This is a genomic window from Actinophytocola sp. (assembly GCF_036378875.1).
Classification (GTDB): domain Bacteria; phylum Actinomycetota; class Actinomycetes; order Mycobacteriales; family Pseudonocardiaceae; genus Actinophytocola.
Genome location: NZ_DASUVO010000116.1, coordinates 1 through 56431, shown reverse-complemented (window position 1 = coordinate 56431; position 56431 = coordinate 1). Strand labels below are relative to the sequence as shown.

General features: G+C 69.3%; 58 protein-coding genes, 1 pseudogene and 1 riboswitch (1 of these 60 cut by a window edge). Of the genes and pseudogenes, 30 read left to right on the top strand and 29 right to left on the bottom strand.

Annotated features, from left to right (window positions below; genetic code table 11):
• The 3 genes in view from VF106_RS34200 to VF106_RS34190 are tightly spaced (at most 4 nt apart) and all read left to right on the top strand, a layout consistent with a single transcriptional unit that may run on beyond the window.
• Positions 1-156, top strand: partial view of an ABC transporter ATP-binding protein gene (locus tag VF106_RS34200; protein WP_330844062.1) — the 3' portion only. It extends 654 nt beyond the left edge of the window; the window shows 156 of its 810 coding nt (coding positions 655-810); its start codon lies off the left edge, out of view; the stop codon is at positions 154-156.
• A 3-nt stretch (positions 157-159) separates the two neighbouring features.
• Positions 160-732 carry a UbiX family flavin prenyltransferase gene (locus tag VF106_RS34195; RefSeq protein WP_330844061.1) on the top strand — a complete coding sequence of 191 codons (573 nt, stop codon included), beginning with the start codon at positions 160-162 and terminating at the stop codon, positions 730-732.
• A 4-nt stretch (positions 733-736) separates the two neighbouring features.
• Complete coding sequence (locus tag VF106_RS34190; RefSeq protein WP_330844060.1) at positions 737-2209, top strand: UbiD family decarboxylase; 1473 nt, start codon at positions 737-739, stop codon at positions 2207-2209.
• Between the two features lie 56 nt (positions 2210-2265).
• Here the strand turns inward: VF106_RS34190 and VF106_RS34185 are convergent, their stop codons facing one another.
• Together VF106_RS34185 and VF106_RS34180 are read right to left on the bottom strand one after the other, a co-directional pair.
• Positions 2266-3084: an LppU/SCO3897 family protein gene (locus VF106_RS34185; protein WP_330844059.1), complete on the bottom strand. Its 819-nt coding sequence runs from the start codon at positions 3082-3084 to the stop codon at positions 2266-2268.
• A 153-nt stretch (positions 3085-3237) separates the two neighbouring features.
• Complete coding sequence (locus VF106_RS34180; RefSeq protein WP_330844058.1) at positions 3238-4092, bottom strand: LppU/SCO3897 family protein; 855 nt, start codon at positions 4090-4092, stop codon at positions 3238-3240.
• 87 nt (positions 4093-4179) lie between these two features.
• Between VF106_RS34180 and VF106_RS34175 the strand changes: the two genes are divergently transcribed.
• Positions 4180-5841: a DNA repair helicase XPB gene (locus VF106_RS34175; RefSeq protein WP_330844057.1), complete on the top strand. Its 1662-nt coding sequence runs from the start codon at positions 4180-4182 to the stop codon at positions 5839-5841.
• Here VF106_RS34175 and VF106_RS34170 read toward each other — a convergent pair whose 3' ends face one another.
• The 9 genes from VF106_RS34170 to VF106_RS34130 form a co-directional block, all read right to left on the bottom strand.
• Positions 5842-6231 (bottom strand): PIN domain-containing protein, encoded by a 390-nt coding sequence (locus VF106_RS34170; protein ID WP_330844056.1) that lies wholly within the window; start codon positions 6229-6231, stop codon positions 5842-5844. It abuts the gene before it with no gap.
• Positions 6228-6500, bottom strand: coding sequence for a hypothetical protein (locus tag VF106_RS34165; protein ID WP_330844055.1), 273 nt, complete (start codon positions 6498-6500; stop codon positions 6228-6230). The genes VF106_RS34170 and VF106_RS34165 overlap by 4 nt, the downstream gene beginning before the upstream one ends.
• A 43-nt stretch (positions 6501-6543) precedes the next feature.
• Positions 6544-6981: a PPOX class F420-dependent oxidoreductase gene (locus VF106_RS34160; RefSeq protein ID WP_330844054.1), complete on the bottom strand. Its 438-nt coding sequence runs from the start codon at positions 6979-6981 to the stop codon at positions 6544-6546.
• 13 nt (positions 6982-6994) lie between these two features.
• Positions 6995-7804, bottom strand: coding sequence for a serine hydrolase domain-containing protein (locus VF106_RS34155; protein WP_330844053.1), 810 nt, complete (start codon positions 7802-7804; stop codon positions 6995-6997).
• Between the two features lie 22 nt (positions 7805-7826).
• A complete protein-coding gene (locus VF106_RS34150; protein ID WP_330844052.1) occupies positions 7827-8960 on the bottom strand; it encodes a CapA family protein in 1134 nt (377 codons plus the stop codon).
• Between the two features lie 723 nt (positions 8961-9683).
• Positions 9684-10403 carry an SRPBCC family protein gene (locus tag VF106_RS34145; protein WP_330844051.1) on the bottom strand — a complete coding sequence of 240 codons (720 nt, stop codon included), beginning with the start codon at positions 10401-10403 and terminating at the stop codon, positions 9684-9686.
• 59 nt (positions 10404-10462) lie between these two features.
• On the bottom strand, positions 10463-11317 hold the full coding sequence (locus VF106_RS34140) for an FAD binding domain-containing protein (RefSeq protein WP_330844050.1): 855 nt from the start codon (positions 11315-11317) through the stop codon (positions 10463-10465).
• Positions 11314-13758, bottom strand: a complete 2445-nt coding sequence (locus VF106_RS34135) for a xanthine dehydrogenase family protein molybdopterin-binding subunit (RefSeq protein WP_330844049.1) — start codon at positions 13756-13758, stop codon at positions 11314-11316. The genes VF106_RS34140 and VF106_RS34135 overlap by 4 nt, the downstream gene beginning before the upstream one ends.
• Positions 13755-14279, bottom strand: coding sequence for a (2Fe-2S)-binding protein (locus VF106_RS34130; RefSeq protein WP_330844048.1), 525 nt, complete (start codon positions 14277-14279; stop codon positions 13755-13757). The genes VF106_RS34135 and VF106_RS34130 overlap by 4 nt, the downstream gene beginning before the upstream one ends.
• A 168-nt stretch (positions 14280-14447) precedes the next feature.
• On the opposite strand from VF106_RS34130, the gene rarD reads away from it, so the two are divergent.
• On the top strand, positions 14448-15380 hold the full coding sequence (gene rarD / locus VF106_RS34125) for an EamA family transporter RarD (protein ID WP_330844047.1): 933 nt from the start codon (positions 14448-14450) through the stop codon (positions 15378-15380).
• Between the two features lie 178 nt (positions 15381-15558).
• Here rarD and VF106_RS34120 read toward each other — a convergent pair whose 3' ends face one another.
• The 4 genes from VF106_RS34120 to VF106_RS34105 all read right to left on the bottom strand — a co-directional run bounded on the left by VF106_RS34120 (position 15559) and on the right by VF106_RS34105 (position 19678).
• The gene (locus VF106_RS34120) at positions 15559-15981 is read right to left on the bottom strand and encodes a RidA family protein (RefSeq protein ID WP_330844046.1); all 423 of its coding nucleotides are present in this window, start codon (positions 15979-15981) and stop codon (positions 15559-15561) included.
• A 14-nt stretch (positions 15982-15995) separates the two neighbouring features.
• Positions 15996-17114 carry an XdhC family protein gene (locus VF106_RS34115; protein WP_330844045.1) on the bottom strand — a complete coding sequence of 373 codons (1119 nt, stop codon included), beginning with the start codon at positions 17112-17114 and terminating at the stop codon, positions 15996-15998.
• Complete coding sequence (locus VF106_RS34110) at positions 17107-18204, bottom strand: vWA domain-containing protein (protein ID WP_330844044.1); 1098 nt, start codon at positions 18202-18204, stop codon at positions 17107-17109. Before VF106_RS34110 ends, VF106_RS34115 begins: the two co-directional genes overlap by 8 nt.
• Positions 18205-18802: 598 nt before the next feature.
• Entirely contained in the window at positions 18803-19678 is an 876-nt protein-coding gene (locus VF106_RS34105) for an AAA family ATPase (RefSeq protein WP_330844072.1), read from the bottom strand.
• 63 nt (positions 19679-19741) lie between these two features.
• On the opposite strand from VF106_RS34105, the gene VF106_RS34100 reads away from it, so the two are divergent.
• The 8 genes from VF106_RS34100 to VF106_RS34065 all read left to right on the top strand — a co-directional run bounded on the left by VF106_RS34100 (position 19742) and on the right by VF106_RS34065 (position 26632).
• The gene (locus tag VF106_RS34100) at positions 19742-19936 is read left to right on the top strand and encodes a PspC domain-containing protein (protein WP_330844043.1); all 195 of its coding nucleotides are present in this window, start codon (positions 19742-19744) and stop codon (positions 19934-19936) included.
• A 9-nt stretch (positions 19937-19945) separates the two neighbouring features.
• The gene (locus VF106_RS34095; RefSeq protein ID WP_330844042.1) at positions 19946-20260 is read left to right on the top strand and encodes a hypothetical protein; all 315 of its coding nucleotides are present in this window, start codon (positions 19946-19948) and stop codon (positions 20258-20260) included.
• 157 nt (positions 20261-20417) lie between these two features.
• Positions 20418-21020 (top strand): RNA polymerase sigma factor, encoded by a 603-nt coding sequence (locus VF106_RS34090; RefSeq protein ID WP_330844041.1) that lies wholly within the window; start codon positions 20418-20420, stop codon positions 21018-21020.
• Positions 21017-21484 (top strand): carboxypeptidase regulatory-like domain-containing protein, encoded by a 468-nt coding sequence (locus tag VF106_RS34085; RefSeq protein ID WP_330844040.1) that lies wholly within the window; start codon positions 21017-21019, stop codon positions 21482-21484. Before VF106_RS34090 ends, VF106_RS34085 begins: the two co-directional genes overlap by 4 nt.
• A 75-nt stretch (positions 21485-21559) precedes the next feature.
• Positions 21560-21793 (top strand): hypothetical protein, encoded by a 234-nt coding sequence (locus VF106_RS34080; protein ID WP_330844039.1) that lies wholly within the window; start codon positions 21560-21562, stop codon positions 21791-21793.
• A 138-nt stretch (positions 21794-21931) separates the two neighbouring features.
• Positions 21932-24619 carry a CHAT domain-containing protein gene (locus tag VF106_RS34075; RefSeq protein WP_330844038.1) on the top strand — a complete coding sequence of 896 codons (2688 nt, stop codon included), beginning with the start codon at positions 21932-21934 and terminating at the stop codon, positions 24617-24619.
• Between the two features lie 35 nt (positions 24620-24654).
• Complete coding sequence (locus VF106_RS34070; protein WP_330844037.1) at positions 24655-25938, top strand: DUF445 domain-containing protein; 1284 nt, start codon at positions 24655-24657, stop codon at positions 25936-25938.
• A 1-nt stretch (position 25939) separates the two neighbouring features.
• Complete coding sequence (locus VF106_RS34065) at positions 25940-26632, top strand: DUF4393 domain-containing protein (protein ID WP_330844036.1); 693 nt, start codon at positions 25940-25942, stop codon at positions 26630-26632.
• Between the two features lie 245 nt (positions 26633-26877).
• Here VF106_RS34065 and groL read toward each other — a convergent pair whose 3' ends face one another.
• The 3 genes from groL to VF106_RS34050 form a co-directional block, all read right to left on the bottom strand.
• A complete protein-coding gene (gene groL / locus VF106_RS34060; protein WP_330844035.1) occupies positions 26878-28503 on the bottom strand; it encodes a chaperonin GroEL in 1626 nt (541 codons plus the stop codon).
• Positions 28504-28680: 177 nt separating this feature from the next.
• On the bottom strand, positions 28681-29928 hold the full coding sequence (locus VF106_RS34055; RefSeq protein WP_330844034.1) for a serine/threonine protein kinase: 1248 nt from the start codon (positions 29926-29928) through the stop codon (positions 28681-28683).
• Between the two features lie 77 nt (positions 29929-30005).
• Positions 30006-30653: an AIM24 family protein gene (locus VF106_RS34050; protein ID WP_330844071.1), complete on the bottom strand. Its 648-nt coding sequence runs from the start codon at positions 30651-30653 to the stop codon at positions 30006-30008.
• Between the two features lie 70 nt (positions 30654-30723).
• Between VF106_RS34050 and moeA the strand changes: the two genes are divergently transcribed.
• The 5 genes from moeA (at position 30724) to VF106_RS34025 (ending at position 36522) form a co-directional block, all read left to right on the top strand.
• Positions 30724-31935 (top strand): molybdopterin molybdotransferase MoeA, encoded by a 1212-nt coding sequence (moeA, locus tag VF106_RS34045; RefSeq protein WP_330844033.1) that lies wholly within the window; start codon positions 30724-30726, stop codon positions 31933-31935.
• A 19-nt stretch (positions 31936-31954) separates the two neighbouring features.
• A complete protein-coding gene (locus VF106_RS34040) occupies positions 31955-32233 on the top strand; it encodes a GlsB/YeaQ/YmgE family stress response membrane protein (protein ID WP_330844032.1) in 279 nt (92 codons plus the stop codon).
• A gap of 343 nt (positions 32234-32576) precedes the next feature.
• Positions 32577-33290: a phosphatidylserine decarboxylase gene (locus tag VF106_RS34035; protein WP_330844031.1), complete on the top strand. Its 714-nt coding sequence runs from the start codon at positions 32577-32579 to the stop codon at positions 33288-33290.
• A gap of 60 nt (positions 33291-33350) precedes the next feature.
• Positions 33351-34298 (top strand): CDP-diacylglycerol--serine O-phosphatidyltransferase, encoded by a 948-nt coding sequence (gene pssA / locus VF106_RS34030; RefSeq protein WP_414639123.1) that lies wholly within the window; start codon positions 33351-33353, stop codon positions 34296-34298.
• Positions 34299-34308: 10 nt separating this feature from the next.
• Positions 34309-36522 carry an AAA family ATPase gene (locus VF106_RS34025; RefSeq protein ID WP_330844029.1) on the top strand — a complete coding sequence of 738 codons (2214 nt, stop codon included), beginning with the start codon at positions 34309-34311 and terminating at the stop codon, positions 36520-36522.
• A 283-nt stretch (positions 36523-36805) separates the two neighbouring features.
• Here VF106_RS34025 and VF106_RS34020 read toward each other — a convergent pair whose 3' ends face one another.
• Both VF106_RS34020 and VF106_RS34015 read right to left on the bottom strand, forming a co-directional pair.
• A complete protein-coding gene (locus VF106_RS34020) occupies positions 36806-37444 on the bottom strand; it encodes a LytR C-terminal domain-containing protein (RefSeq protein WP_330844028.1) in 639 nt (212 codons plus the stop codon).
• On the bottom strand, positions 37441-37746 hold the full coding sequence (locus VF106_RS34015; RefSeq protein WP_330844070.1) for a DUF3263 domain-containing protein: 306 nt from the start codon (positions 37744-37746) through the stop codon (positions 37441-37443). The genes VF106_RS34020 and VF106_RS34015 overlap by 4 nt, the downstream gene beginning before the upstream one ends.
• Before the next feature lie 122 nt (positions 37747-37868).
• Between VF106_RS34015 and VF106_RS34010 the strand changes: the two genes are divergently transcribed.
• A complete protein-coding gene (locus tag VF106_RS34010) occupies positions 37869-38432 on the top strand; it encodes a peptide deformylase (protein WP_330844027.1) in 564 nt (187 codons plus the stop codon).
• A gap of 84 nt (positions 38433-38516) precedes the next feature.
• Positions 38517-39428, top strand: coding sequence for a S1C family serine protease (locus VF106_RS34005; RefSeq protein ID WP_330844026.1), 912 nt, complete (start codon positions 38517-38519; stop codon positions 39426-39428).
• Here VF106_RS34005 and VF106_RS34000 read toward each other — a convergent pair.
• Positions 39369-40469, bottom strand: a complete 1101-nt coding sequence (locus VF106_RS34000; RefSeq protein WP_330844025.1) for a glycosyltransferase 87 family protein — start codon at positions 40467-40469, stop codon at positions 39369-39371. The genes VF106_RS34005 and VF106_RS34000 overlap by 60 nt on opposite strands.
• Positions 40470-40565: 96 nt before the next feature.
• Here VF106_RS34000 and VF106_RS33995 point away from each other — a divergent pair, with 96 nt between their 5' ends.
• The 3 genes from VF106_RS33995 to VF106_RS33985 all read left to right on the top strand — a co-directional run bounded on the left by VF106_RS33995 (position 40566) and on the right by VF106_RS33985 (position 42969).
• Positions 40566-41225 (top strand): response regulator transcription factor, encoded by a 660-nt coding sequence (locus VF106_RS33995; protein WP_330844024.1) that lies wholly within the window; start codon positions 40566-40568, stop codon positions 41223-41225.
• Complete coding sequence (locus VF106_RS33990) at positions 41222-42292, top strand: sensor histidine kinase (protein ID WP_330844023.1); 1071 nt, start codon at positions 41222-41224, stop codon at positions 42290-42292. The genes VF106_RS33995 and VF106_RS33990 overlap by 4 nt, the downstream gene beginning before the upstream one ends.
• An 86-nt stretch (positions 42293-42378) precedes the next feature.
• A complete protein-coding gene (locus VF106_RS33985) occupies positions 42379-42969 on the top strand; it encodes a LysE family translocator (RefSeq protein ID WP_330844022.1) in 591 nt (196 codons plus the stop codon).
• Here VF106_RS33985 and VF106_RS33980 read toward each other — a convergent pair.
• Positions 42940-43521: a hypothetical protein gene (locus VF106_RS33980; protein WP_330844021.1), complete on the bottom strand. Its 582-nt coding sequence runs from the start codon at positions 43519-43521 to the stop codon at positions 42940-42942. The genes VF106_RS33985 and VF106_RS33980 overlap by 30 nt on opposite strands.
• Before the next feature lie 204 nt (positions 43522-43725).
• On the opposite strand from VF106_RS33980, the gene thiC reads away from it, so the two are divergent.
• From thiC to VF106_RS33960, 4 genes are read left to right on the top strand one after another with little or no spacing between them, the layout of a single operon-like run.
• Positions 43726-45375 carry a phosphomethylpyrimidine synthase ThiC gene (gene thiC / locus VF106_RS33975; protein WP_330844020.1) on the top strand — a complete coding sequence of 550 codons (1650 nt, stop codon included), beginning with the start codon at positions 43726-43728 and terminating at the stop codon, positions 45373-45375.
• Positions 45372-46220 (top strand): bifunctional hydroxymethylpyrimidine kinase/phosphomethylpyrimidine kinase, encoded by an 849-nt coding sequence (thiD, locus tag VF106_RS33970; RefSeq protein WP_330844019.1) that lies wholly within the window; start codon positions 45372-45374, stop codon positions 46218-46220. The genes thiC and thiD overlap by 4 nt, the downstream gene beginning before the upstream one ends.
• Positions 46221-46253: 33 nt before the next feature.
• Positions 46254-47066 (top strand): ion transporter, encoded by an 813-nt coding sequence (locus VF106_RS33965; protein ID WP_330844018.1) that lies wholly within the window; start codon positions 46254-46256, stop codon positions 47064-47066.
• Positions 47063-47881, top strand: a complete 819-nt coding sequence (locus VF106_RS33960; protein WP_330844017.1) for an ion transporter — start codon at positions 47063-47065, stop codon at positions 47879-47881. Before VF106_RS33965 ends, VF106_RS33960 begins: the two co-directional genes overlap by 4 nt.
• Here VF106_RS33960 and VF106_RS33955 read toward each other — a convergent pair.
• Positions 47850-48275, bottom strand: coding sequence for a DUF5959 family protein (locus VF106_RS33955; protein ID WP_330844016.1), 426 nt, complete (start codon positions 48273-48275; stop codon positions 47850-47852). The two genes, VF106_RS33960 and VF106_RS33955, sit on opposite strands and share 32 nt — an antisense overlap.
• Before the next feature lie 21 nt (positions 48276-48296).
• Between VF106_RS33955 and VF106_RS33950 the strand changes: the two are divergent.
• Positions 48297-49324 (top strand): annotated as a pseudogene (locus VF106_RS33950) (DNA-processing protein DprA).
• Positions 49325-49763: 439 nt separating this feature from the next.
• Here VF106_RS33950 and VF106_RS33945 read toward each other — a convergent pair.
• The 4 genes from VF106_RS33945 to thiO form a co-directional block, all read right to left on the bottom strand.
• Complete coding sequence (locus tag VF106_RS33945; RefSeq protein WP_330844069.1) at positions 49764-50297, bottom strand: GNAT family N-acetyltransferase; 534 nt, start codon at positions 50295-50297, stop codon at positions 49764-49766.
• Positions 50298-50350: 53 nt separating this feature from the next.
• Positions 50351-51106: a thiazole synthase gene (locus VF106_RS33940; protein ID WP_330844015.1), complete on the bottom strand. Its 756-nt coding sequence runs from the start codon at positions 51104-51106 to the stop codon at positions 50351-50353.
• A gap of 1 nt (position 51107) precedes the next feature.
• Entirely contained in the window at positions 51108-51308 is a 201-nt protein-coding gene (thiS, locus tag VF106_RS33935) for a sulfur carrier protein ThiS (RefSeq protein ID WP_330844014.1), read from the bottom strand.
• The gene (gene thiO, locus VF106_RS33930) at positions 51308-52390 is read right to left on the bottom strand and encodes a glycine oxidase ThiO (protein ID WP_330844013.1); all 1083 of its coding nucleotides are present in this window, start codon (positions 52388-52390) and stop codon (positions 51308-51310) included. Before thiO ends, thiS begins: the two co-directional genes overlap by 1 nt.
• Positions 52385-52493: riboswitch (TPP riboswitch) on the bottom strand. Its footprint overlaps the gene before it by 6 nt.
• Positions 52494-52514: 21 nt before the next feature.
• Here thiO and thiE point away from each other — a divergent pair.
• On the top strand, positions 52515-53159 hold the full coding sequence (gene thiE / locus VF106_RS33925; protein WP_330844012.1) for a thiamine phosphate synthase: 645 nt from the start codon (positions 52515-52517) through the stop codon (positions 53157-53159).
• 113 nt (positions 53160-53272) lie between these two features.
• Here the strand turns inward: thiE and VF106_RS33920 are convergent, their stop codons facing one another.
• Both VF106_RS33920 and VF106_RS33915 read right to left on the bottom strand, forming a co-directional pair.
• On the bottom strand, positions 53273-54412 hold the full coding sequence (locus VF106_RS33920) for a S1 family peptidase (RefSeq protein WP_330844011.1): 1140 nt from the start codon (positions 54410-54412) through the stop codon (positions 53273-53275).
• Positions 54413-54604: 192 nt separating this feature from the next.
• Positions 54605-55330, bottom strand: a complete 726-nt coding sequence (locus tag VF106_RS33915; protein ID WP_330844010.1) for a hypothetical protein — start codon at positions 55328-55330, stop codon at positions 54605-54607.
• A gap of 122 nt (positions 55331-55452) precedes the next feature.
• Between VF106_RS33915 and VF106_RS33910 the strand changes: the two genes are divergently transcribed.
• Complete coding sequence (locus tag VF106_RS33910; RefSeq protein WP_330844009.1) at positions 55453-56409, top strand: threonine ammonia-lyase; 957 nt, start codon at positions 55453-55455, stop codon at positions 56407-56409.
• The last annotated feature ends 22 nt before the right edge of the window (positions 56410-56431 follow it).

Sequence of the window (56431 nt, the reverse complement as noted above, 5' to 3'; positions counted from 1 at the left end):
ATCGAGGTGCCGCTCGGCGACGAGCGGGACCAGATCACGACGAAGGAGACCGACGAGTTCGTCCACCTGCGTGGCGAGGTGGCCCGGCTGCTGCGTTACGGGCACGTGGACGAGTTCGACGGTCATGGTGTTCCAGCGCAAGCACTCGCGGAGTAGGCCATGACAATCTCCTCAAGACGCATGATCGTCGGCATCTCCGGGGCGTCCGGGGCGGTCTACGGGATCCGGTTGCTCGAGACCCTGCGCAAGGTCGACGTCGAGACGCACCTGGTGATCACCCGCAGCGGTAAGCGCACGATCATGCACGAGACCAACCTCAAGTTAGAGGACGTCCGCGGCCTGGCGGACGTCTACTACCCGAGCGAGGACATCGGCGCCGCCATCTCCTCGGGTTCCTTCCGTACGCTGGGCATGGTGGTCGCGCCGTGCTCGATCCGCTCGCTGTCGGAGATCGCGTACGGCAACACGACGAGCCTGCTCACCCGGGCCTGCGACGTCGCACTGAAGGAACGCCGCAAGGTGGTCCTGATGCTGCGTGAGACGCCGCTGCGCCTGACCCACCTGCGGGCGATGCAGGCCGCGGCCGAGGACGGTGCGCTGATCATGCCGCCCGTACCGGCGTTCTACACGAACCCCGAGTCGCTCGACGACATCATCGACCACACCGTTGGTCGAGTGCTGGACTACTTCGACATCGAGACGGACCTCGTCCGTAGATGGGGAGAGGAATAACAACATGCCGGTTGCTCCACTGCACGACCTCGGCGCGATCATCGATGCGCTGGACAAGGCCGGGCAGCTGATCAGGGTGCGCTCCGAGGTCGACCCCGTGCACCAACTCGCCAGTGTGGCGTCACATTTCGAGGGACGCGCGCAGGCGGTGCTGTTCGAGAAGGTGCGTGGGCACGAGCACCCGGTGTTCACCGGCCTGTACTGGTCGCGTGAGCTGCTCGCGGAGCTGATCGGCGCGGAGGAGAAGAAGCTGGCCTCCCACATCTCCGAGAAGGTCAAGCAGTGGCAGACGGACCCGGACCACAAGACGATCGATCCGCAGGTCGTCGAGACGGGGCCGGTGCTCGAGTACACGCAGCCGGTCGTGGACCTGTTCAAGCTGCCGATCCCCACCCACGCGGAACGGGACGGCGGCCCCTACATCGACGCCGGTGTGGTGGTGGTCCGTGATCCCGAGACGGGCGTGCGGAACGCGTCGATCCAGCGGTTCATGATGGTCGACCGGGATCGGTTGCACATCAACATAGACGCGGGCCGGCACCTGCAGCTGGCGCTGGACCACGCCGACAAGCTCGGCGAGACACTGAAGTTCTCGCTGAACATCGGCGTCGGGCCCGGGCTGCACTTCGCGGCCGTCACCCCGGCCGAGGCCGCGCCGCCGGACACCGACGAGCTGGGGATCGCCTCGGTCTTCCACGGCGACCCGGTGGAACTGGTGCGTGGCGACCTGCCCGAGGTCGAGCTGGTCGCGCATGCCATGTACTCGCTGGAATGCGAGATCGTGCCGGGCGAGCTCGGTGACGAGGGCCCGTTCGCCGAGGTCACCGGCTACTACGCGAAAGTCGCGCCACGGCCGGTCGTGCACGTGCGGGCCGTCCACCACCGGACCAACCCGGTGTTCCAGACCATCTTGTGCGGCAAGGAAGTCTGGAACTCGGCCGGCGTGCTCGGCGAGGCGAGCGTCCTGGGCTCGGTGAGCAAGCAGGTGCCGGGCATCAAGGACGTCTACTTCCCGCACGGCGGCTGCGGTTTCTACCACGCCGTGGTGCAGATCGAGCAGAAGCGAGCCGGGTTCGCACAGCTCGCGGTGCTGTCCGCGTTCGCGGCGTTCCCGCCGCTCAAGATGGTCACCGTGGTCGACGAGGACGTGGACATCCGCAACGCCTCCGAGGTCGAATGGGCACTGACCACCCGGTTGGATCCCACGACCGGCGTGATCACCGTGCCCGCGGTGTTCGGACACGGCCTCAACCCGACGTTCCCGAACTACTTCGGCGCGAAGATCGGCTTCAACGCCACGCACCCGTTCCCCAAGACGTACTCGTACGAACGGGTGCGGCTGAAGGAGTACTCGATCGACGGGCTGGACATCAACGTGCCGGAACCCGGGCCAAGGCAGTCCGTTGTGGACAAGTGGGTGGCCGCGGAACGCGCCGAGCACGCCGCCGAGCGAAGGAACTCCGGCGCGATCATGTAGACAGGACAACGAAAAGCGGGGCCCCATCCGGGAGCCCCGCTTTCGTGTTCTTGGCGTCAGCCGGTCGTGGCGCCGGCGCCTGCCGCGGCGATGCAGTGCACAACGCCGGGGTCGGGCTTCGGGAACACGAGGCTGTCCGACCCCTCCGGGCAACCGGAGCCGTCCTTGGCTCCGCTCAACACCTTCATCACCTGGAACACGGCATTCGGGTCAGTGCACTCGACCCTGGCGACGGACTCGCCTGCCTGGGCGAAGCAGTCACCCTCCTTGGCGTTCAGCATCAGGCAGAGGGTCACGTCGGCAGTCCTCCTGCCGCCCTGGCTGTAGGTGTCGTAGTCACCCTCCGGGCACGTCGCCGACGAGTCGTCGAAGGTGACCGCCACCTTGTAGACGGCGTCCTTGCTGTTGCAGTCGATCTTCTCGATGTCCGCGTCGGTCGTGGTCGCCTCGTTGACCTTGATGCATTCGCCGACCTCGGCGCTGGCCGCCCCGGTGAGCCATTCCCTGATACCGAAGAAGCCGCCGACGCCGAGCACCACGATCGCCAGTCCGACCTTGATGTACGTGAAAGTGCTCTTCTTCGGCTTCGAGGCAGGCGCCGGTGGCGGCGGGGTCGGGTAGCCGGCGGTCGGCGGACCTCCTGGTCCGCCTGGACCGAAACCGCCCCCGGTCTGGACACTCGGGCCGCCGTAGGGCTGCCCCTGCGGCGGCGGGCCGCCGTAACCCTGCGGTGGGCCCTGCGGAGGCGGACCACCGTAGGGCTGACCGCCCGGCGGTGTCTGCGGTGGACGCTGCCCATAGGGCGGCGGCGGGCCCTGCGGCGGACCGTACTGGCCCTGCGGACCGCCCGGGGGCGGGTAGTTCGGTGAGTTCATGTGCAACCCCTCGCACGACATGCCGGAACTTGACAGCTCGCTTCAGAGAGCAGCAATGTACGCGACCACACCGACCGTTGTGTGCGGACCTGGCAAACTCAGGCCAAAGTCCGTAAAGGAAACACCTTCCGTCACCGTACCGTCGCTGAGGGCCTAACTTGCCGGTGTGACAAGGCAAACCGTGAGCGGCGGCTGCGGGTACGTGATGGCCTCCGCCTCCGCCGCGCACTTTGACTCGTCGTCCACGCCGTCAAACACGCCGGCCACTCTGTGCGTCGCGCTCGGTGACGCACAGTCCGCACGCAGGTCCTGGCTGTCCGTCACTTCGAGACACTCGCCGTCACGCACGTTCAGTTGAAGGCACAGCAGGAGCTGGCCCTCCTCGCTGTAGGTCACGTACTGGTCGTTCGGGCAGTCGGCGGTGTCGGTGTCCTCGCGGGTGGCGACCTTGTAGACCGCCTCCGGCGTCGAGCAGTCAACCGTCTCCACGTCCGCGTTGGTCTCGCTCGCGACGTTGACCTTGATGCAGTCACCCGGCTGTGCGTCGATGGCCTGGCCAGGGTCCGCCGTCTCGGTCTCGGACTCGGTGGTGGTCTCGCTGTCCTCGGAGGTGTCGGTCGAGTCCGATGTGGTCGTCGTGGTCTTGCTGGCGCTGTTGGTGTCGTCCTTGTCGTTCAGGAGGAACAGACCCACGCCGGCACCGGCGATGACCAGCACCGCGACGGCGACGATGGCCACGATCACACCGGTCTTCTTCTTGGGCGGCTCGGGTGGCTGGTACCCGCCGCCGTACGGGGCGCCTGGCCACTGACCGTACTGGGGCTGGCCGAACTGCTGTGCCTGTCCAGGTCCGAACTGTTCGGTGCGCTCCGGGTCCCACTGGCCGCCATACTGGGGTGGTTGCGGAGGTCTCGGGCCATACTGGCCGTAGCCGCCTCCCGACTGCTGGCCATAAGGGTCCTGGATGGGCTGCCCGTACGGTCCCGGCTGATAGGGAGGCGTCGTCATGACCGCAATCTAGCGTTGCGGAATTGAACGGGCCCACCAGTTCGTTGTGACATTTGCGATGCCAAAGCCGAGGGGATACCGCGAGAAGTGACCGACGGCCCACTGATCGTCCAGTCAGACAAGACACTGCTGCTCGAGGTCGACCATCCGCGTGCCGACGACGCGCGGATCGCGATCGCGCCGTTCGCCGAGCTGGAACGGGCGCCGGAGCACGTCCACACCTACCGTGTGACGCCGCTCGCGCTGTGGAACGCACGCGCCGCCGGCCACGACGCCGAACAGGTGGTGGACGCGCTCACCGTGTACTCCCGGTACCCGGTACCGCAGCCGCTGCTCATCGACGTCGTCGACACGATGGGCCGGTTCGGCCGGCTACAGCTGGCCAACCATCCCGCGCACGGCCTCGTGATGACAACGACCGACCGCGCCGTGCTCGAAGAAGTGTTGCGACACAAGAAGATCGCGCCGATGCTCGGTGCCCGTATCGACGACGACACGGTGGTCGTGCACCCGTCCGAGCGCGGGCGGCTCAAGCAGATACTGCTGAAGGTCGGGTGGCCGGCCGAGGACCTCGCCGGCTACGTCGACGGCGAGCACCACGAGATCGAGCTGCACGAGGACGGGTGGCAGCTGCGCGACTACCAGCAAAGGGCGGCGGAGGCGTTCTGGGCCGGCGGTTCCGGCGTGGTCGTGCTGCCCTGTGGCGCCGGCAAGACGCTGGTCGGCGCGGCGGCCATGGCCCACGCGAAGGCCACCACGCTGATCCTGGTGACGAACACCGTGGCCGGCCGCCAGTGGAAGCGTGAGCTGGTCGCCAGGACGTCGCTGACCGAGGACGAGATCGGCGAGTACTCGGGCGAGCGCAAGGAGATCCGCCCGGTGACGATCGCGACGTACCAGGTCATGACCCGCAGGACCAAGGGTGAGTACCGTCACCTGGACCTGTTCGACTCCCGGGACTGGGGCCTGGTCGTCTACGACGAGGTGCACCTGCTGCCGGCGCCGGTCTTCCGCATGACGGCGGACCTGCAGTCCCGCCGTCGCCTTGGGTTGACGGCCACCCTGGTCCGCGAGGACGGCAGGGAGGGCGACGTGTTCTCGCTGATCGGCCCCAAGCGGTACGACGTGCCGTGGCGCGACATCGAGGCGCAGGGCTGGATCGCCCCGGCCGAGTGCGTCGAGGTCCGCGTGACACTGACGGACGCGGAACGCCTGTCGTACGCGACGGCCGAGCCGGAGGAACGGTACAAGCTGTGCTCCACAGTGGACACCAAGATGCCGGTGGTGAAGAAGATCCTGGCGAAGCACCCTGGCGAGCCGACCCTGGTCATCGGCGCCTACCTGGACCAACTGGAGATGCTGGGCGCCGAGCTGGACGCCCCGGTGATCCAGGGCTCGACCCGCAACGCCGAACGGGAGCGCCTGTTCGACCAGTTCCGACGCGGTGAGCTGCGAACACTGGTGGTGTCGAAGGTGGCGAACTTCTCCATCGACCTGCCGGAGGCGTCGGTGGCCGTCCAGGTGTCGGGCACGTTCGGCTCCCGCCAGGAGGAGGCCCAGCGGCTCGGCAGACTGTTGCGCCCCAAGGAGGACGGCCGCCAGGCCCACTTCTACTCGGTCGTCTCCCGCGACACCCTGGACACCGACTACGCCGCCCACCGACAGCGCTTCCTGGCCGAGCAGGGCTACGCGTACACAATCCAGGACGCGGACGACTTCCTCGGCCCGGAACTCCCTTCGGTGAGCTAGCTAGACCTCGACCAACCCGAGGTGAAACCGCGCCGCGTCGCCGAGCACCTGCAGATCCTTGGGATCACTTGTCACGACGGTCGCGGTGAGTTTCACCGCGGTGGCAACGACGATGGCGTCAACGGCATCCGCGGTGCGGCTCAACCCGAGTAACACGCCGGCACGCTTGGCGACGTCCTCGTCGGTCGGCAGGATCTCGCAGCCCTTGAGCACTCTGGCGAGCACGGCCTGCCCACCACCTCCCCGCCAGGCCTGGGTGAGCACCGGCGCGGGCACGAGCACATGCCGCCCCGCGAGCAGTGCTGTCTTGTGCATGACCAGAAACTTCCGGTCGTTCCGTTCAGCGGCCAACAACGCCCCGGCGTCGTAGACCAGCGGAATCGCGCTCACGCGACCTCGTCGCTCCTCCCCTTGTTCTTCTGGGTGGCCGCGTCCGCATCCGCCAGCTGCGACTCCGCCCAGGCAACCTCCGCATCCGTGAAGGCGCCGTTCTCCCCTTCCCACTCCCCCATGGCCTCCAGACCCTCCTGCACGCGCACTTCGTGCTCGGCGGTCTGGGCGAGCCAGGTGGAGAAGGGTAAGCCGGCCTTCTTCGCGAGAGCACTCGCCTTGGAGTGCGTCTCCTCCGGGATGGTGATGGTCACCTTCTTCGTCGCCACACCACCACCATACCACGGTATGGCACTACCCTGACCTGCGTTTTCAGTCCGCGATCTCGGCCAGGGCGACCACCTTCGTGATGCGGGCACGGATCAGTAGCTCGCCGGGGACGGCGTTGCGCTTGCCGAATGCCTCGGCTGTTTCGGCGCCCATGTAGCGGGCGCCGAGGCGGGTGGCCCACTCGAGCATGTCGTCGAGGTCCTCGGAGACCGTGGCCTCGGCCTGGAACTGCACGAACGAGAACGGCGGGTCCTCGACGTCGACGACCATGGACAGGCGTGGGTCCCGCCGGACGGCGTATCCCTTGACCGTGTCCGCGCCGGTGGTGAACACCAGGAAGTCACCGTCGTCGGTGGCGTCGACCAGGAACCAGATCGGCGCGACGTGCGGCGACCCGTCCTTGCGCACCGTGGCCAGCTTGCCGGTTCGCGTGCCGTGCATGACGAAAGCGAGCCACTCGTCTCGCTCCATGTGGTGCATGGAGCCCATTGTGTTACAGGTCGGCGAGCACCGTGTCGGTGAAGTCCGACCACGTGTCGATGGCCCACTGGCCGAAGTCCCGATCGGACAGTGCCACGCAGGCCACACCGGCATCCGGGTCCACCCACAGGAACGTGCCCGACTGTCCGAAATGACCGAACGTCCTCGGCGAACTGCCCTTCCCTGTCCAATGTGGACTCTTGTGGTCGCGGATCTCGAAGCCCAGGCCCCAGTCGTTGTTCTTCTGGTAGCCGAAGCCCGGCAGCACACCGGCGAGCCCGGGGAACGCCACCGAAGTCGCTTCATCCACAGTGGATTGTGAGACGAGCGTGGGACGCTGCAGTTCCGCGGCGAAGTGCACAAGGTCGGCACAGGTGGACACGCCGCCGGCCCCCGCGGTGCCCGCGAGTCGCGACGACTCCATGCCAAGCGGCGCCAGCACGGCCTCGGTCAGGTACTCCGCGAACGGGATGCCCGACGCCTCGTGGACGGTGTCCGCCAGGACCTCGAACCCGGCGTTCGAGTACAGGCGGCGGGTGCCGGGCTGGGCCACGACCTTGTGCTCGTCGAACGCGAGACCCGAGACGTGTGCGATCAGGTGCCGGACCGTCGAGCCCTCCGGGCCGGCCGGCTGGTCCCACTCGACGGCACCCTCCTCGACCGCGACCAGCGTCGCGTAGGCCGTGAGCAGCTTGGTCACCGACGCCAGCCGGAACTCCCGCGCCTGCGGCCCCGCCTCGCCGAGCACCTCGCCGGAAGCGCGGACCACGGCCACCGCCGCGTTGTCCACCGGCCAGCCGGACACCGCACGCACACTGTCCATGCCTACGAAGCTACCGACGGCCTCACGGCCGGGTGAGACCGGGCGGATCGAGCGACATGACCACACCGTCGGTGCGGTCGAGTGCCTCCTGCTTGCGACCGGCGTCGACCGTGGTGTCGGTCGTGAGGTCCTTGAGCCGGATCGGCGGGCCGAGGTCGACGAGCGTCGGGATGTACTCGGCCTTGTCCACCCGCCAGCCGGCGTCGGTCTTGGTGAACCGGAAGCGGCCGATCAGGCCCTCCTCGGTGGTGCCGCGCGGGTTCTCGTGCTTGGCGACCGAGTTGCCGAGGCCGTAGGCGACCCACTTCTCCCCGAACTTCTCGTACGGCTGCACGACGTGCGCGTGATGCCCGATGATGAGGTCCACGGCCGGGTCGGCGAGGATCTGCTCGGCGATGGCGCGCTGGTCGTCGGTGGGTTCGTGCTGGTCCTCGATGCCCCAGTGCAGGCTCGCGATCACCACCTCGGCGCCGGCAGCCCGCGCTGCCTCGGCGGCCTCGATCACCGCCTCGGCGGACAGCTCGTTGCCCATCCACGACTCCGGTTCCTCGGTGCCCTGGTTGTAGTCGAAGGTGAACGAGACCTGGCCGACCTTGACGCCGTTGACCTCCCGGACCAGCGGTGTGCCGGCTTCCTCCTCCGTGCGTGCGGACCCGGTGTGCCCGATCTTCGCGGCGTCGAGCGCGTCGAGCGTGATGCGCGCGCCCTCGGCACCCTGGTCGAAGGTGTGGTTGGAGGCGGTCGAGCAGGTGTCGTACCCGGTCTCGGCAAGGGCGGTGGCCACCTCGGGCGGCGCGGAGAAGGTCGGATACCCCTGGAAGGGCCCGTCGGTCGTGGCGAGCGGCACCTCGAGATGGCAGATGGCGAGGTCGGCACCCTCGATGACCGGCTTGATCCCGGCGAACAGCGGCCCGAAGTCCCGGGCGCCGCCGCCGTCCTCCTCGGCCTGCTCGGTGAGCGCTGGGTGGATGAGCACGTCCCCGGTCGCCACGACGGTGAACGAGTTGGCAGGCTGGTCAGCGGCGGTGGATCGCGGGGTGACGGTGGCGGGATGGAACGGCGCGACGGGCTCCCCGGCGCGCCCCCCGGTCTCGGCGCAGCCGGAAACGAGAAGACCCACACAAAAAAGACTTACCAACCGGCGCACTCGCGCCATCCTGCACGCCTCACATCCGGGACTCAACCCTCGTGCCGCACCGACTGATCCATGGTGACCCATCGACGGCCCGGCGAGCGTGTGTGGCTTGCGCCGAGCCTTCCTCACCGCGGGCGTTATGAAGGACGCCTTTCTCACATGGCCGCCTGCTGAACGCCTCGCGATGGGCGGCGCACGCACTGTTCGACGCAACACCACTCCGAGGTGATGCCCGACGCAAAGCGCCTACCCGCAGAAACACAACTTTGACGGAGCCCCCACCCGATCCCGCAGGGCTCCGTCAAAAGTCTTGTTTCTCCGGGCGGCGAGCTAGGTTGCACCGCCCGGTGGTGGCTGATGTCTCGAGGGTGCCCTTGAGGACGCTGAACGTCCCGCGGGTGCCCTTCAGGACATCCGGGAACCTGCCTTGAGTGAAGAAGCCTTCCTCACGCTGGGCGTGAGGAAGGACGACTTTCTCGCCCGCCTGCCTGAGCCGCGACCTCGCATCCGCAGGCACCCGACAGGCCCCGCATAGCGCTCCTGACCAGGCCAAACACACCACCGGACAACACCCGACAAGTCATCGCCAGCTCGAGAAACAAACTTTCGAGCCCAGCTCAGTACATAACCCAACCCCCACCCGATCCCGGGGGCGTCCCGCCGTGCCAGTCTACCGGTAGGGGGTGACGGTCGGGTGGATGTCGATCTTGGTTGTGGATAACTCGGTGGGCTGTGGACAACTCCTCAGCGGTGGCGGCGGCGCAGTGTGATGAACGCCAGGACCGCCGCTACCAGGGCCAGTAGTGGGGCCGCTCGTTTGAGTACCGACGGGCCCGCGTAGGAGAGCAGGTCGATCGGCTCGGTTTCGGGTTCCCCCGCCACTGTCAGCTTCGGCTTGCTCGGTGGTGGGGCGTGGGCGGCGGCCGCTTCGCCGGCTTCCTTGCCCGTCTCCGCCGCCTCCGAGCGTTCCTTCTCCACCACCGACAGCTTGGGGACCTCCGCGGCCTGGGCCGGGGTCGTCTCCGGGGCCAGTTTCGAGGCCAGGCAGGTCGCGAAGGTGTCGAGGATCTTGCCGCCCACCTCGGCGATCAGGCCGCGGCCGAACTGGGCCGGCTTGCCCGTGATCGACAGGTCCGTCTCCACCTCGCCGTTGGTCGCGGCGCCGTCCGCGGTCAGTTTCACCGTGACGGTCGCCGACGCGGTGCCGTTGCCGCGCGCGTCCTTGCCCGAGGCCTTCATCACGACCGTCCGTGACGACTCGTCCTTCGTCAGGAACTCGCCGGAACCCTTGTACAGCAAGGAGATCGGGCCCAGCTTCACCTTGACCGAGCCCTTGAACGTGTCGCCTTCCACCTCGGTGAGTGTCGCGCCCGGCATGCATGGCGCGACGCGCTCGGGGTCGAGCACGGCCTGCCAGACGGTGTCCAGGTCGGCCGGCACGGTGAACGAGTGCTCCAGCTTCACGGTTCCTCCAGAAGACGGGGGCGGCGCCTCCGGTAGAGAGGCGCCGCCCATGACCACTACTAGACGCCGGCCGCCGTGGCAACGGCCCTCGACGTGAGTACCTGCGCGAGGTGTTGGCGGTAGGCCACGTCCGCGTTGCCGTCCGCCGGCGGGGACGTGCCTTCCGCCGCGTGTGCGGCGGCCGCGCGGATCGTCTCCGCCGACGCCGGTTGGCCCACCAGCGCCTGCTCGACCGCCGTGGCACGCACCGGGGTGGATGCCATGTTGGTCAGGCCCACCCTGGCCTCGGCGATCGTGCCGCCGTCGACGCGCACGGTCGCCGCCACCGCGACGATCGACCAGGCCTGCGCCACGCGGTTGAACTTCTCGTAGTGCGCGCTCCACCCCGTCGTCTTCGGGATCCGCACCTCGACCAGGATCTCGCCCTGCCGCAGCGCGGTGGTGAAGAAATCGGTGAAGAACTCGGCCGCCGGCACGGTTCGGTTGCCGTCCATGCCACGCACCACCATCTCGGCGTCGAGCGCGAGCGCCGGCGCCAGCAGGTCGCCTGCCGGGTCGGCGTGTGCGAGCGAGCCGCCGAACGTGCCGCGATGCCGGACCTGCGGGTCGGCCACCGTGTCCGTGGCCAGGGCCAGCAGTCCCGCGTGCTCACGCACGAGCTGGTCGCGCTGCACGTCGTAGTGCGTGGTCATCGCGCCGATGACCAGCGCGTCGCCGTCCTCGCGGACGCCACGCAGCGCCGCGATCTTGCCGAGGTCGACGACCATCGTCGGTGCCGCGAGCCGCATCCGCAGCACCGGCAGCAGGCTCTGCCCGCCGGCGATCACCTTCGCGTCCTCGCCCGCCTCGGACAGCACGCGGACCGCCTCGTCCACAGAGGACGGTGCGACGTAGTCGAATGCCGAGGGAATCACTGGGCACCTCCCGAAGGATCGATCGAGCCGAGACCGCCGCCGGCCTCGTCGCCGAGGCCACCGGCGTCGGTCTGGCCCGTCTGGATGGCCTGCCACACCCGCATCGGCGTGCACGGCATCTGGATGTCGGACACGCCGAGGTGCCGCACCGCGTCCACGATCGCGTTCACCACGGCCGGGGTCGACGCGATCGTGCCGGCCTCACCGACTCCCTTGACGCCCAACACGTTCGACGTCGCCGGTGTCTCCGTGCGGTCGGTCGTGAACGAGGGCAGGTCGGCCGCCGACGGCACGAGGTAGTCGGCGAGTGTGCCGGTGGTGAGCGTGCCGGACTCGTCGTGCACGGCCTCCTCGAACAGCGCCTGCGCGATGCCCTGCGCGAGCCCGCCGTGCACCTGGCCCTCGACGATCAGCGGGTTCACCACCTTGCCGATGTCGTCGACGCAGACGTACGACCGCAGGCGAACCTGGCCCGTCTCGGTGTCCACTTCGGCCGCACACAGGTGGGTGCCGTGCGGGAACGAGAAGTTCTCCGGGTCGTACGTGGCCTCGGAGTCCAGGTTCGGCTCCACGCCGTCCGGCAGGTCGTGCGCGGCGAACACGGCCAGTGCGACGTCCTGAATGGACACACCCGCGGCCTCAGCGCCCGTCCCGCGCACCCGGAACGTGCCGCTCGTGAACTCGACGTCGTCCTCGGACGCCTCCATCATGTGCGCGGCGATCTTGGCGGCCTTGGCCTTCACCTTGTCCGTCGCGGCGATCACGGCCATGGCGCCGACGGTCAGCGACCGCGAGCCGTAGGTGTCCATGCCCTTGTGCGAGGACTGGGTGTCGCCGTGGAGCACCTCGATGTCCTCGAACGGCACGCCGAGCTGGTCGGCCACGATCTGGCTCCACGCCGTCTCGTGCCCCTGGCCATGCGCTGAGGAACCCGTGACGACCTCGACCTTTCCGGTCGGCAGCATGCGGATGGCCGCGTGCTCCCAGCCACCCGCGCCGTAGGACAGCGAGCCGAGCACGCGGGACGGCGCGAGGCCGCACATCTCGGTGAACGTCGAGATGCCGATGCCGAGCTGCACGGTGTCACCGCGTTCGCGGCGCTCGCGTTGCTCGGCGCGCAACCCGTCGTAGCCGAACAGGTCCATCGCCTTGGCCGTGGCGGCCTCGTAGTTGCCGGAGTCGTAGGTCAGCCCGCACACCGTGGTGAACGGGAACTCCTCGTGCTTGATCCAGTTCTTCTCGCGGACCACCATCGGGTCCATGCCGACCTCGACGGCCAGCTCGTCCATGAGCCGCTCGATGGCGTACGTGGCCTCCGGGCGGCCTGCGCCGCGGTAGGCGTCGGTCGGCACCTTGTTGGTGAACACGTTGGTGCACACGAACCGGTACGCCGGGAACTTGTAGATGGCGTTGAACATGAACGCGCCGAGGATCGGCACGCCGGGCGTGACGAGCCGCAGGTAGGCGCCCATGTCGGCGAGCAGCTCGACCTTGAGGCCGGTGACCGTGCCGTCGCGGCGCGCGGACAGCGTCAGCTTCTGGATCTGGTCGCGGCCGTGGTGTCCGGACTGCAGGCTCTCGCTGCGGGTCTCGGTGTACTTCACGGGCTTGCCGAGCCGCCGCGCCACCAGGAAGGTCAGGAACTCCTCGGGGGTGACCTGCAGCTTGCCGCCGAACCCGCCGCCGACGTCCGGCGCGATCACGCGGATCTTGTGCTCCGGCACGCCAAGCTGCGCGGCGAGCAGGAACCGCAGGATGTGCGGGATCTGCGTGGCCGACCACATGGTGAGCTGCTCACCGGTGGGGTCGACCATGATCGCGCGCGGCTCCATGAACGCCGGGATCAGCCGCTGCTGGCGGTAGGTGCGCTCGATGACCACCTCGGCCTCGGAGATGGCCTGCTCGACGTCGCTACCGGTGCCGGCCTCGCCGGAGTCGAAGATCCACGTCGCGCTCTTGTTCGTGCCGAGGTCGGCGTGCACCAGGTCGGCGCCCTCGACCAGTGCGGCTTCCATGTCGAGCACGACGGGCAGGTCGTCGTAATCGACGTCGATGCCCTCCAGCGCGTCGGCGGCCTCGTAGGCGGTGCGGGCGACCACGACGGCCACGACCTCACCGGCGAAGTTCACCGTGTCGACGGCGATGGACGGCGCGTCGGGGGCCTTCATGTCCTCGGTGATCGGCCACGCGCACGGCAGGCTGCCCTGCTCACCGGCCAGGTCGGCGCCGGTGAACACGGCGAGCACGCCGGGCATCTCGCGGGCGGCCGAGGTGTCGATGTTCGTGATCCTGGCGTGCGCCATGGGGCTGCGCAGGACCGCCATGTGCTGCAGACCCGGCAGCGTGAGGTTGTCGGTCCAGCGGGTGCGCCCGGTGATCAGGCGCGCGTCTTCCTTCCGGAGGCGGGCCTTGCCCACCTCGGGTTCGATGGTCGAGGTCACTGTCCGCCTCCAGCCTTGGCCGGTGCCCCCGCGACCTGTTCGGCCTCGGGTCCGGCGCCGCCCTTCATGCGTGCGGCCGCGTCGCGCACGGCGCGGACGATGTTCTGGTAGCCGGTGCAGCGGCAGAGGTTGCCCTCGAGACCGTGCCGCACGGCGTCCTCGTCCGGGTCCGGGTTGTCGGCGAGGAGGTCGATCGACTGCATGATCATGCCGGGCGTGCAGAAGCCGCACTGGAGGGCGTGGTTGTCGTGGAAGGCCTGCTGCACCGGGTGCAGCTGGCCGCCGCGGGCGAGGCCCTCGATGGTGGTGACCTCGCACCCGTCGGCCTGTACGGCGAGCACCGAACAGGCCTTCACGCTGTGCCCGTCGAGATGGACGGTGCAGGCGCCGCAGTTGCTCGTGTCGCAGCCCACGACCGTGCCGACCTTGCCTAGCCGTTCCCGCAGGTAATGCACGAGCAGCTGGCGAGGTTCAACGTCGTCGGTGAACTTCGTTCCGTCAACGGTCACGGTGATGCGCATGGGGCCTCCTGCCGGAGTTCGGGAAACGCGTGAGCGGACTCACAGGCTTCGAGCTAACTCCCGCTGTCGCCCTGGGACAACCCCCGCCACCCAAGAAGTGGATCGTGTTACGGAGAGATCAGGTTTAATCGTTCGAAGGAGATCGTTCGCAACGCGTAGGATCTGGTCGTGACAGCCACGTCCCTCGCAGGTCAGCAGGTGGATCCGTATCCCGAGTACCGGCGAGGGGTGGTGTTCGGCGCCACGGCGTACGGCCTGTGGGGACTCTTCCCGCTCTACTGGACGATGCTGGCCGCGGCCGGTGCGGTGGAGACCCTCGCGCACCGGATGATCTGGTCGTTCGTGCTGATCACGGCGATCGTGGTGTGGACACGGCGAGGCACGCCGCTGCGTGCCGTGCTGCGCGACCGCCGGCAGGTTCTGCTGCTCACGGCGGCGACCGCGCTCATCGCGGCGAACTGGCTCGGCTACATCTGGGGCGTTACCCACGGCCGAGTGGTGGAGACCGCTCTCGGTTACTTCACGGGACCGCTGGTGTCCGTGCTGATCGGCGTGCTGGTGCTGGGTGAACACTTACGCAAGGCACAGTGGACGGCGGTCGCCCTCGGCACGGCGGCGATCGTGGTGCTGATCGTCGGGTACGGCGAGGTGCCGTGGATCGCGCTGGTGCTGGCGTTCAGCTTCTCGACGTACGGCCTGGTGAAGAAGATGGCCGGTGTCCCGGCGATCGAGTCGATGGCAGTCGAGTCGGGATTGGCGCTGCTGCCGGCACTCGTCTACGTCCTGTTCCTGGAGGCCGCCGGTGCTGGCACCTTCCTGTCGCTTGGCATCGGCCACGCTCTGTTGCTGATTGGCGGCGGCCTGGTGTCGGTGGGGCCGCTGCTGGCCTTCGGCGCGGCCGCCGTGCGGATCCCGCTGGCGATGATCGGACTGCTGCAGTACCTGGCGCCGGTCCTGCAGTTCGCCTTCGGCGTGCTGGTCTTCCACGAGCACATGCCACTGGAACGCTGGCTGGGCTTCGCGATCGTGTGGCTGGCCCTGATGGTCCTGACCATCGACGGCACTAGGGCAATACGAGCACCAGCCGCAACGCCTCGTTGACGCGCATCGGCACGGTCACCCGGGCAGCAGTCGATCAACACGGTCCGCGTAACGGCGGCGACGGGCCGCCCTCTCCTCAGCGTCATGAACCTCGGCGTATTCAGCCGCCACCTGCTGATAGCCACGCTCGAGTGCCTGATCGCGCTCCGCACCTTCGGGCAGGTCGGTACCACTCGGCCTACGAACGATCTCCACCTCGCCCGGCGATCGCGGCGACGCCGTCGATCTCTACCTGTACGCCCTCGCGGACCAGCTGCGTGACGACCGTGGTCCTGGCCGGCAGGACCGGGCAGTCCGCGAAGAACTCGCGGTAGACGCGGTTGAACGTCGGGAAGTTCGCCCGGTCGCTCAGGTAGCAGGTGCACTTGACGATCAGGTCCTTGCGGCTGCCCGCGGCCAGGAAGACCTCGACGAGGTTGTCCAGCACCTGACGCGCCTGTGCGGCGAAGTCGGCCGGCATCTCGTTGGTCGCCGGGTCGAGCGGGCCCTGTCCGGACGTGAGGACCAGGTCGCCGACCTTGATCGCCTGCGACAGCGGGGGTTCGGTGCCGTCCGAGAAGCTGACGAACGGGGCCTTGTCGGTGTGGACGCGTTCGATCACTTGATCATTCTGGACTACGGCTCGCGGTGGATGCGGCCGCTCGCCTCCGTCAGGCGGGTGCCCTCGCCACCCCAGCGCAGGGAGATGATCTCCGCGGCGATGGACACCGCGGTCTCCTCGGGGGTGCGGGCGCCCAGGTCGAGGCCGATCGGGGACGCCAGTCGGGCCAGTTCGGCCTCCGTCATGCCCGCCTCGCGCAGCCTTGCCATGCGGTCGTCGTGTGTGCGGCGGGAGCCCATCGCGCCGATGTAGCCCGCCTCGCAGCGCAGTGCGACCTCCAGCACCGGGACGTCGAACTTCGGGTCGTGCGTCAGCACCGCGATGACCGTGCGGCTGTCGATGCGGCCCGCTTCCACCTCGGCGGCCAGGTACCGGTGCGGCCAGTTGACGATCACGTCGTCGGCGTCGGGGAAGCGGCTCTTCGTGGCGAAGATCGGGCGGGCGTCACACACCGTCACGCGGTAGCCGAGGAACGAGCCGAGCCTGGCCATGGCCGTCGCGAAGTCGATGGCGCCGAAGACCAGGAGCCGGGGCGGCGGCTCGAACGAATTGACGAACACCGACATGCCCTCGCCGCGGCGCTGGCCGTCCACGCCGTAGTGCAGGGTGCCGGTCCGGCCGGTCGCGAGCATGCCGCGGGCGTCGTCCGCGATCGCCGCCTCCGCGCGAGCCGAACCGAGGCCACCGGCGGTCTTCGTCGGCCACACGACCAGGTGTCGCCCGATCCGGGCAGGGTCCGGGTGGGCGACGACGGTCGCGAGCGCCACCGGCTCCTCGGACTGGATCGACTTCGCGAGCTCGGCGAACTCCGGGAAGTCCTCGGCCGCGAACGACTCCACGTAGATGTCGATGATCCCGCCGCAGGTCAGGCCCACCGCGAACGCGTCGTCGTCGCTCACGCCGTACCGCTCCAGCACCGGGGCGCCGTCGCCGAGGACCTGCTGGGCCACCTCGTACACCGCGCCCTCGACGCAGCCGCCGGACACGCTGCCCGACACCGTCCCGTCCTCGGCCACCAGCATCGCGGCGCCCGGTGCCCTCGGCGCGGACGAGAACGTCGCGACGACCGTGCCCAGCGCCACCTTCTCCCCGGCCGAGTAACGGCGTACCAACTCGTCAAGCACGTCACGCACGGCGTACCTCCGTCAGCAACTCCTCGAGCGTGGCCAGGCTGTGGCCGGCCACCAGGCGGTCAACGTGCGGCAGGGCGGCCGCGATCCCGGACTGTATGGGCGTGTATCCGTCGCGGCCGGCGTGCGGGTTCACCCACAACACGCGGTGCGCGAGCCGCCGCAGCCGCGCCAGCTGCTCGCCGAGCAGTGTCGCGTCGCCGCGTTCCCAACCGTCGGAGAAGAGCACGACGGTCGCCCGCCGCGCGAGCCCTCGCTGCCCCCAGCGATCGAGGAACACCCGAACTGTCTCCCCCAGTCGGGTGCCGCCGGCGAAATCGGGCACTGCCCGCGACGCCGCCGTGAGCGCCTCCTCCGGGTCGCGCCTGCGCAGCTGCCGGGACAGCCTGGTCAGCCGCGTACCGATGGTGAACACCTCCGTGGACGCCGGCGCCGCCCGGACGACCGCGTGCGCGAACCGCAGCAACGCGTCTGCGTACGGGGTCATCGACCCGGAGATGTCGATCAGCAGCACGACGCGGCGCGGCCGGTCGACCCGGTCCCGGTAGGCCAGCCGCACGGGTTCGCCGCCCGCGGCACGCATGGTGCGCAGGATGCGGGCGGGGTCGAGGCGGCCGGTTCGGTGCGGACGCAGGCGCATCGTCCGACGCAGCGGGGGCGCCAGGTGCAGGGTGGCCATCAGCTCGCGGAGGTGCTCGCGCTCGGCAGCACTGAGTTGCGAGATGTCCCTGTGCCGCAACACTTCCGTGTCGCTGGCGGCGACCTTCAGCTCGGTGGACTCTGGACTGTCGGCGCCTTCGCCGGCTGCCGTGAGCGTGGCCATGGTGACCGTGACCTTCGGTTGCTCGGTCGCGGTCCGGCGCCGTGCCGGTGGGGTGCCGCCGAACCAGGCGGTGAACGCCTCGTCGTAACGCGGCAGGTCGTCCGGCTCGGCACACAGGGTCAACCGGCCGGCCCAGTACAGCTGACTGGGATCGGTGATGTCGAGCTCGCCGACCGCACCGAGGTATGCCTGGACCCGCTGCGTGTCGCACGGCAACCCGGCCGTCCGCAACGCGGCGGCGAAGCCGACCAACCCTGGTAACGGGTCCACCTAGTCATTGTGTACCCACGTGGCGGCCGCGGTCTCGGGCGGCGGTGCTGGCGTAGGACACGGCGGCGCGAGCGCGGCCGGCCACGTGGGTCTGCCTGGCGCCGGCCGGATGTCGGCCGGATGTCGGCCGGCGCCAGGGTGGCCCCTCGCCGCGACCTTGGCCAGGTAGCGGGCCGGGCGCGAGGAGCCGGTGATGGGCACAGGGGCGGCCGTCCACATCAGACAATGGGAACGGAAGGGACGGCCGCCACGGTCGCCCGCGTCTGGCATGAGCACCGCGACAGGCTCACACCGCGCTGGGCAACCGCCCGGATCAGGGCAACACGAACAACCGCTCGCTCCCCCTGAGCTCGGTTCTCATGTCGCCCTCCTCCGGTTTCTTGGCGCGCCGCAACAACTATCGCCCACCCAACCAAAAACCGCACCCGAATATCCGCGTTCCCCCGAGTGAACGCGCGAGTCGCGCTTCTGGCCCCCGCGAGTCTCGCGTTGGGCCCCTGCGAGTTACGTTTTCGGGAACACCGGGGCGTACACGAAAACGCAACTCGGGGGTGCCGAACGCGCGACTCGCCGGGGCCGAACGCGAGACTCGCGAGGGTTAGGCCAGGAGTTTGTCCAGGCCGGCTGTTACCACGCGTTGGGTGTCTTCTCGGTACTTCAGTACCGCGCCAAGGGTGGCCGCCGCGGCTGTGGCGTCCAGTTCGGTGCGTCCCAGGGCGGTGAGGGCCTGGGCCCAGTCCAGAGACTCCGCGACGCCCGGGGGCTTCAGCAGTTCCAGGGCACGCAGCCGACGCACGGCAGTCGCGACCTGCGTGGCCAGCCGCTCGGACAGGTCCGGGAGGCGGCTGCGCAGGATCGCGACCTCGCGGGTCAGCGTCGGGTGCTCCAGCCAGTGGTACAGACAGCGGCGCTTCAGCGCGTCGTGCACCTCGCGGGTGCGGTTGGACGTCAGGACCACGAGCGGCGGCTCGGCGGCACGCACCTCCCCCAGCTCCGGCACGGTCACCGCGTTCTCGCCGAGGATCTCCAGCAGGAACGCCTCGAACTCGTCGTCCGCGCGGTCCACTTCGTCCACCAGCAGCACGCACGGCGACTCCTCCAGCGCCCGCAGCAGCGGCCGGGCCAGCAGGAACCGTCGGCTGTACAGCGACTTCTCCGCCATGTCCGAGTCGAGCGAACCGTCCGACGCGGCCTCCAGCGCCCGCAGATGCAACAGCTGACGCGGGAAGTCCCAGTCGTACAGCGCCTGCGTGAAGTCGATGCCCTCGTGGCACTGCAGCTTGATCAGCGGCACACGCAGCGCCGCGGCCAGTGCCACGGCGAGCGACGTCTTGCCCGTGCCAGGCTCGCCCTCGCAGAACAGCGGCCGGCCGAGCCGGTGCGCGAGGAACGCCGCCGTGGCGATGCCGGCGTCCGGCAGGTAGCCGACCGACTCGAGCGCGACGGACAGCTCCTCAGGGGAAGTCACCACGATCCGAGGGTAGACGCCAGGGTCGTCCCCGATGTCAGCCGCGACGGCCGGACGCACAGTGGACCCATGAACACAGACACCATCAAGCTCCGCCGCAGCCGTACCGACCGGATGGTCGCGGGCGTGTGCGGCGGCATCGCCAACATGTTCAACATCGACGCCGCGCTCGTGCGCATCCTGTTGGTCGCGGCCACCCTGCTGGGCTTCGGCACCGGCGCCGTGCTCTACGTGATCGCCTGGCTGATCGTGCCGGAGGCATAATCGGCGAGCGTGGAAGACCGGCAGACCTTCTCGCGGGCCAGCACCGCACGCGCACTCGTCCTGCTCGCGTCGGCGCTGGCGGTCGGCGGCTCGGCGCTGCTCTGCCTGATGAGCGTCGTGTTCGCCGAGCGGATCGTGCTCGCCACCGCCGTCTTCGCCGCGTTCGCGCTGGTCGGGGCGGTCGTCGGCACCCTGCTCACCATTCGCGCCAAGTCGGTTGGCAAGGTGGTCGGGCTGGGTTGCGGGACCCTGCTCGTTACGCTTGTGCTCGGTTTGGCGATCATGCTCATACTGATCTCGGACACGGGTGGAAACCCAACGTAAACCAACGTAAACCACCCGTTTGGCCGGTATCTGAGCCACGAACCGGCGCTCTTGACTGTAAGACCCCACACGCGGGGTGATGACGCGAACACGACGGAATTGGCACGATGAACGCCGTGCCAGCAGCAGGACGACCCTCGAAGCGGGGTGGGAAGCGGTGACCGATCTGCAGACCGCAAGTGTGGTCAAACCCTGGGCGGAGCTCGAGGGGCGGGACCGACACGCGGCGTGCATGCTCGCCGCGCGAGACGGAGACAAGGAGGCGTTCGACGCGTTGGTCGCCGACCTGTCCCCACTTGTATGGCACGTCGCTCGAAGCGGTGGTCTCGACCGGACCACCGCCGAGGACGTGGTTCAGACGGTATGGCTGGCGCTCCTGCGCCACCTCCACCGGCTGACCGAGCCGCGGGCGCTCGCCGGCTGGCTGATCACGACCACGCGTCGTGAGGCCAACCGGGTGCAACACCGCACGGGAGGGTTCGTCGAGCTCTCGCAGGAGATGGCGGAGCAGACACCCACCTCCGATCCGTCCCCGGAGCACGAGGTGCTCCGCACCGAACGGGACCGCGCGCTGTGGTCCGCGTTCCACCAGCTATCGCAGCGGTGCCAGGAGTTGCTGCGGCTCACCGTGCTCGCGGGGCGTGCTGAATACCGCGCGGTGGCCGAGGCCCTGCACATGCCGCACGGAAGTATCGGACCGACACGAGGGCGCTGCCTCAACAACCTGCGCTCGCTGTACGACGGGGACAGTGGATCATGAGAACGAACCAGGCTGACGACGAGCTGATGGCCGAGGTAGCGCGGCTGGTGAACGAGCTCGACCCACCGCCGCCAGGGCTGGTCGAGCGGGCGCAGTTCGCCGTGGCGCTGGAGGACATCGACCACGAGGTCGAGCTCCTCGAGGTGGCTCAGTGGGCGGACTCCCGAACGCTCGCTGGGGTGCGCGGTGGACTGCCGGGCACCATCACGTTCTTCGTCGGGGACCTGACCGTGATGGTCAATGTCACCCGAACCGGTGAACGCCAACGCATCGACGGGTGGCTGGTGCCCGCCGGCGCACATGGCGTCGAGGTTCGAGTCGCCGACCACGGCTCGACGATCACGACCGCTGACGAGGGCGGCCGCTTCGTGCTGACCGAGGTGCCCAGGGGCACTACGCAGCTACTTGTACGGATGAACGCCGATCAGTCACGCACAGTGGTCACACCTACGGTGGATTTGTAGCCTAAATAGCTCCCCCCTCACCCGATTGGCAGATATTCTCCTGTATCTCACGGTGACCACACATCTCTTGTGTGGGTGAGCAACCCGGAGAACCTGTTTGAGGGGAGCAAGCAAATCATGACCGACATCACCGAGGTTCGGCCCGAGGACGACACCAAGCCCTGCAAGGAGTGTGACTCGATCGAGCACACCACTTCGGGCCACTTCGACGGGGGAGCGCCGGCCACCGGTAATGGTCACTTCGACGGCGGCTCGGCACCGCTGAGCACCACCGGTCACTTCGATGGCGGTGCGCCGCCAAAGGGCTGACAGGTCACGGCAAGAGTCACGGTCCACGTTGTGCGGGGGTTGGTAGGGTGTATACGGAAAGCACCTCCAGCCCTCGCGGATCGTGATGAGAATTTTGTGCGCTGTCATTGATTCGTGTCCCGATGTCATGCGGCAGCCGTGATCGTGGGGGGCGCTGAGGCGCCGGGACGCGACTCCGTCCAGGCCACTGTCATGGCGGCCGCCGAGCAACGACGGCGGGCGGTAGCGGCGGCGTCGGCCGGTCGGCCAGCCGAGGCGATCAAGATCCTGCAGCGAGCATTGCAGCTGCTCCCGGTCGCCTCCGACTCGGCCGAGGTCGTCGCCGTCCGCGCCCGAGTCCTTCTTTCACTCGGATGGGTGCAGGCCGAGACGGGCACGCTCGCGGACGGGCTCGTCCATCTCGGCACCGCACGCGATCTCGTCACCGCCCTGCCGGACGGGCCGGACCGGCTGGCACTTCTCGGCTTCGCCGACCAGCAGCACGCGCTCGTGTTGGTCCGCGCCGGCCGTACCCCCGAGGGCATCGAGCTGTTCAGCCGCGCGATTCCGTTGCTGGAGCAGGCACTGGGCAGCACGGCGGGCGATCCCGAGATGCTTGCCAGGGCCTTCCTGAACCGGGGCACGACGTACACCCTGGTCGGTCGACCCGGTCCGGCCGAGACAGATCTGCGCCGCTGCATCGAGCTGTGCACCGCACACGAGCTGCCGATCATCAAGGCCAAGGCCATCAGCACCCTCGGGGACATCGCGCTGCTCGTCGGCGATGTCCCGGACGCGCTGGCGCACTTCTCCGAAGCGGTGCACCTCTTCCGCAGGCTGGCCCCGCATCTGGTCGCCCGCACCCAGATCGACCAGGGACGAGCACTGCTCACCGCCGGGCTCGCCGAGGAGGCGGCCCGACTGCTCGACGAGGCGCTACCGGTGCTCCGTGACCAGCGGATCAGCCAGGACCTCGCCGAGGCCGAGGTCACCAGGGCCGCCGCCGCGCTGCTCGCCGGCGACCGGGCCATGGCCAAGCAGGCCGCGGGATCCGCCCACCGTCGCTTCGTCCGCCGCGGCAGCATGGCGTGGGCCGAGGTCGCCGCACTGACCAAACTGCGCACCGAGGCGGACGCGGCGCTCGCCGGACTGGCGACGACGGCGACGATCAAGAAGGCGGCGGCGCTCGCCGAGCGGCTCGCGAACGCCGGCCTCACCGACGAAGCGGCGATGGCCAGGATGCTCGGAGTGCGTCTGGCGTTGCGCCGCGGTTCCGTCGACGTCGCCGAGAAGCTGCTCAGCCAGGTGCCCGCCCCAGGCAAGATCGCGCCGATCGACCACCGGATGATGCTTCGGCTGTGCCGTGCGGAACTCGCGGTTGCCCGTGGGCAGACCCGCACGGCGTTGACCCAGGCCAAGACCGGGTTCGACGAGCTAGGCGCCGCCCGTGACCGGATGGGCGGGCTCGACCTCGTGTGCGGCACTGCCGTGCACGGCCTCGAGTTGGCCAGGCTCGCGGTCGGCCTCGTGCTGGACGGCGCCAGAACCGACGCCGACGCACGGCGGCTGCTCGCCTGGCAGGAACGCACCCGCGCGCAGGTGTACCGGTACGAGCCGATGCCCGCGATCGACGACCCCGAGCTCGCCAGCCGGGTCGCGGAGCTGCGGACCGTGCTGCGCACGATGCAGCAGGCCCGGGTCGAGCGGCGGCCGATCGAGCATCTCGAGCAGCGCTCCGTCTCGTTGCAGCGCGAGGTGAACCGGCTCGGCTGGCACACCTCCCCGTGGGGGAAGCCGCGGCCGGTGTCGTCACCAGAAGAGGTGATCGAACATCTCGGCGACCGTGCGTTGATCAGCTTCTCGGGTCCGGAAAAGGATCTCGCCGCCGTGGTCGTCGCAGGTGGACGGACCAAGCTGGTTCGCTTGGGAGCCAAGGACGCCGTGCTGGAGACGGCGCGGCAGCTGCACGCCGACCTCGACGCGCTCGCGCCCGACGAGCTGATCGCGCCGCTCGTGACCGCGGTGTCGCAGTCCGCGCGGCGGCGCATCGACAAGCTGGACGACCTGCTGTTCGGTCCCGACGGCATCCCGGCCGACCTGATCAAGGACCGCGAGCTGGTCGTGGTGCCGTTCGGTGAGCTGTACTCCGTGCCGTGGGAGACGCTGCCGTCGCTGCGGGGGCGGGCGGTGTCCGTGGCGCCGTCGGCGACCGCGTGGGTGAGTGCCGACGAGGTGCCGCAGAACGGTGGGCCGGTCGTGCTGGTGCGCGGGCCGGACCTGCCCACGGCGGCGACCGAGCTGGACCAGCTGCGCGAGGTGTACCCGGACGCGATCGTGCTCGACGGGGAGAAGGCAACGGCCGAGGCCGTGCTGTCCGCAATGGACGGTGCGAAGCTCGTCCACATCGCCGCGCACGGCACCCACGAGGCCGCGAACGCGATGTTCTCGCGGCTTGAGCTGTACGACGGCGGACTGCTCGCGCACGAGGTCGCGCGGCTGGCGCATCCGCCGGCGCACATCGTGCTCGCGGCGTGCGAGCTGGCGCTGTCGCACATCCGGCCAGGGGACGAGCCGCTCGGGTTCGCCGGCGCGATGCTCGCGAGCGGTTCGCGGACCGTCGTCGCCGCGGTGAACCGCGTCGGGCACCGGTCGGCGGCGCTGACCATGACCGACTACCACCGCCGCCTCGCCAACAAGCCGGTCGCCGACCTCGCCGCCGATTTAGCGGAGACGATGACCGACTATCACCGAAAGGTCGCCTCGGGCATGAGCCCTGCCCGCGCACTCGCCGAGGCGACCGCCCAGGACCCGCTTCGTCGCCCGTTCATCCTGCTCGGCGCGGGTTGATTGCGTAAAGATCGCCGGCAGCTGACGATGAGACCGTGACCTGGTCCGACCCGCGCTTCCTCACGCACCTGATCTCCGTGCCGCTGTTCACCGGCGTGATCGGCTACGTGACCAACTGGACCGGTGTGATCATGCTGTTCCAGCCGATGCGGTTCCACGGCGTGCGGGTGCCCGGGCTGCGGTTCCTGTACTCGTACCTGCCGCGCCGGGTGCAGGTCGTCCCCGCGATCACACACCACGGCCAGTTCGGTTGGCAGGGCATCATTCCGTCGCGGGTGTCGAAGATGGCGTCGATCTCCGTGGACAAGGCGCTGCTCAAGGTGGGCAGCATCGGCGACTTCTACCGCGAGTTCGAACCGGACAAGATCGCCGACCACATCGCGGCGACGGCACGGGGTGAGCTTCGCGAGGTCGTGGCTCGGATCATGACGCGGGAGCACCCTCGGCTGTGGCAGGACCTGCCGCCCGTGCTCAAGTCGGCCGTGCACGCCAGGGTGGAGCAGCGGCTGCCGGTGATCGTGCGCGGGCTGACCGCACAGCTCGGGGAGCACATCGAGCAGCTGATCGACGCGAAGTTGTTGGTGATCAGGCACTTCGAGGAACACCCCGAGCTGATGAACGACATGCTCCGCGAGGTCGGCCGCAAGGAGCTGCGGTTCATGCAGAACTTCGGCTTCTACTTCGGTTTTCCGGCCGGGGTCGGGCTGGTGTTCCTGCTGGAGGTGTTGCCGCAGTGGTGGGTGCTGCCGCTCGGTGGTGCGGTGATCGGCTGGGTGGCCAACTGGATCGGCATCAAGCTGATCTTCGAGCCGGTGTTCCCTCTCCGGATCGGGCCGTTCACGTTCCAGGGGCTGTTCCTGCGGCGTCAGCCGGAGGTGAGCGACGTCCTCGCGAAGATCATCGCCGAGGACGTGATCACCATGAAGAACATCGGCGACGAGCTGTTGTTCGGCCCACGCTCGGATCGCACGCGGTTCCTGCTGGAGACGTCGCTGCGCCCGGCCGTCGACGACGCGGTGGGCTTCGCGCGGTCGGCGGTGCGGGTGGGTATCGGAACCGACCGGTACGACCGAATCAGGGACGCGGTGGCCCACGAGGCGGTGGAGTTCGCGTCCGCGTTCGGCGACATGGAGTTCGGCCGTCAGCAGGCGGTGAAGATCAACCGGTTCGTGGCGAGGCAGATGCGGCAGCTACGCCCGGACGAGTTCAACGAGCTGTTGCGGTCGGCCATCAAGCAGGACGAATGGCTGCTGTTCGTGCACGGCGGTGTGCTCGGGATCGGCGCCGGGCTGATCCATCTGGCGATCTTCGGGGTGTGAGATGTCTGATTCCCTTGGCCTGCTACGCATCGCGGCGAACGCGGGACTGTCCACAGTGCAGTGGATGGTGAACACCTCCGTGCGGACGGGCACCAGGGTGGCCCGCGGCCTCGCGGCGGGCGAGCCCCCGGCGAAGATCGCCGGCGAGCTTGGCGCGGAACTGCGGGCTGCGGCCCAGTCGGCGCTCGGGGTCGCACCGCCTGCCGAGCCGTCCGGAGCGTCCACGGAGGAACTGCGGGAACGGGGCGCGGAGCTGTTACGCCGGTCGTCGGACGTGCACTTCGTGGCGGACACACACCCGGCGTACGAACGCATCCTGGGCGAACTGACCCCGGACGAGGCACGCATCCTGCGTTTCCTGTACCGCGAAGGTCCACAACCGACAGTGGACGTCCGCACGAACCGTCCACTGGGCATCGGCTCCGAGCTGATCGAGGCCGGGTTGTCGATGATCGGCCGGCAGTCCGGCGTGCGGAACCCGAACCGCACCAACGCCTACCTGAACAACCTGTTCCGACTCGGCCTGGTGTGGTTCTCCCGCGAGGAGGTCGACCCGTCCCGCTACCAGGTGGTGGAAGTCCAACCTGAAGTCCAGGAGGCCATGGCAAAAGCGGGCCGAGCACCCAAAACCATCCGCAGAAGCATCCACCTGACCCCGTTCGGCGAAGACTTCTGCCAAACCTGCCTCCCCTGACCTCGCGTGTCCAACACAAAAGACCCGCGTGTCCAACACAAAAGAACCGCGAGTTCAACAATGAGGCGCGCTCCGGTTGTTGAACTCAGGGGTCCAGTTTGTTGGACACGCGGGTTCTGGGCGTTGGACACGCGAGGGCACCGGCAAGGTGAGAGACCGAACTGGCCGAGCGACCCTCTTGCCAAGCCCCCACATGCAGAACGGCCCCGGGGAGCCCCGAGGCCGTTCTGTACACGACTAGCGGATCAGAAGTCCATGCCGCCGGTCGGGTCGCCGCCGCCTGCCGGCGCAGCGGCCTTCTCCGGCTTGTCCGCGACCACGGCTTCGGTGGTCAGGAACAGCGCGGCGATGGACGCGGCGTTCTGCAGTGCGGAGCGGGTCACCTTGGCGGGGTCGATGACGCCCGCGGCGACCAGGTCCTCGTACTCGCCGGTCGCGGCGTTCAGGCCGTGGCTCTCCGGGAGACCCTTGACCTTCTCCACCACGACGCCGCCCTCGAGGCCGGCGTTGATGGCGATCTGCTTGAGCGGGGACTCGACGGCGACCTTCACGATGTTCGCGCCGGTTGCCTCGTCACCCGTCAGGCGCAGGCCCTCGAAGGCGACCTTGGCTGCCTGCAGCAGGGCGACGCCACCACCGGCGACGATGCCCTCCTCGACGGCGGCCTTGGCGTTGCGCACCGCGTCCTCGATGCGGTGCTTGCGCTCCTTGAGCTCGACCTCGGTCGCGGCACCGGCCTTGATCACCGCAACACCGCCGGCCAGCTTGGCCAGGCGCTCCTGCAGCTTCTCGCGGTCGTAGTCCGAGTCGCTCTTCTCGATCTCCGAGCGGATCTGGTTGACGCGGCCCTGGATCTGCTCCGCGTCACCCGCGCCCTCGACGATCGTGGTCTCGTCCTTGGTCACGACGACCTTGCGGGCACGGCCCAGCAGCGAGATGTCGGCGTTGTCCAGCTTGAGGCCCACGTCCTCGGAGATCACGGTGCCACCGGTGAGGATGGCGATGTCCTGCAGGATCGCCTTGCGGCGGTCGCCGAAGCCAGGGGCCTTGACGGCGACGGACTTGAAGGTGCCGCGGATCTTGTTGACCACCAGGGTCGCCAGGGCCTCGCCCTCGACGTCCTCGGCGATGATCAGCAGCGGCTTCGACGCCTGCATGACCTTCTCCAGCACCGGGAGCAGGTCCTTGACGGCGGAGATCTTCGAGCCGAACAGGAGGATGTACGGGTCCTCGAGGACCGCCTCCTGGCGCTCCGGGTCGGTCACGAAGTAACCGGCCAGGTAGCCCTTGTCGAAGCGCATGCCCTCGGTGAGCTCCAGCTCCATGCCGAGCGCGTTGCTCTCCTCGACGGTGACGACGCCTTCCTTGCCGACCTTGTCCAGCGCCTCGGCGATCAGCTCGCCGATCGTGGTGTCAGCGGCGGAGATGGACGCGGTCGCCGCGATCTGCTCCTTGGTCTCGACCTCACGCGACATCTTGTGCAGCTGCTCGGTGATGGCCTCGACCGCCTGCTCGATGCCGCGCTTCAGCGACAGCGGGTCGGCGCCGGCGGCGACGTTGCGCAGGCCCTCGCGCACGAGCGCCTGAGCGAGCACGGTGGCGGTGGTGGTGCCGTCACCCGCGACGTCGTCGGTCTTCTTGGCAACTTCCTTGACGAGCTCGGCCCCGATCTTCTCCCACGGGTCCTCGAGCTCGATCTCCTTGGCGATCGAGACACCATCGTTGGTGATGGTGGGCGCGCCCCACTTCTTCTCGAGCACGACGTTGCGGCCCCGAGGACCGAGCGTCACCTTGACGGCGTCGGCGAGGATGTTCAGTCCCCGCTCGAGCCCGCGGCGCGCCTCCTCGTCGAACGCGATCAACTTGGCCATTGCGGTGTAAGTCCTCCGTTGTGGTCCTACGTTGCGTGGCCAGGCTCGGTGCCCGCGACGGACGACCGGAGGTACCCGGCCTCACCGTCCCGACCTCAACATTGGCACTCGAACGCAAAGAGTGCCAGCACCGTGTTTAGCACTCTCCCCGCGAGAGTGCAAGAAATGCAGGTCAGATCAGCGACCGGAGGTCTCGGTCTCGTCGCCCGCGTCGTCCCCGACCTTGATCGAGGGCACGGTCCCCTTCGTGGTGGTCGTCGTGGTCTGCTGGTCGGTCGGGTTGTTCGACGAGCCAGGGTCGTCGCCCGACGAGAGCAGGAGGATCACCGCCACGATCAGTCCGATCGCGACGATCCCGACCAGCACCGGTGCGATCCACCGGCTGCCGCCGGACTTGTCCGACGACGTGAACGCCGTGCTCGCGCCGGCCGGCACCGGCGGCCGGAGCCGCACCGGTTCGGCGTTCGACGGCTGCGCCGGGGGGCGCTGGTAGCCGCCGGGTGGGGTGCTCGGCTGCCGCTGGTAGGACGGCACCGATGGCGCGGGTGCCGTGGCACGCGGGCCGACCGGCACCGCGGGCGGGCGGCGCACGGGCTGTGACAGCGCCTGTTTCGCCGCCGCGATCAGCTCGCGGCAGTTGGCGTACCGCTGGTTCTGGGTCTTCGCCATGCCACGGCGCACGACCTCGTCGATGGCCGCCGGCAGGTTCCGCGCGTGCTCGGTGAGCGACGGCGCCTCCCGGTTCAGGTGTCCCTGGATGACCTCGGGCACCGAACCCTGGTACGGCGGCCGCCCGGCCAGACACGCGAAAAGCACACAGGCCAACGAGTACTCGTCGGTCCGCCCGTCCACAGGCTCACCGCGCAGGTGCTCCGGCGCCGCGTAGGTGGGCGAGCCGAGGAAGTCACCGCCGCGCGTGCGGTGCCCGGTGGCGCCGCGGCGGGTCAGCCCGAAGTCCGCGACGTACACGTGCTCCGCGGTCGACTCCCGGCTGGTGACCAGGACGTTCGCCGGCTTGACGTCCAGGTGCACCAGTCCGCGCTCGTGCAGGTTGTCCAGCGCCTCGGCGACCTGCGACAGCAACGCCACCGTCCGCTCCGGCGTGAGCGGCGCGTTCTTGATCAACGAGGCGAGATCGGACCCGTCGACCAGCCGCATGGCGATGTAGAGCAGCCCGTCGACCTCGCCGAAGTCGTACAGGGGCACCACGTTCGCGTGGTCGATGGCCGAGGTGTTGCGTGCCTCGTCGACGAACCGCTCGCGGAACTCGGGGTCCTCGGTGAGATGTTCCGCGATGACCTTGAGGGCGACCTTGCGCCCCAGGCGAATGTCCGTGGCGCGGTACATCACGCTCATGCCGCCCTTACCGAGCACACCGTCTATTCGGTAATGCCCCAGGCGACGCCCGGTGAGGTCCTCCGCCACCACTCATCCATTCGTTCGTCGACGTTGCACAGCCTAACGTCCGGTCACCAACGTCAGCGCGCGGTTCACATGATCAGTCATCGACTGTTACCGGACGCGGACAGCAGGGCGGCCATCGCGCGTGCGTTGCGAGTCTGGATGAGCAACTGACCAGGACCCGCGAAATCCAGCAGCAGGCCCTCTCCCGTGCGCACCGACTGGTGGATGGACTGGCTGACCGCACGCAGTCTCGCCTGGGTGTGCTCGCTGTACGCCAACAGGTAGGTCGGGTCGACGGTGATCAGCTCGCCCTGCTTCAGGGCAACCACGTCGAGCGACCCGCAGGCCGCGATCACGAACGCGCCGACGCCCGACACGTGCTCGACGAACCCGCTCTCCGCGCCGAACAGGTTGCGGAACCCGGCCCACTGCGGATCGGTGCGCACGGTCGACGGCGCGGCGAGCCAGCAGCCGCGGGTCACGCACCACCCGTTCACGCCGTCGAGCTCCAGCGTGTACACGTCGCCGGGCAGCGTCGGCGCCACGTCCACCCAGCCGCCCTCGGGGGGCGCGGTGAACACGGCACGCGCCGCTCTCGACCGCGACCCGCCGCGCGGTCTCACGTCCACCACGACGCCATAACTCGTCGCGAGCATCGACGCGTAGTCGGCCTGCACGGCCTCGCCCGGCGCGAGCAGCAGCCGGGCGACGCCGAACGCCGGAGTGTGCCGGGTGCGGACCTGCACGGTCGGGTCCTCCGTCATTCTGGAAGTCGGTGAGGAGCAGTCTGGCATGTACATTTCGTGAGCGGGCAGGATGCAGGACGTGCCGAACGCCCCAATTTCCGTCGACGACTACCGCGCCAGGATCGGTGCGCTGATCCAGTCGACTCCGGTCACCCTGATGCCGCTGCAGGACTGCCTCGGCCTCGTGCTCGGCGACGACCTCCTGTCGCCGGTTTCGCTGCCGCCGTTCGACAACTCGGCCATGGACGGCTACGCGGTCCGCTCGGTGGACGTGGCGGGCGCGGAACCGCACGCTGCCGTCGCACTGCCGGTGCCCGTGGACATCCCGGCCGGCAAGACGGACATCGTGCCCCTGCTGCCCGGGACAGCGCACCGGATCATGACCGGTGCCCCGGTGCCGCCCGGCGCGGACGCGATCGTCAAGGTCGAGGACACCGACGGCGGTGAGCAGCGGGTGGCCGTCCGCGTCCCGGTCGCACCGGGCACGCACATCCGCCGCACCGGCGAGGACGTGTCCGAGGGCGACACCGTGCTGCGGGCCGGCGCCGTGCTCGGGTCGCCACAGCTGGGGCTCGCGGCCGCGATCGGGCGGGCCGAGCTGCCCGTGCACCGGCGGGTCCGCGTGCTGATCCTGTCGACCGGGTCCGAGCTGGTCGAGCCGGGTGAGCCGCTGCTGATGGGGCAGATCTACGAGTCCAACAGCGTGTTGCTGGCCGCCGCCGTGCAGGAGATCGGCGGCGAGGCGACCGTGCTGCGGTTCGTGCCGGACGACGTGAAGGCGTTCCGCGACACCATCGCCGGACACCTCGACAAGGTGGACGTGCTGGTCACCTCCGGTGGGGTCAGCGCGGGCGCGTACGAGGTGGTCAAGGACGCGCTCACGGGCCAGGGCGTCGACTTCCTCCGCGTGGCCGTGCAGCCGGGCGGGCCGCAGGGCAGCGGCATGTTCCAGGGGCTGCCGGTGGTCACACTGCCCGGCAACCCCGTGAGCGCGGCGCTGTCGTTCGAGCTGTTCCTCCGGCCGACGCTGCGTGCCGCGATGGGGCAGCCGGTCATCCACCGGACCCGCGTCAAGGCACGGACCACAGTGGAGCTGCGGTCGCCGTCGGCCAGGCGGCAGTACCGGCGTGGACGGCTCGACGGAGACGTGGTCACCCCCGTCGGCGGGCCCGGCTCGCACCTGCTCGCCTCGTTCGCGGTGTCGAACTGCCTCATCGAGGTGCCCGAGGACGTCGAGGTCGTCGCGGAGGGTGATCTCGTTTCGGTGCTGGTTCTCAGCTAGTGCCCGTAGGCTCGCGCCCGTGGGATTCATCGCGTGGATCGTCTTCGGCGCCATCGTCGGGTGGGTGGCCAACGTCGTGGTCGGCGGGCGCTACCGCCAGCGCCAGGGTTGCCTGGTCAGCATCCTCGTCGGCGTAGTCGGCGCCGCACTCGGTGGGCTGCTCTACCGGGCCGCCACCGGACAGCAGAAGACATGGGACTTCGACTTCCCGAGCATGGGCGTCGCGGCCGTCGGCGCCGTCGTGTTGCTGCTGGTACTCCGGCTGATCCAGGGCCTCGCGGCTCGCAACCGTCGGTAGCCGTTCGCCCACGGCGTGCTATTGCTCACACCTCGTGCCCGTGCATACACTCCTCGTGTGCCAGTGCCGGCTGGCGCGTGCACGTCCGTCGGGGGGTGCACGGCCAGCCGGCCTCGCTGCGCTCCCCGGCGAGCTGTGTCCGCAGAACACGCGAACCATCTCGCTCCGCGTGTTTTCCGGGGGTGCAACCCCCAGACCCCGCCCGGCGGGCTTCGCCCCCCGGACCCCCGGCCTCGCTACGCATCGTCCTCGTTCCTGAGCATCCCCCATGGGTCACCGTCCGCTACGGGCGTAGCGTGGTGCGCAAGTTGACACGCACCCGTTGCGAGGAATGTCCCGGTTGATGACCGAATCCCATAACTCCCCTGACTCCGGCCGACTTGCCCACATCATCGCGCTGACCAGGAGCGTCGTGCCGCCCATGCACCCGGCGGGACGGCCGTTCGCGCTCGGGGCGGCCGCCGTCGCGTTCTTGTTGCGCCGCTTCTCCCGCCGCCTCGGCGTGGTCGGGTTCCTGCTGGCCGGAGCGGTCGCGTGGTTCTTCCGCGAGCCCAAGCGCGTCGCGCCAAGCCGGACCGGGGTGGTCGTGGCCGCCGCGGACGGGGCCGTGTCCCACGTCGTGCTCGCCGAGCCGCCGCCCGAGCTCGGGCTCCCCAGCGGTGAGCGGCTGCGGATCAGCGTCTTCCTGTCCGTGTTCGACGTGCACGTGCAGCGTTCGCCGGTGGCCGGGCTCGTCACCCGTGCGGTGTACAAGCCGGGAAAGTTCCTGTCCGCCGACCTTGACAAGGCCAGCGAGGACAACGAGCGCAACACACTGCTGCTCACCACGGAGAACGGCGCCGAGGTCGTGGTCGTGCAGATCGCCGGGCTGATCGCGCGGCGGATCGTGTGCGAGGTCGCGGAGGGTGACAAGGTCGAGGCCGGCGACACCTATGGGCTGATCCGGTTCGGGTCACGCGTGGACGTGTACGTGCCGGCCGGCTCGCGGGTGCTCGTCGAGCCAGGTCAGCGCACGATCGGCGGCGAGACCGTGCTGGCCGAACTGCCGGAGGGCTGAGTGGCCGGTCGAGGGTCCCCCAGCGTTCGGGTACTGCCGAACGCGATCACCGTGCTGGCCATGTGCGCCGGCCTGTCCGCAGTGCAGTTCGCGCTGGCCGGGCAGCCGCAGGCGGCCATCGCGGCGATCGCCGTCGCCGCCGTGCTCGACAGCCTCGACGGCCGCATCGCGCGACTGCTCGACGCCACCAGCAAGATGGGCGCCGAGCTGGACTCGTTGGCGGACGCGATCTCCTTCGGCGTGGCGCCGGCACTCGTGCTGTACGTGTGGCAGTTCGAGGGGAACCGGTTCGGCTGGGTCGTCACGCTGGTGTTCGCGGTGTGCATAATCCTCCGGCTAGCGCGGTTCAACACGCTGCTGGAGGACAACGAACAACCGCCGTACGCCAAGGAGTTCTTCGTCGGCGTGCCGGCGCCGGCCGGCGGGCTCGCCGCGCTGCTGCCGCTGGTGCTGACGCTGCAGATCGGCCGGGACGGCTGGTGGAACTCCGACGTGGTGGTGATGGTGTGGACGGTCGGCATCGCCGCGTTGCTGATCAGTCGCATCCCGACGCTGTCGCTCAAGACGATCCGTGTGCCGGCGAAGGCGGTCGCGCCGCTCCTGGTGTTCGTCGGCCTGCTCGCCGCCGCGGTGATCACGTACCCGATGATCGCGCTGGCGTCCGCGCTCGTGATCTACCTGCTGCACGTGCCGTACGCCTGGCGCCGGCACCGCTGGCTCGCGAAACACCCTGAGGCATGGGAAGTGCCGCCGAAGGAGCGCAGGGCGATCCGCCGCGCTCATGGCGCCGGCCGCCGGCTCGGGCTGCGACCGCCCCGGATGCGTCGGGTCGCCGGCGCCGCGCGTGCGGTGTGGCCGCGCCGTGGCGGGGACGTCGAGCACGGCGTGATCTTGCCGACGGACGGGCCACGAATGCGCCGGTCACTGGGTCGGGCACGCAACTGGCGGCGCATCGGCTTGCGGCGCAACCAGTCCAGGCCACCCGCGAGCCGCCGCGACGACCAGTAAGGTCCCCCGCATGCCAGAGATCACGCTGACGGTCCGGCTGTCCCCATCGGCACTCGACGCGCGGCGCGGGGTGGTCCGGTTGCACCCCGAGGTGCTCGACGCGCTCGGGCTGGAGCCGTGGGCCGGCGTGAAGCTCATCGGCGCGCGGGTGAGCGCGGCGCTCGCGGCCGAGGGCGACGGGCCGCCGGGCGTGGCGCTGCTGGACGACCTGACGATGACGAACATCGGCGTGACCGAGGGCAGCGAGGTCGTGTTGTCGCCGGCACGCGTGTCGCCGGCACGCACGCTCACGATCGCCGGTTCCCGGCTCGCGGCCGCGTCGCTGACGCCGGAAACCGTGCGACTGGCGCTGATCGGCAAGATCCTCACCGTCGGCGACTCGGTGTCGCTGCTGCCGCAGGACCTCGCGCCCGCGCCGGGTTCCGACGCGTTCGCGGTGCGTGGACAGCTGTCCCGCGCGATCGGCATGACGTGGACCAACGAGCTGCTCACGATCACCGGGAGCGAGCCCCCCGGGCCCGTGGCCGTCCATCCGTCCACAGTGGTGGGTTGGCGGGACGGCGCGCGCACCGGTGAGGCGGCCGCGGCCGCGTTGGCAGGACCTGGCGGCACAGAAGTGGTGTCCGCGCCCGAGCCGGTGACCGTGGAACCCGTGACCGTGCCGACGGCGCCGCCGCCACCGGTGACCGACCTGATCGGCTCCGCCGAGGCGGTCGGCCGGCTGACCGAATGGTTCGACCTGGCGTTCCGGCGGCCGGAGCTGCTGACCGCGCTCGGGGTGTCCGCGCAGCTCGGCGTGCTGTTGACCGGTCCGGAAGGCGTCGGCAAGGCCACGGTGGTGCGGTCGATCGCGCACTCCATCGAGGCGTCGGTGGTCGAGGTCGCGGCGCCGACACTGGCCGCGCTGGAACCGGCCGCGGCGGCGACGCGGTTGCAGGCGGCCGTCGGGTCGGCGGTGGGACAGACCCCGGCGGTGCTGCTGATCACGGACGTCGACGCGTTGCTGCCGGCCACCAACCCGCCGCCACTCGCGACCATGGTGATCGACACGTTGCGCGCGGCGGTCCGCAACCCGAGCTTCGCGCTGGTGGCGACGACCGCGCACCCGGAGGCGGTCGACCCGCGTGTGCGTGGCGTCGACCTGCTCGACCGCGCGGTGTCGGTGCCGCTGCCGGATGCCAAGTCCCGCACGGAGTTGCTGCGTGTGCTGCTCCGCGACGTGCCGGTCGAGTCCGATGTGGACTTCGGATCGCTCGCCGAGCGGACCCCGGGTTTCGTGGCCGCGGACCTGGTGGCCCTGCGCAGGGAAGCGGCCGTGCGTGCGGCGGTGCGTGAGGCCCCGAAGATCGCGTTCGCGGACCTGACGGCCGCGCTGACCACCGTGCGCCCGACCTCTATGTCCACTTCGGACAGCCTGCAGACCGGTGGACTGACACTCGCCGACGTCGGCGACATGGCCGACGTGAAGCAGTCGCTGACCGAGACGGTGCTGTGGCCGCTGCGGTACCCGGACTCGTTCCAGCGCCTGGGTGTCGACCCGCCGCGCGGGGTTCTGTTGTACGGCCCACCGGGATGCGGCAAGACGTTCCTGGTGCGGGCGCTGGCGGGCACGGGGCGGCTGAACGTGATCGCGGTCAAGGGTGCCGAGCTGATGGACAAGTGGGTCGGCGAGTCGGAGCGCGCGGTGCGGGAGCTGTTCCGCCGCGCGGCGGAGGCGGCGCCGGCAATGGTGTTCCTGGACGAGGTGGACGCGCTGGCGCCGCGGCGCGGTCAGTCGTCCGACTCCGGGGTGGCGGACCGGGTGGTGGCCGCACTGCTCACGGAACTGGACGGCGTGGAGCCGATGCGGGACGTGGTGGTGCTGGGCGCGACGAACCGCCCGGAGCTGATCGACCCCGCGCTACTGCGGCCGGGCCGGCTGGAGCGGCTGGTGTACGTGCCGCCCCCGGACGCCTCGGCGAGAACGGAAGTCCTGAAGGCGGCGGCGAAGAACACCCCGCTGGCGTCCGATGTGGACCTCGCGGCACTGGCGGAGACTCTGGAGGGCTACTCGGCCGCGGACTGCGCCGCCCTGGTGCGGGAGGCGGCACTGACGGCGATGCGCGAGTCGCTGGAGGCGCGGGAGGTCACGGCCACCCACGTCACGAAGGCCCGCGAGTCGGTCCGCGCCAGCCTGGACCCGGCGCAACTCGCCGCGCTGGAGGCGTACGCGCGGTCCCGCTGAACCGGCGGTGTGGCCTCCGGCCCCCGGTTCCACGCTACGGCACGGTGCCGACACTTTTGGTGCCCTGCTTGCCTTCCTGTGGACAACCGGATCCGCTGTGGACAACCCGCCCGGGACGGATCTTGAGCGGCCGCGAGTGTCGGTGGTCGCGGCTAGGCTGGAAATCGGGGGCCGGAGGCCGCACGCCCGTGTCTCGAACGGCGCGTTGTGGACGTTCAACGACATGAGCGCGTCGTTCGGGACACCGCTCGTGGCAGACCTCGGCGGGCCCGGGAGCAGCGCTTCAGCCCTCGTTCTTGCCGCCGCCGTCCGCGTTGCCGTAGTCGTTGGTCACGATCACGATCAGGCCAGCCGGGGCGTCCTTGATGCCATCGAACCGGGCCTCCGTGCGCATGCCGAACGCGGCGCTGATCTGTTTGGCCGCGGCTTCCTCGTCGGTGCCTGGCCGGTAGTAGACGGTGGTCGTCGGGATGATGCCGAACGGGTAGTTGCTCACGTCGGTGACCTGCCAGCCGTCGGCGCGTAGGTCGTCCGCCGCGCGGGCGGCCAGTCCCTTGATCGTGCTGTTGTTGTAGACCCGCACGGGGATCGTCTTCGTCGGTTCGCCGTTGCCGTCGCCCGACGGCGGGGTCTGGCCGGTCTTGGTGGTGGTCGTCGTCGACGTGCTCGGGGCGGGCACGGAGGACGTGTTCGACGACGGCGGGCGGCTGGACGTCGTGCCAGGCCGGGAGGACCCGGACGTCGCAGTCGACGAGGTGGACGAGGACGTGGCTGGGGGTTCGTTATCGCCGCCGGCCTGGTCGTCGCCGTTGCCGCCGAGGGCGGTGATCAGGCCGATCACCAGGGCGACCGCGGCCAGGCCCAGCAGCGCGACGCCGGCGATCCGGCCGGGACGTGGCGAACCGCTCTCGGGTGAGGTCATTGCCGCTCGGCACCCAGCCTCGGCGCGGACCGCGCGCGGTGGCGCCCGGTCCGCAACCTGCGTAACCGCAGGACCAGCATCGGTTCCGCCTCCAGTGCCGCGCTCTTGTCGATCAGGCGGTTCACGACCTGGTAGTAGCGCGTCGGCGACATGTCGAACAGTTCGCGGATGGCCTGGTCCTTCGAACCCGCGGCCTTCCACCATTGCCGCTCGAACGCCAGGATCTCGCGCTCCCGCTGAGTGAGCTCCCCAGTCGACGACACAGCCGGCGCTGGCTCTGCCGGCAACTCCGCGGCGTCCATCTGGCTCCTCGCCACCAGGTCGGTCCGGAAAGGAATCACATGGCTGTGATTTCCCCGTGTCATTCAATCACGCTACCGCCGCCCTCGTCGTGACAACGCACCGGTTGGCTAAGGTTCCGCGCATGGCAGTTCACCCGATCCGGATCGCCGGCGACCCCGTGCTGCACAACCCGGTCCGCAAGGTCGAGGCCTTCGACGACGAGCTTCGCACCCTCGTCGACGACATGTTCGAGACCATGGCGGCCGCCAACGGGGTCGGGCTCGCGGCGAACCAGATCGGCGTCGACCTCCGCGTGTTCGTGTACGACTGCCCGGACGACGAGGGCGTGCGGCACCGCGGCGTGGTCGTCAACCCGATCCTCGAGACGTCCGAGCGGCCCGAGACGATGCCGGACCCGGACGACGACCTGGAAGGGTGCCTGTCCGCGCCTGGCGAGTCGTTCCCCACCGGTCGCGCCGACTGGGCGAAGGTCACCGGTCAGGACCTCGACGGTGAGCCGATCGAGGTCGAGGGCACCGGTTACTTCGCGCGCTGCCTGCAGCACGAGACCGACCACCTCGACGGGCTGCTGTACCTGAACCGGCTCGTCGGCCGCAACGCCAAGGATGCGAAGCGGATGCTCAAGCGCAACGGCTGGGGCAAGCCGGGGCTCTCCTGGGACCCCGCGGCTGAGGAAGCCGAGTAACAGTCCGCTCACGGCGAACGCGGAACTAAACCGCACGACCGCACACTTGTAGTGGGTGCAACGGTGTAATTGGCGGTGAGTGCGATGGCCGAGGAGCTGGACGCCTACTCGCGCACAGTGAGCGCGGTGGCGAAGATGTTGACGCCCCATGTGGCGAGCGTGGCGATGCGCCGCGGCAGTGGGTCGGCCGTGGTGTTCACCGAACAGGGGCACCTGCTGACGAACGCGCACGTGGTCGGCTCCGCGAACCACGGCGAGGCAACGTTTTCCGACGGCGAGGAGTCGCCGTTCCGGGTCATCGGCGTCGACCCGCTGTCGGACCTCGCGGTGCTGCGGGCGGCCGACACCCCCGAACCCGCCACACTCGGCGACGCTGACGACCTGGTCGTCGGCCAGCTGGTCGTCGCGGTCGGTTCCCCGCTGGGGCTGGCCGGCTCGGTCACCGCCGGTGTGGTGAGCGCGCTCGGCCGGTCACTCCCCGTGACTCGCGGGCAGGCGCAGCGCGTGATCGAGGACGTGATCCAGACCGACGCCGCGCTGAACCCGGGCAACTCGGGTGGCGCCCTCGCGGACTCACGCGGCCGCGTCGTCGGCATCAACACGGCCGTCGCCGGCTTCGGCCTCGGCCTGGCGGTGCCGATCAACGAGACGACCCGGCGGATCATCGACACGCTGCTGGTGGAAGGCCGGGTGCGGCGGGCGTACCTCGGCGTGGTCGGCGTGCCCGCGCCGCTGCCGGACGACGTCGCGGCACGCACCGGGCAGCGGGCCGGGCTGCGGGTGATCGAGGTCGTGCCGGGCGGGCCCGCGGAACGGGCCGGGCTGCGGAAGGGCGACCTCGTGCTGACGGTCGCCCGTGAGCAGGTCCACGACGCTCAGGGCATCCAGCGCAAGCTGTTCGCCGAGGTCATCGGCACCGACCTGGCGGTGACGGTGCTACGCAACGGCGCGATGGTGGACGTCTACGCGCGTCCGACGGAACTGACGGTGAGCTGACCAGAACACGAACACCGCGCACCACACGTAGACGTTGCCGACCGTCAGTGTGAGCACGGTCAAGCCGTCGTCGGAGTCCCACCACCAGTGCGGGGACAGGTAGAACGCCACCGCGCCGGCCGCCGCGACCAGTGGCTGGATCCGCCACACGGCCAGCAGGATCGGCACGCACCACACCCAGTGGTGTGACCACGAGACCGGCGAGACCAGCAACACCACCAAAGCGTTGAGCCCCAAGGCCTCCACCGGGTGCGGGGCCAGCTTCACGGCCACCGCGCCTGCGGCGATCACCGCGACCACCAGCAACAACCACGGCCAGCCCCGCTCGATCCCGAGCCTGGTCAGCACGCCGTTGATCGACTGGTTCGCCTCGTCGGCGACCTTGCCGATGCGGTTGGGGTTGAACACGGTGCTGGTCCAGTACTTCACCGAACCGGACGGGTTGAGCAGGAACCCGATCGCGCTGACGCCGACGAACGAGACCATCGCGGTCACCGCGGCCCGGCGATCCCCACGCAGCAGGAAGAACAGCACGAACGCGGCGGGCGTCAGCTTGATCGCGGCCGCCAGCCCGACCAGCACGCCACGGGGCCAGCGCGTCCGCGGCAGGAGGCAGTCCAGGACGACCAGCGCCATCAGCAGCAGGTTGATCTGTCCGAAGTAGAGGGTCACGCGCACGGGATCCAGCAGCAGCGCGGCCGGCAGCAGCACGGCGACGAGCGCGGGCTTCAGGTCGAGCGACCGCGTCACGACCACCAGCACGAGCGCGAGCGCCGCGACGGACAGCACCGTGAGCAGGACCCCGGCCACCGGGTGCGGCGGGAACGTGAACGGCGTGAACAGCACCGCGGAAATCGGCGGGTACGTGAACGGCAGGTGCTTGCCGATGATCGTGGGTGGCAGGAGGCCGTAGAGGTCTCCTCCGGACAGCCACACATCGGCGCCCAACCGGTAGACGTCCAGGTCGATGCGAAGCCGCTCCGGCACGACGAACCACGCCAGGACAGCGGCGTTCAGCACGACAAGACCAATCTTGCGCATGCGGAAAGAAGTACAAAACCGCAGCTAGCGGCGGCCTAAGCGCGACGTTTATCTGATCCATACGCGGCATGGCTAGCATTCGCGCGGGGGTTTCTGATGCGCATACTGATCGCGGAGGACGAGCGGTTGCTCGCGGACACGCTCGTGTCGGGCCTGCGTCACCTGGGGTTCGCGGTGGACGTCTGCTACGACGGCGACGCGGCCGTCGAGCGGGCCACGGTGAACTCCTACGACGTGGTGGTCCTGGACCGGGACCTGCCCAAGGTCCACGGTGACGAGGTGTGCCGGCAGATCGTGGCGGCCGGCCGGGAAACCCGGGTGATCATGCTGACCGCGGCGGCGAGCATTCGCGACCGGGTCGAGGGTCTCGGGCTGGGCGCCGACGACTACCTGACCAAGCCGTTCGCGTTCGCCGAGCTGGTCGCGCGCGTGCACGCGCTGTCGCGGCGCGCGGTGTCCGCCCTGCCTCCGCTGCTGGACCACGAGGGCGTGCTGCTGGACGGCCCGCGACGGCACGTGACCCGCGACGGCCAGCCGCTTTCGTTGTCGCCCAAGGAGTTCGCCGTGCTGGAGGTGCTGATGCGCAACGCGGGCCGGGTGGTCAGCGCGGAGGACCTGCTGGAGAAGGCGTGGGACGAGCACGCCGACCCGTTCACCAACGCGGTGCGGATGGCGGTGATGACGTTGCGGCGCAAGCTGGGTGACCCACCGCTGATCCACACCGTGCCCAGTGCCGGCTACCGTTTCGGCTCATGATCCAGTGGTCACTGCGCGGGCGGGTGATCCTCGTGTGCGCGCTCAGCTTCGCGGGCGGCGCGACGGTGATGGCGTTCGGCCGGTCGCTCTTCCGTGACTGGTGGCTGTCGGTCTTCCGGAACTACGCCCTGTGCACGTACGTGAACGGCATCGACACAACATCGACGCAATGCGATCCGTGGACGGGAACCAGCCAGTGGCTGGTGGGAGCAGGCCTACTCGTCGGCGCCGTGCTGCTCTTCTGGCTCTTTCGCCTGGTGGCGCGGGGCATCGTGCGTCCGATCACGGCCATGACCGACATCGTGTGGCAGCTGGGCCCGCAGAACCTGGGACAGCGCATCCGGTACCGCGGCCCGCGCGACGAGGTCCGCGAGCTGGCCGACGCGCTCGACGAGATGCTCAACAGGGTGGCGACGGGCTACGAGGGTCAGCGCCGGTTCGCGTCGAACGCGTCGCACGAGCTGCGCACTCCCCTCGCCGTGCAGCGAACCCTGGTCGAGGTGGCCATGGTGACGGGCGAGCAGGACATGTCCCGGCTCGCGGCCCAACTGCTCGCGGTGAACGAACGCAACGAGCGGCTCATCGAAGGTCTGCTCGTCCTCGCGGAGAGCGACCGTGGGCTGCCGGGCACCGAGCCGGTGCGGTTCGACACGCTCGTCGGCGAGGTGCTGGACAAGTTCGCCGAACAGGCCGAGAAGAACCAGGTGACACTGCACCGCGGCATGGTGGCCCGCACCGTGTCCGGCGACCCCGTGCTGCTCGACCGCATGGTGAGCAACCTGGTCCACAACGCGATCAAGTACAACGTGCCGGGCGGCGCCATCGAGGTCGTGGTCGCCGCCGAACCGACACTGTCGATCCACAACACCGGACAACAGGTACCGGCCGAAACGGTGCCCGCGCTGTGGGAACCCTTCCGCCGCCTCACCGCCGAACGCACCAACCAACGCGACGGCGCCGGCCTTGGCATGTCGATCGTCCGCTCGATCGTCACCGCCCACAACGGCACGGTGTCCGCCGCCCCCGGCGACCACGGCGGCCTCAAGGTCACGGTCAAGCTGCCGTAGGTCGTGCCCGGATGCCCTCGAGACATCGGCCCTGGGCTCGCGGTAAGTCGGTTGGGTTCGGGGTTCCCGGCGGGCAGGATGCGTCCGTGACGACTGCTGGTTTCGCTGCCTTCCTGCTCGCCTCGTTCCTGCTCGCGATCGTGCCCGGGGTTGGTACGGCCATGCTCGTCAAGCAGTCCGTCCGGGGTGGGCGGCGGGCCGCGCTCGCGACCGTCGCCGGGCTCGAGAGTGGGGTCGCGTTCTGGGCCGTGGCGGCTGGGCTCGGGTTGTCCGTGCTGCTCGTCGCGTCCGAGGTGGCCTATCAGGTGTTGCGGGTCGCCGGTGTGGTCGTCCTACTCTGGTTCGGGGTGCGGGCGCTTCTCCACAAACCGACCGACGGTACGGAAGCCACTCCGGCCGGCGGGTTCCGTGCCGGGCTGCTCGTCAACCTCGCCAACCCCAAGCTCGCCGTCTTCGCCGTCTCGTTCCTGCCGCAGTTCGTGCCGGCCGGCTCGGAACAATGGGTGCTGCTCACGCTCGCCGCCGTGTGGGTGCTGATCGACACCCTCTGGTACCTGATCATCGCCGCCCTGCTCGGCAGGATCATCGGCTGGCTGCGGCGGCACCAGACGAAGCTCGAACGGGTCACCGGCGCCGTGCTGATCGGGCTAGGCGTCCGGCTCGCGATCGACCGTTGACCTGCGCCACGGCAGCAGCGGCACGGTCAGCGGCAACGCCTCCAGCTCCGCCAACTCGTCGTACCTGCCGGCCAGCACCAGGGCCCTGATCTCCCGCAGCTCGGCGGCCGGCACCACGGCCCCGGTCAGCACGAACGGCAGCACCAGCCGCCACGTCGACACGACCGACTCGCGCCGCCAGGACGGGGCACGCAGCACCACCACCGCGGTGCGCAGCGCGTGCTCGTTCGACGTGAGTGCCGGCACCTCCCAGCGGGCCGCGTCCGCCGCCGCGCAGCCGACGCACTGCGGTGCGCCCGCGGCCAGCTCGCCGCCGCACCCGTCGCAGCGCAGCTGTCGCAGTGCCCAGTCCACGCACGTCCACCGGTACTCGCCGGGTGGGGCGTCCGCCACCAGAATTGGGTCCTGGTCTGGCAGGTCCGCCCATTCGGCGCGCAGCGGGCGGTCGACGACCTCGGCGCAACCCTGGCACGACGGGTAACCGCGGCCGAGCAGCTCACCACAGGTCGCGCAGGGTTTCACCGCCTCAGGTCGGTCCGCCCTCCAACTCACCCAAGCACCGTACTGCCGCAGTCCAGATCTCGCCCTTGGCAGCGCGCGGCGCGGCTGGTTATGGTCGAAGGGCGTTGCACAACTCAATCAACGCGGGAGCTCGCGCTTTGGCGGGCTGAGAGGGCAGATGGTGTCCAGTCACGGACCCGGTTCTGCCGACCGCCTGAACCTGACCGGGTAATGCCGGCGTAGGGAGAACGAATCATGACCGCACTCGACGACCGTTCCGTGCGTCCCAGCGTCACCACCGGGCCGATCACCGGTTCGCGCAAGGTGTATCGCGAGGTCGACGGGATCAGGGTGCCGTTTCGCCGCGTCGACCTGACCAACGGTGAGCACCTCGACCTCTACGACACCTCGGGGCCGTACACGGACGACGACGTCACCATCGACGTCTACAGTGGACTGCCGAAGCTCCGGCAGGCCTGGATCGACGAACGGGAACCCGTGAACGGCGCGGTTTCCCAGCTGGCGTACGCCAAAGCCGGGATCATCACCAAGGAGATGCGGTTCGTCGCCGCTCGGGAGGGCGTCGAGCCGGAGTTCGTGCGGGACGAGGTGGCCATCGGTCGGGCGGTGATTCCGGTCAACCGCAAGCATCCCGAGGTCGAGCCGGCGATCATCGGCAAGAAGTTCCTCGTCAAGATCAACGCCAATATCGGCAACTCCGCCGTGTCATCGTCCATTGAGGACGAGGTGGACAAGATGGTGTGGGCCACGCGGTGGGGCGCCGACACCGTCATGGACCTGTCGACGGGCAAGCGGATTCACGAGACACGCGAGTGGATCCTGCGCAACGGGTCCGTGCCGATCGGCACCGTGCCGATCTACCAGGCACTGGAGAAGGTCGGCGGTGACCCGGCGAAGCTCTCCTGGGAGGCCTACCGCGACACCGTGATCGAACAGTGCGAACAGGGTGTGGACTACATGACCGTCCACGCCGGCGTGCTGCTGCGTTACGTCCCCCTGACGGCGAAGCGGGTCACGGGCATCGTGTCGCGCGGCGGCTCGATCATGGCGGCCTGGTGTCTCGCGCACCACCGGGAGTCCTTCCTGTACACCAACTTCGTCGAGCTGTGCGAGATCCTGCGTGCCTACGACGTGACGTTCTCGCTCGGCGACGGGCTGCGGCCGGGCTCGATCGCGGACGCCAACGACGCGGCCCAGTTCGCGGAGCTCCGCACGCTGGGCGAGCTGACGCACATCGCCCGCGAGCACGACGTCCAGGTGATGATCGAGGGGCCAGGGCACGTGCCCATGCACAAGATCGCCGAGAACGTGCGCCTGGAGGAGGAACTCTGCGGTGAGGCGCCGTTCTACACGCTCGGTCCACTCGCGACGGACATCGCGCCGGCGTACGACCACATCACCTCCGCCATCGGCGCGGCGCAGATCGGCTGGCTTGGCACCGCGATGCTCTGCTACGTCACGCCGAAGGAGCACCTCGGCCTGCCCAACCGGGACGACGTGAAGACCGGGGTGATCACCTACAAGATCGCCGCGCACTCGGCGGACCTCGCCAAGGGGCACCCGCGCGCCCAGGAGTGGGACGACGCGCTGTCCAAGGCACGGTTCGAGTTCCGGTGGACCGACCAGTTCAACCTGGCGCTCGACCCGGACACCGCGCGTGACTTCCACGACGAGACGCTGCCCGCGGAACCGGCGAAGACCGCGCACTTCTGCTCGATGTGCGGGCCGAAGTTCTGCTCCATGCGGATCACCCAGGACGTGCGCAAGTACGCTGAGGAGCACGGGCTGACCGACATGGCGGCGATCGAGGAGGGCATGGCCGAGATGTCCGAACGGTTCCACGAGCACGGCCGGCAGGTGTACCTCCCGGTAGTCGACAAGTGAACACGCCACCCCGCGTCCTCACCATCGCCGGATCCGACTCCGGCGGTGGTGCGGGGCTGCAGGCCGACCTCCGCACGTTCTTCGCCTGCGGGGTGCACGGGATGACCGCCGTCACCGCGGTCACCGTGCAGAACTCCCTTGGCGTCAGCGGGGTTTCGGTGATCCCGCCCGAGATCGTGGCCGCCCAGATCGAGGCGGTCGCCGACGACATCGGTGTGCTGGCGGCGAAAACCGGCATGCTCGCCACCGCGGAGATCATCGAGGCGGTCGCCAAGGCCTGCGACCGGGTCCACATCGGACGCGACGGCACGGTCCCGTTCGTCGTGGACCCGGTGGCCGCGTCCATGCACGGCGACCAGCTGCTGCTGGACAACGCACTGGACGCGCTGCGCACCGAGCTGTTCCCCCGCGCCACGCTGGTCACGCCGAACCTCGACGAGGTGCGGCTGCTGACCGGCATCACCGTCCGGTCCTATGCGGACTCACGGGAGGCCGCGATGGCACTGCACGCACTCGGTCCACAGTGGGCACTGGTCAAGGGCGGCCACCTGCACGACGCCCCGGACTGCGTCGACGTGCTCTACGACGGCGAGACGTTCCTCGAGCTACCGGCCAGGCGCATCGACACCAAACACACCCATGGCGGCGGCGACACGATGGCGTCGGCCATCACGTCCGCGCTGGCCAGGGGCGCGTCGGTGCCGGACGCCGTGCGGTTCGGCAAGGAGTTCGTCACCAACGCCGTCGCGCACGCGTATCCGCTCGGCAGCGGGGTTGGCCCGGTGAGCGCGTTCTGGCGGTTACCCAGCGAGGAGACGTTGCCCACCTTCGACCAAAAGGGCTAGCCGTAGCCACCTCGGCGTTTACGCTCTGTTGCTGTGACCTCCCGGGAACGAGTACACGCGCTGGTAGAGCACAGGCGTTTCCAGCAGTTCATCATCTGGGTGATCGTGGTCAACGCGACCACGCTCGGCCTCGAAACGTCCGACAGGATGATGCGGGACTTCGGCGGCCTGCTCCATGCCGCCGACCGGGTGATGCTCGCGATCTTCGTCGTCGAGCTGGCGTTACGCCTGTACGCGTACGGCTGGCGGTTCTTCCGCGACCCGTGGAACGTCTTCGACTTCCTCATCGTCGGCATCTCGCTGATCCCGGCGACCGGGCCGTTCTCGGTGCTGCGCTCGCTGCGGATCCTGCGGGTGCTGCGGCTGATCTCGGCCGTGCCGGCGATGCGGCGCGTGGTGTCCGGGTTCCTGGCCGCGGTGCCGGGGATGGCGTCGATCGGCGCGCTGCTCTCGTTGATCATCTACGTTGCCGCGGTGATGGCGACGAAGCTGTTCGGCGACATCTCACCGAAGTACTTCGGCGACCTCGGCACCACGCTGTTCACCCTGTTCCAGACGATGACCGGCGAGGCGTGGCCGGACGTCGCACGCGAGGTGATGGCGACCGCTCCACTTGCGTGGATCTTCTTCGTGATCTACATCCTGATCTCGAGCTTCGCGGTGCTCAACCTGTTCATCGCGGTGATCGTGAACGGGATGGAGAAGTCGGTGACTTCTGACCTGGTCGAGGCGGAGGAGCAGCACGCGGCGGACCAGGCCGCGTCCGACCAGCTGCTCCTCACCGAACTGCGTGCGCTGCGGCAAGAGGTCGCGGAGCTGAAGGAGCAGCAGAAGGAACGCGCATGAGGGCCAAGGCGCGGGAGCTGGTCGAGCGCAGGTCCTTCCAGCGGTTCGTGATCGTGCTGATCGTGTGCAACGCGGTGACGCTGGGACTGGAGACCTCGCCGCGCCTGATGGACTCGTACGGCGGGCTGCTGCACGCGCTCGACCGGTTGGCGCTGGCCGTGTTCGTCGCGGAGCTGGCCCTGCGGTTCTACGGGCACGGCTGGCGGTTCTTCCGCGACCCGTGGAACGTGTTCGACCTGCTGGTGGTGGGCATCGCGGTGGTGCCGGCGACCGGCCCGCTTTCGGTGCTGCGGACACTGCGGGTCCTGCGGGTGCTGCGCCTGGTGTCGGCGGTGCCGTCGATGCGGCGCGTGGTGTCCGGGCTGCTCGCGGCGGTGCCGGGCATGGCCTCGGTGGCGTCGCTGCTGGCCCTGGTGATCTTCGTGGCTGGCGTGATGGCGACGAAGCTGTTCGGCGCCATCGCCCCGGTCTACTTCGGCGACCTCGGCACGTCGCTGTTCACGCTGTTCCAGATCATGACCGGCGAGGCGTGGCCGGACGTCGCCCGGGACGTGATGGCGCAGGCGCCGCTGGCGTGGATCTTCTTCGTGCTCTACATCCTGGTGTCGAGCTTCGCCGTGCTGAACCTGTTCATCGCGGTCGTGGTGAGCGGCATGGAGGACCAGGTGACGGCCGACCTCGCGGAGGCCGAGGAACGCAACGCGCAGGCACAGGCCCGCTCGGACGCCCTGCTGCTGGAGGAGGTCCGGGCACTGCGCGCCGAGGTGGCGGAACTTCGCGCCGCTAGTTCTTCCCCAGAGGCCACGTCTTCATGACCAGGTCCAGCCGCTCGTAGGCGTCGTCGAACCACGAGTCGGCCATGGACACGGTCACCGTCACGGTCGTCATGGACATCGAGTGGTCCTTGATCGTGACGTTCGCCCGTTCCTGATCCTGGTCCCGCTCGATGAACATCTCGGGTGCGCGGGTGTACTCCCGCCACGCGATCTCGTGCCCGGCGTCGAGCCCGTCCAGCGCGTCCCGCCACTCCCACAGATCCTCCGCGAACACCCAGGTCCGCTGGCTGCCACGCACGAAGGCCGTGTCGACCAGGACCTCGCCGACCAGGACCTCAGACCCCGTCTGAATACTTTCCTTCCCGGTGATCCGGAGGATGACGCTGTTCCCCTCGCCCTCCAGGCGGATCAGGTCAATCGGTCCTTCTGCCACCAGGCAACCCTCCAGTTCGTCATGTCTCGACGAACAATAACCACTGCTATTATCGAACCCATGGTCGATACCAGTTGGGCCAGGACGCGCGGTTGGCGGACCCAACCCTGGCTCGACGGTGCCGTTAGTCTGGCCCGTGTGGAGCGGATGTGGGACGACGACGAGCGCGCGGCGCTGGTCGCGTTGCTGCGAACCCGTCCCTCCAAACTGACCTGGACGGACATCACGGCCGAGGTCTCGGCCAGGGACAGCGCCCGTGCGTTCTGGGACGAACTGCACCCCGCTGGTCTCTTCGACGACACCGATGGCACCGCGCTCACCGAGGCGGCACGTAACGTAGCCGACTGGCGTTCGGCGGATCTCGGCTTCCTCACGTTCCGGGATGACCAGTATCCCGCACAGCTTCGCGAGATCCACGAGATGCCGCCAGTGTTGTTCCACAGTGGAGAGTTGCTGGCTGACGAGGTCGGCGTGTCGGTCGTCGGTTCCCGGCAGGCGTCGGCGCAGGGACTCGAGATCGCCCGAGCAGTGGCCACCGGTCTCGTGGAACGCCGGCTCACGGTATCTCCGGATTGGCCAGAGGCGTCGACACCGCCGCTCACCAGGCGGCCCTGGACGCGGGCGGTCGCACGGTCGCGGTGATCGGAACCGGTATCACCCAGTCCTACCCGGCGGAGAACAGAGAACTTCAGGCACGCATCGCGCGCGAAGGGCTCGTGGTCTCACAGTTCTGGCCCGACGCGCCCCCGACGAAGCACTCCTTTCCCATGCGCAACGCCGTGATGTCAGGATTCGGGCGTGCCACGGTCGTGGTGGAAGCCGGTGAGCACAGCGGGGCCCGAATCCAGGCTCGTAAGGCGGTCGGGCACGGTCGGCCGGTGATCTTCACCGATCTCGTCATCGCCGCGAACAAGTGGCCCAAGGAGTTGCTGGGCCATCCGGGTGTGCACGTCGCGCGCAGTACCGCGGAGATCATGGCCCTGGTCGAGGACATCGCGGCCGGCCCAGACACAGTGGACGAACTGCTCGCGGCGGCAACGAAGAGCTGACAGGACAAATGCCAGCCAACAGGTTCGCGGCCGACCCCGTCGCCATGCGGCTGATCAGCCGTCTCTACGCGGATGTTGGAGCCATCTTCTGCAACACCCTACGGGGAGCGCCACAAACCTGTTTCGTATGCATGGCATGCGGTGACGTTCGTGCCCTCCGCCAAGCGCCCCAACCATCCCATCACCGGCATAGCCCGAAGAGTGCACAGTGCTTACCCGTCCCGGAGAAAAGTGGGCCTCGCCATCGGTCCCGGGTTCGATGCGCCACCGACGCGAGTACCTCGACGAGATCGGTTCACCGTGCCGCGTGAGTACCTTTCACATGTCATCGACCAGCATGTGATCGTCATCGAAGACACCTGGCTTCGTCACGACTGGTCTGATCACCGCGAACTGATCGAGACTCTCACCGATCCGTACGACGCGGCTCGTTGTCCGGTTACCGGTTCTTCCTGCCCACCGGCCTGACGGTCGTGGCTGGCACCAGGTAGCGGGTCAGTACCTGGGTCGTACTGCCGTCGTCCTCGGTGATGTCCCGGACGTGCTCGAAGCCGAGCTTGTCCAGCAGCGCCAGTGAGGCCTTGTTCGCCGTGGCCACGGTGGCGTGTACCTCGGACAGCCCGAGGGTGTCGAACCCGTAGGTGACGATCGCCTCCGCCAGTTCGCGACCAAGACCGGATCCCCATACCTCGGGAGACAGGGCGTAGATGATCTCGTAACCTTGAACCTCGTCGGTCCGCTTGATCTCGGCGTGGCCGACCAGACGACCGTCGCGGCGAACGGCCCAGACGTCGAACAGGTTCTGCGCGTAGACCTTCGTGAAGATGCGTCCGAACAGCGCTCGGTCGTCCACCTCGGACGAAGGGCCGTCGCCCATCCAGCGGGAAACCCTTGTGTCCTGGAACAAGGCGACGAAGGCGTCCTCGTCCTCAGGGACGTAACGCTCGAGTAGCAGGCGCTCGGTACGCAGCATCGAAGTCACGAGCGGCGACGCTATCCAGCCGACACCGGGCTGACAAACCACTTTCAGCGCGGCGGACTCGAAGCCTGTGCCCAGAAACGTTGGGGCACGCGGCCCGCCCCGTGGGCCAGGCGGCCCGCGATGACGCCGTGGCGCATGGCCGTCGCCATGGCTTCTGGGTCTGTCGCGCGGGTTACCGCGGTGGCCAGCAGTACCGCTGAGCAGCCCAGTTCCATGACCAGTGTCGCGTCCGAGGCCGTGCCGATGCCCGCGTCCAGGATCACCGGCACGTTCGCCCGCGCGACGATCAGTTCGATGTTGTGCGGGTTGCGGATGCCGAGGCCGGTGCCGATCGGGGAACCGAGTGGCATCACCGCGGCACAGCCCAGTTCCTCCAGCCGCAGGGCCAGCACCGGGTCGTCGTTGGTGTACGGGAGAACCGTGAAGCCGTCGTCGATCAGTGTTGCCGCGGCTTCCAGCAACTCCACCGGGTCCGGTAGGAGGGTTCGGTCGTCGGCCACGACCTCCAGCTTCACCCACGACGTGCCCAGTGCCTCGCGGGCCATGCGGGCGGTGAGCACGGCCTCGGCCGCTGTTCGGCATCCTGCCGTGTTCGGGAGCGGGTCGATGCCGAGTCGTTCCAACACTTCCAGCACTCCGGTGCCGCCGGCCGTGTCGACGCGCCTGATCGACACCGTCGTCAGCTCCGTGCCCGACGCCTTCAGCGCGCGTTCCAGCACGGCGAGGTTCGTCGCGCCGCCCGTGCCCGTGATCAGGCGCGAGTTGTACTGCCGGTCTCCGATGACCAGTGGGTCGTCCATGTCAGCCTCCCTGCACCGCGGTCAGTACCTCGACGTCGGCGCCGTCCGGCACCACCGTCTGGTCGTGGTTGGTCCTCGCGATCACGGTGCCGTCGACGGCCACCGCGACGCCTCGTGCCGGCACGCCGAGCGCCGCCAGCATCTCCGTCACCGTCGCGCCGTCCGGCACGTCCCGTTCCGAACCGTTGACCTGGATGAACATCAACTCGTCCTTTGCTTCAGGCGGGCGGGGTCCGCGACCCGCACGACCGGTGGGGGTGCCGCGCCGGACACGAACGCGGCCACCGCGTCCGCGGTGATCGGGGCCAGCAGCAGGCCGTTGCGGTGGTGTCCCGCCGCGACCAGCACACCCGGTTCCAGCCAGCCGATCAGCGGCAGGTTGTCCCGGCTCCCGGCCCGCAGCCCGGCCGCGCACTCCGCCAGGCCGTACTCGGTGATGCCCGGCAACACGGTTTCGGCGTACATGAGCAGGTCACGGACGCCACCGGCGGTCACCTCGTCGTCGAAGCCTGCCTCGTACTGCGTCGCGCCGACGACCAACTCGTCGCCTTCCCTCGGTACCAGGTAGACCGGGCGCGACTCGACCAGCGCGCGCACCGTGTGCGCCGGCGGCGGCAACGCGTTCGGCCGGGCCCGCAGCCGCAGGATCTCGCCTTTCACCGGGTACACCGCGGACGCCAGCGCCGGGTGCAGACCGCTGCTCCACGCGCCGGCGGCGATGACGGCGACGTCGCAGCGCAACGTGGTACCGCCCAGGTCCACCGCCTCCCGCCGCACCGCGCGGACGGGTTCGCGTACGAACCCGACACCCGCCGCCTCGGCACTGGAATGCAAAGCCCGCAACAGCTCCCGGTTGTCCACGGCCAGGTCGCCAGGGACCATCAGTCCACTTCGGACACGGAAGCTGATGGTCGGCTCCACGCGGCGCAGCTCGCGGCCGGTGAGCCGGTCCACGTCTCGTCCGCGTGCGGCGAGGAAGTCGGCGAGGACGTCGAGTTGCGCGGCGTCCGCGGCGTCCACCGCGGCCACGATCGTGCCGGCGGTGTGCAGGCTGATCCCCAGCCCGGCGGCGAACGCGGGCCACGAGTCGAGCGACGCGCTGCCCAGGTCGAGCAGGTCCTCCTCGCCAGGCCACGACTCGGTCACCGGCGCGAGCATGCCGCCCGCCACCCACGACGCGCCACGGCCGGGCGCCGGGTCGACCAGCGTCACGTCGTGCTCGGTGGCGAGCCGCCACGCGACGGAAAGGCCGATGACTCCGCCGCCTACGACAACCACTTTCATGGCATTCACGCTCCCTGCGCCGGCATGATCCGGATCAGGTTCGACGGTCGGGATCGGCAGATCCCCTCTCAGCCCAGTCCTCTGGACTCCCGTGCGGACCACTTCCACCGTATAGCGTGAACGGGTGCCTGGACTAGACGGAGACCGGATTCGCCGCCGACTATCGGAAGCCCGGCTGTACTTGTGCACGGGAAACCGCCCCGACCTGGCGGAGTTCGCGGACGCGGCGCTGGCGGGCGGCGTGGACGTGATCCAGCTGCGGGAGAAGGGGATCGAGGCGCGGGACGAGCTCGCGGCGCTCGGCGTGCTGGCGGAGGCGTGCGCCCGGCACGGGGCGCTGCTGTCGGTGAACGACCGCGCTGACGTGGCACTGGCCGCCGGCGCGGACGTGCTGCACCTCGGCCAGGACGACCTGCCGGTCGAGTGGGCCCGCAAGATCCTCGGCGACGACGTCGTGATCGGCCGCTCGACCCACGACGTGTCCCAGGCGTCGGCGGCGGCGGTCGAGCCGGGCGTGGACTACTTCTGCGCGGGCCCGTGCTGGCCGACACCGACCAAGCCGGGCCGCCCGGCCCCGGGCCTCGACCTGGTCCGCGCCACGGCCGCGACCGGCACCGACCGCCCATGGTTCGCGATCGGCGGCATCGACGAGGCGCGTTTGCCGGAGGTCCTGGCCGCGGGCGCGACGCGAGTGGTGGTGGTCCGCGCGATCACGGAGGCGGAAGACCCCCGCGCCGCGGCGGCCCGGCTGACAGCGGCAATGCCCTGAAGGTGCCCTTCAGGACGCTGAACGTCCCATGGGGCACCCTCAGGGCATTGCGGTGAGAACCAGCGGACGGGCTGGCAGGGTTCAGCCCGTCCGCTGGCATGGACCCAGAAGGGTCAGCCAGTGACCAGCGAGGCGCCGTAGGCGCTCAGTGCCTCGTTGACCGGCTGGAAGAAGGTCGTGCCGCCGGAGGAGCAGTTGCCCGAACCACCGGAGGTCAGACCCAGAGCCGTGACCGTGGACGTGCCGTTGGTCACGAGCGAGCCGCCGGAGTCACCCGGCTCCGCGCACACGTTCGTGCGGATCAGGCCGGACACCGAGCCCTGCGCGTACTGCACGGTCGCGTTCAGCGCGGTGATGGAGTTGCAGCGCCAACCGGTCGTGGAACCGGACCGGCAGACAGCAGCGCCGACGCTGCCGTTGGAGGAGCCGGTGACCCGGACGTCGCTGCCCGAGCTGTACCGGTCGACGAGACCCGTCTGCACGGCCGCGCTGGAGCTGGCGGTGATGCGGCCGTAGTCGTTGCCCGGGAAGGACGAGCCGGAGGCCGCACCGATCGTGCCGCCCGGACCGCTCCACGTGCCGCCACCGCTGGTGCAGTGCCCGGCGGTGATCACGTAGCGGGTGCCGCCCGAGGTGCGGGCGTTGAAGCCGGCCGAGCAGCGGGAACCGCTTCTCGTGATGGCCTGCCCACCGATGATGTTCCAGTACGTCTGCGGCAGCTCGGCGACCTTGTCGATTCGCACGTTCGCGCCGAGGCTCTTCGCCCAGGTGGCCGCGTCACTGCTGGTGGCTTCGACGACGACCGTGTTGTCCGCGAGGTCGGTGTACCAACCGGCGACGGACTTCGGCATGCTGGCGGTGCCCTTGGCCAGCGTCGACGAGACGGCGTCCAGCTCGGCCGCACTGTGCTCGACGACGGTGGCCAGCGCGCCGGCCGCCGTCACGTCGGCAGCGCGGCTGGCGTCCGAGACGAACACCATGAGCTTGCCGGACGTGGCGTCGAACTGGCTGCCGGCGTAGTCGCCGCCGAGGGCGATACGGAGGGTCTTCTCCTTCGAGAAGGCAACCCGCTCCTGCTGGAAGCGGACTTCGGCCTGCTGCGGGTTCAGGCCGAGGTCCCGCTGGAGTGCTGCCTGGATCTGGCTGCTGGTGGACTCAACAGGTGCCGCGTTCGCGGGTGCCGTGAACGCCAGCGCCATGCCGGCTGCCAGTAGTGCGGCGCTGCCCAGCCGCACCACGGTAGTGCTTGTCATTTCGAGTTGCTCCCTCGTCTGGTTAGCAGGGGACCCGGGAGCAAGCAGGGGTAGGTCCGCTCCCGGGCAATCACAGAGGGCATGCCATCCGTTGGATGACCTTCTCGAAACTATGTGCACTCGCAGTGGTTGGAACATCGTCCGTTCGGGGACAACAGTTGCCATTGCGAGCGACTGTTCAGATACAGAGAGTTAGTTTGACGGTGGGATGGTGCCGCCGGGGACCGCCTCGTCGGTGGTGGTCGTCACCGGCGGTGTCGTCGTGGTCGTCGTCGTGGTGCTCGACTCGCTCGGCGGGGTCGTCGTCGTGGTGGTCGGATCGGTCGTCGTGCTCGTCGGTTCCGGCGTCGTGGTCGTCGGGGTCGTCGTCGACGTGGTCGGGTGGTCAGACGGGTTCTCGTCACGGTCACCGGTGTTCTGCGGGGCCACGATGCTGCTGAAGGTGGTGCCCTCGCTACCCGACAGCGACTCCCCTCGCAGCCACTCCACACCGGTCACGACCACCATGCCCAGCGCGAACGCCGCCAGCGTGCTCGCCGCGAGCACCGCCCAGCGCCGCCGGGTGGCCGTCGGGGGCCGATCCGCCGGTTCCTCCGGGGTGGGCTCGTCCGACGTGTCCGCCTCGACCTCCGCGCCAGGTGCCGCGTCCGGGTCCTCCGAGGTGACCAGCACGGTCGACCCGCCGGACTTGCCGACGACCTTCGCGTGCACCGTGCGCACACTCTCGGTGGTCCGCCTGATCGACCGCAGGTACACCGTGCCGCCGACCGTCGAGATCACACTGGCCAGACCTGCGCCCAGGACGGTCCCCCCGACGCCCATTGTTGACCCGATCAGCGCAGCCGTCACCGCGGCCAGCGCACCCGCGAAAATCTGACTGAGCCGAACTCTGTCCGTGTCGTCGTTGTTTTCGCTCATGATCCTTTGTCTACGTACGGAAATATCATTAGTACCAACGCCTACGACGGGTTACACACTCCACCGGTTGGCCAATCGTGAGCAGTAACACAGTCCACTATGGACAGTGCATACTGGTTACCGTGCAACTGATCACGATCGACGACATCGAAGCGGCAGCGGCGAGAACCAGCGCCAGTGTGGTGCGAACTCCTTTGGTGCCATGCCTTTGGGCCGACGACGACCGGCCCCTGTGGCTCAAGCCGGAGCAGCTCCAACCCATCGGCGCGTTCAAGATCCGCGGCGCGGCCAACGCCGTCGCGCGGATTCCCGAGGACGTCCGCTCGCACGGGGTCGTCGCCTACTCCAGCGGCAACCACGCACAGGCGGTCGCCTACACCGCGAAGCTGTACGGCGTTCCGGCGACGATCGTGGTGACCACCAACACCCCGCAGGTGAAGATCGACGCGACCGCCCGCCACGGGGCGAAGGTCGTGGTCGTACCGCCAGCCGACCGCGAGTCGGCGGCGCACGAGATCGTCGAGAAGGAGGGCGGCACGCTCGTGCCGCCGTTCGACCACCCGGACGTCATCGCCGGGCAGGGCACCATCGGCCTGGAGATCGCCGCCGACCTGCCGGACGTCGAGGTCGTGCTCGTGCCGGTCAGCGGCGGCGGGCTGATCGCCGGCATCGCCACCGCGATCAAGGCGAAGGCGCCGAACGCGCGGGTCATCGGCGTCGAGCCGGAGCTGGCCGGGGACACCACGGACGGCTTCCGGCACCACCATCTGCCCGACTGGTCGACCGACGACCGGGCCAGGACCATCGCCGACGGCCTGCGCTCCACCCCGTCCGAGCTGACCTTCGCGCACATCACGAAGCTCGTCGACGACATGGTCACGGTGTCCGAAGACCAGATCAGGGAGGCGATCGGCGTGCTCGCCACGCGGTCACAGCAGGTCGCGGAGCCGAGCGGCGCGGTGACCACGGCCGCCTACCTGCACGCCGACCTGCCGAAGGGCCGGACGGTCGCGCTCGTGTCCGGCGGCAACATCGACCCGGCACTGCTCGCGGAAATCCTCAGCGGCCTACAGAGCTGACTGTCGCCGGCGGCCGGTGTGC

Bases quoted from the DNA above. Each gene is read 5' to 3' on its own strand.
- thiO (WP_330844013.1), bottom strand. From the start codon at position 52,390: ATGAAAGTGGTTGTCGTAGGCGGCGGAGTCATCGGCCTTTCCGTCGCG.
- VF106_RS34010 (WP_330844027.1), top strand. From the start codon at position 37,869: ATGGCAGTTCACCCGATCCGGATCGCCGGCGACCCCGTGCTGCACAAC.
- VF106_RS34160 (WP_330844054.1), bottom strand. From the start codon at position 6,981: ATGCACCACATGGAGCGAGACGAGTGGCTCGCTTTCGTCATGCACGGC.
- VF106_RS33990 (WP_330844023.1), top strand. From the start codon at position 41,222: ATGATCCAGTGGTCACTGCGCGGGCGGGTGATCCTCGTGTGCGCGCTC.
- VF106_RS33960 (WP_330844017.1), top strand. From the start codon at position 47,063: ATGAGGGCCAAGGCGCGGGAGCTGGTCGAGCGCAGGTCCTTCCAGCGG.
- VF106_RS34065 (WP_330844036.1), top strand. From the start codon at position 25,940: ATGTCTGATTCCCTTGGCCTGCTACGCATCGCGGCGAACGCGGGACTG.
- groL (WP_330844035.1), bottom strand. From the start codon at position 28,503: ATGGCCAAGTTGATCGCGTTCGACGAGGAGGCGCGCCGCGGGCTCGAG.
- VF106_RS34100 (WP_330844043.1), top strand. From the start codon at position 19,742: ATGAACACAGACACCATCAAGCTCCGCCGCAGCCGTACCGACCGGATG.
- VF106_RS34015 (WP_330844070.1), bottom strand. From the start codon at position 37,746: ATGGACGCCGCGGAGTTGCCGGCAGAGCCAGCGCCGGCTGTGTCGTCG.
- VF106_RS34150 (WP_330844052.1), bottom strand. From the start codon at position 8,960: ATGGCGCGAGTGCGCCGGTTGGTAAGTCTTTTTTGTGTGGGTCTTCTC.
- pssA (WP_414639123.1), top strand. From the start codon at position 33,351: ATGTGCGCCGGCCTGTCCGCAGTGCAGTTCGCGCTGGCCGGGCAGCCG.
- VF106_RS34035 (WP_330844031.1), top strand. From the start codon at position 32,577: ATGACCGAATCCCATAACTCCCCTGACTCCGGCCGACTTGCCCACATC.
- VF106_RS33995 (WP_330844024.1), top strand. From the start codon at position 40,566: ATGCGCATACTGATCGCGGAGGACGAGCGGTTGCTCGCGGACACGCTC.
- VF106_RS34130 (WP_330844048.1), bottom strand. From the start codon at position 14,279: ATGCGCATCACCGTGACCGTTGACGGAACGAAGTTCACCGACGACGTT.
- VF106_RS33940 (WP_330844015.1), bottom strand. From the start codon at position 51,106: ATGGACGACCCACTGGTCATCGGAGACCGGCAGTACAACTCGCGCCTG.
- VF106_RS33915 (WP_330844010.1), bottom strand. From the start codon at position 55,330: ATGAGCGAAAACAACGACGACACGGACAGAGTTCGGCTCAGTCAGATT.
- thiC (WP_330844020.1), top strand. From the start codon at position 43,726: ATGACCGCACTCGACGACCGTTCCGTGCGTCCCAGCGTCACCACCGGG.
- VF106_RS34155 (WP_330844053.1), bottom strand. From the start codon at position 7,804: ATGGACAGTGTGCGTGCGGTGTCCGGCTGGCCGGTGGACAACGCGGCG.
- VF106_RS33945 (WP_330844069.1), bottom strand. From the start codon at position 50,297: ATGCTGCGTACCGAGCGCCTGCTACTCGAGCGTTACGTCCCTGAGGAC.
- thiS (WP_330844014.1), bottom strand. From the start codon at position 51,308: ATGTTCATCCAGGTCAACGGTTCGGAACGGGACGTGCCGGACGGCGCG.
- VF106_RS33920 (WP_330844011.1), bottom strand. From the start codon at position 54,412: ATGACAAGCACTACCGTGGTGCGGCTGGGCAGCGCCGCACTACTGGCA.
- VF106_RS34005 (WP_330844026.1), top strand. From the start codon at position 38,517: ATGGCCGAGGAGCTGGACGCCTACTCGCGCACAGTGAGCGCGGTGGCG.
- VF106_RS34000 (WP_330844025.1), bottom strand. From the start codon at position 40,469: ATGCGCAAGATTGGTCTTGTCGTGCTGAACGCCGCTGTCCTGGCGTGG.
- VF106_RS34190 (WP_330844060.1), top strand. From the start codon at position 737: ATGCCGGTTGCTCCACTGCACGACCTCGGCGCGATCATCGATGCGCTG.
- VF106_RS34180 (WP_330844058.1), bottom strand. From the start codon at position 4,092: ATGACGACGCCTCCCTATCAGCCGGGACCGTACGGGCAGCCCATCCAG.
- VF106_RS34020 (WP_330844028.1), bottom strand. From the start codon at position 37,444: ATGACCTCACCCGAGAGCGGTTCGCCACGTCCCGGCCGGATCGCCGGC.
- VF106_RS34195 (WP_330844061.1), top strand. From the start codon at position 160: ATGACAATCTCCTCAAGACGCATGATCGTCGGCATCTCCGGGGCGTCC.
- VF106_RS34085 (WP_330844040.1), top strand. From the start codon at position 21,017: ATGAGAACGAACCAGGCTGACGACGAGCTGATGGCCGAGGTAGCGCGG.
- VF106_RS34025 (WP_330844029.1), top strand. From the start codon at position 34,309: ATGCCAGAGATCACGCTGACGGTCCGGCTGTCCCCATCGGCACTCGAC.
- VF106_RS34185 (WP_330844059.1), bottom strand. From the start codon at position 3,084: ATGAACTCACCGAACTACCCGCCCCCGGGCGGTCCGCAGGGCCAGTAC.
- moeA (WP_330844033.1), top strand. From the start codon at position 30,724: ATGCAGGACGTGCCGAACGCCCCAATTTCCGTCGACGACTACCGCGCC.